We start from the raw sequence: 56,271 nt of genomic DNA, 5'->3' as shown, positions 1-56,271 counted from the left end.
ACTCGCGTCAACCACGATGCGCATAGAAGAAGGCTAGCTGCGGGTCCGCACTCGCGGTCAGCGCGACATCCACTGATGCATCGAATCGAGTATGCCGGCCCCGATTGCGCCAGGTCACCACGAGAAGCCGAGGTGCCACTCCCCCTCCGTGGGATGATCGTGTGTGCTTTCGACTACGCATGAGCCGGCCGGCTACTCGTGTCCGTTCTGTCTGCTCCAGCAAGGCATCTTCAACGAACAGAACCAGCCCTCTGACATCGTTGCCGTCACGGAACGCGCCTATGCTCGCATCGCTCCGAAGTGGTGGCCAGATAATCCCGGGGCGGTCCTCGTCATTCCGCGGGTGCACGTGGAGAACATCTACGACCTGTCATCAGCGGACGGGTACGCGGTGTGGGAGCTGACGCAGCGGGTCGCGATCGGCATCCGCGCGTCCTACGGATGCGAGGGCACGTCGACTCGACAGCACAACGAGCCCGCCGGGAATCAGGATGTGTGGCACCTTCATATGCACGTGTTCCCGCGCTTCACAGACGATCGCCTCTATCAGCGACAAGAGGAGGCACGGTGGGTCGATCCTTCGGAGCGCGAACCGTTCGCTTTGCAGCTCAGAGGTGCACTCCGGATGCCGTTCACGTTCGACTGATCAAATAGCGGTGCAGTTGCGGCAGGATTATCCGCGGATTCCCAACTGGGCAAGGGCCGGCGCTGCGCCGCGAATGGAAATCGACCAATCGGGCCGGACGAAAGACTTCTTCTCCAGGCGCACTCGTTGCTCGTCGACCGACTCCCCCGGGCGCGGAGCGACGCGTGTCACACCGTTCAGCTCGTAGCCGAGCTTCTTCGAGACTTTGAGGGACGCTTCGTTCCAACTCGCGGCGCCTGATTCGGCCCACTCCGCACCGAGCGTGTCAAAGGCGAACAGCAACAGCGCCGCACGCATCTCGGTCCCGAGGCCGTGGCCATGCACCGACTTGGTGAGCCACGACCCGGTGTTCACAGTGCGTCGATTCGCAAAGTCGTATGCGGAAAGGTCCTGCGATCCCACCACGCGACCTTCGTAGTGGACAGCGAACGCAATCGCCCAATTGTGCGCATGGACCCGGTTGCGCAGGCTCCACTGAAAAGACGCGAGATTACCCGGAAGTTCGCTGGGAGCAGCATCGGTCCACGGGATGCTGAAAGGCGTGCGTTCGGGATCATGCACACCGTCGAGCGCGGCCTGCAGCAGTTCCGGCAGGTCGTCGTCTCGGACGGGTCGCAACACGAGTCGCGGCGTGGCGATCTCGAGCCCGAACAGGGGCCAGATCTCTTCCAGTTCCATACCGCGACACTATCTCGGTTGGCCAGGCGCTTCTTTGAAAGAGTCGCCTACAAGCCCCATAGGCTGTGTGGCATGCCGTCTCGGACTCACGATCTGCGCTTCAGCGACACAGAGGTCCGGAAGAGATTTCTGCATTGGGCCGACGGAGAAGCTGATCGTGAATGGAGCTGTCTCCGCCTCATTTGGGAGCACGCGCCCGGGATCACTCCCCGACCACTGAGACGAGAGACCGTCGAAGGGCACCCGGTTGTGATCATGGAACGGCTGGCTGGAGAGCCCCTCGGCCACACGCCGCTGACATCAGAGCAGACAGTGTCTCTGGGGCGGGCGTTGCAGCGCCTTTACAGCATTCCCGTCGAGCACATCGCGGCCGCGGGGATCACAGAGCGCCGCTACGGCCCGTCGTCGCTTCCTCATGCCCTTACGGGCTGGCTGAGCAGCACCTACGACCTCTCCCCCTGCCAGGATTCGTTACAGGTGGCGGACGGAATCGAAGCCGCGCGTGAATGGCTGGCTCGACCCGATGTACTCCCAGACCCGCGGCTCGTGGCACTCGGGATCGCGGATCTGAACCCCGCGAATATCCTCTGGGATGGTCGTACATGCCGCCTTGTTGATTTCGAAGACGGTGGCCTCACAGATCCGGCATACGACCTGGCCGATCACGTCGAGCACATTGCCGCTCGCCTCGATGGCGTGTTCGATGCCGAAGCGCTGACCGCCGCTGTCGGCTTGTCAGAAGAAGAGCGAGTGCGGATGCGTGCATACCGACCGCTCTGGGCAGCCTTCTGGTTGGCGATGCTCCTCCCCGGCAACAGCGCTTTCCGCCGCAACCCGCCTGGCACAACTGAAGCTCAGGTCGGCCACTTGATGAGGCTCATCAGCCGATAGTGGCGCGTTGACCTGGAACGTGGAGCAGATCGCTGTGGGTGATCGCGTGGCTGGCACCCCCCCCACGGAGCTTCCGGAGTAAAGATCCGATTGCATTCCACAGGTTGCTGCGGGGCTCGACTTCACAGGCGTTGTCACCGACCTCGTAGAAGCAGTCAGGAAGACCCGGTTCGGGATTCGGCGGGGCGACGACGGAAAGAACCGCGGTCGGTGACGAGCGGGCGCAGGATCACCGCCGCGGTCGCTAGGAACGCGAGACAAGTGACGGCGACGGCGGGGTCTGGCAGCGGATTCGCGGAGAGGATCGTCGTGAAGTCGACGGCAGCGTGCAGGAGTACCAGCGGAAGCACCCAGCGGAAGCGGTACTGGAATGCTGCCAATCCGATGCCGTAGCACGCGGAGACAAGAACATTGAGGAGCACATCCTCGACCGTGCGTGCGGAGGTGGCGAACGCGGAGAGGTGCTGCAGGCCGAACAGGGCGCCGGTGAGCGCGACGGCGCCGAAGGGACCGAAAGAGCTCCGCATACGCTCCAGCACGACGACGCGGCTGATGAGTTCTTCGTTCACGCCGACGAGGAGCAGAGTGAGTGCCCAGAGCCCGAACCCGGGCGGACGCTCGACGAGACCACTCGGCACCGCCCACAGCAGCAACTCGGCAACGAAAGGTATGAGGAACAGGGCAGCGGTTCTCCCCCGCCACAGCGAAAACAGACCAGACCGGCACCACTGGCCGCGTGCGGTCACGAGCACGACGGCAAGGAGAACGCAGGCGACGTCTGCGGCGAGCCCGAGGTACCAACCTGAGATTCCCAGCAGTGGTGCGAGCGCGAGTGCTCCCGCGATCACCCCGAAGCGAAGGAGATGCACTCCTGCGCCGAATCCGAGAGCTTGCCAACGATCGATGGTCACGCGCGCACCTTACCGGGTGAGCGTGGCGTGTCCGTGAATGCATTGGAGAGGAGCCAGCTGCTAGTGGAATGAATCCATCTCGGGCACCCAATCGACCAGTCGCGATGACGGCCGCTACTGCGGCCTGATGAGCCCGTACACGACCATGTCGCGGCGTTCATCGCCGATGGCCTGCCAGGAGCGGAGTAACCCTTCGCGTTCAAATCCGGCGCGCTCAGCCGTCCGACACGATGCCTCGTTTGCCGGCTCAACGTGGAGTTGCAGCCGATGAAGCTCGGGGATGCTCCACGCCCACTCTGAAAGGGTCTGCAGCGCGCTGAAGGCGTGCCCGCGACGGCGACGGCTTGGGCGGATCCAGTAGCCGATCGTCGCTCGTCCGTGGTGCACGTCGTGTAGCCAGAGACCGATCTGCCCCACGCACTCTTGATCGGACTGGATCGCGAACGAGTAGCCGAGGCCGGTGCTCGCGCGTTCATGCTGCCTGGCGATCCATTCCGCGGCGAGACCAGGATCGACGACGTCAGGAACCGTGGTGACAGCTGTGATCGCAGGGTCCGCCGACGCATCGAACAGGGCGTCGACGTCCGTCTCCTCAAACGGGCGGAGGAGAAGGCTGGTCCCCGTGATGCGGGGAACAACGATTCGCGGGAAGGCCGTCATCACCCCAGTATTCCCTCCCCGCACGTGACACGCGTTGGACCGGCGCATCGCACGCCGCCTCGTTTCGGGGGCTACTCCGTGGGTGGCTCCTGCAGGGCGCGAACCTCGATGCGGCCCTGCAGAGCGGTTGCGGCCTTGATCGTCCACTCGATGGCGGCATCGTCGTCGGCCGCTTCGATCACCCAGAAGCCCCCGACGTATGAATCTGCCATGACGAACGGCTCGTCAAGCACTCGGGTCTCCCCCGATGAGACGTCGACGGTCTTCGCGGTCGACGGCGGGTTGAGGCCGCCGGCGAAGACAAGCGCGCCGGCATTCTTCAGGTCGGTGTTGAATGCATCGACGGCTGCCATGACGGCTGCGAGTTCTGCCGGGTCGAACTCCTGCATCGAGGCCATGGTCGGCTCTGTCGCCGTGTCGTGAGGCACGGTCAGGAAGTACTGCGACATGGTCGGATCCTTTCATTCCGGGACGACGTCATGTCGCCCTCACTACTACGTCGAACGAGATGGCGCCCGATCGACATCTCAGACACCACGGCGTCAGACATCCCGTACGGTCAGCAGACTGCGACCGTGTACGGAATCGGCATTCACGCGCCCGGTGTCGCGGAACCCGAGCTTCTCGAGGACCCGCCGCGACGAGACATTCCAGTCCCATACCGTCGCCCATAGCCGCGGATAGCCGAAATCCGCCGCCCGCGAGATCACGGCCCACGCCGCCTCGGTCGCGTACCCGTGATTATGAAAGTCGCGCAGCAACTCGAACGCCAACTCGGGTTCGCCGGCCTCCCCGTTGCCATTGAAGACCAGCCCGCAGTATCCGATGACGGCCGCGCCCTTACGCTCCACGGTGAGAAGGCCCAGACTCGAACCGCCCTGCTGTGCGCGGATATGCGACACGATATCCGCCTCCGTTGGCCGCCCGTCCGGGCCGATCTGTCGGTGCGGTGGCACGCGTGCGTCCCGCTCGGTCCACAACTGATGAAAGATGGCCGCATCCCCCACTCGCTGGGGTCGGAGGATGAGTCGGTCGGTCTCGAGGGTGTTCGGATCGGGTGCCTGCGACATACGCGCATTGTCTCAGCAGCGGTATGAGAAGTGTCAGCGCGGCGATCGGCGATCCCGAAGGATCAACGGGGCCGGTGCTAGATTTATCTCGACGTCAAGATAAATTTGGAGATCAAGTGAGACTGCATCACGTACAGGTGTCCATGCCTCCCGGCGGCGAGGAGACGACACGTCGCTTCTATCGGGATGCTGTCGGGTTGACCGAGGTCGACAAGCCGCCATCGCTTGCGGGACGGGGAGGATGCTGGTTTCGCAGCTTTGATGACGGAGGCGTGAACGCCGAGATCCACGTCGGGGTCGACGACCCGTTCATGCCGGCGAAGAAGGCGCACCCCGCGCTCGTGGTCGAGAGCGTCGCGGCGCTCGAAGCGATGGCGCATCGGATCGAGGCGGGCGGTTTCGACCTGTCCTGGGTCGATCGTGAAACGTTCGAGGGATACATCCGGTTCCATGCCCGCGACGGATTCGGCAATCGGTTGGAGGTCTTGACTCCGCACCCGTCATCGTCGCCCGCTGCCGTGCCGGGCTCGTAGACTCTCGTCTCGTGGTTGAACACGTCAGGAATGTCCCGCACGACTCGCTTTCGGCAGGCGACACGGCTGAGTTACGGTCACTTTTCGACCGCGAGTATGCCGCGGCGTTCGGGCCCTGGGAACCCGATGCACCGTACGGCTACGCGCCGGCCGACGTGCACACGATGGTCTTCGACGGCGCGGAGTTGGTGGCCCACGTCGGCCACCAGATCCGCACCATCTCCGTGGGCAGCGCCACCGTGACAGTGGCCGGAACCGGTGGCGTGCTCGTGGACGCCGACCGGCGCGGGACGGGGCTGGGCACGCGAGCGATGGAACACGCCCAGGACGCGATGCGCGCGAACCCGTCCGTCTCCTTCGGATATCTCGGTTGCCGGGACGAGGTGGTTGCCTTCTACGGAGCGACCGGATGGCACCGCATCCAGGTCGTCGAACACTGCGTCTCCTGGCAGAAGCCCCATGAGATCGTCACCACTCGGGACTCCCCGATCCTGATCTATCCCGTCCATTCGTCCCTGCAGGAGTGGCCTGAGGGCGAGGTCGACCTGCACGGCACTCCGTGGTGACCGGACACCACGGGATGGGATCACCCCTCAGATCCTCCCGCGCACCGGCGTTCGCTCGGCAGCGTCACCGTCAACGGGCATCTCCATCTCGGCGCGTACGCCGAGCAGGCGCACCTCGCGTCCCTCGTCGAGTACCCCGCCGAGAGCCAGTGCCGCAGCGACGAAGGTTTCGCGACTGGTCGTCGGCTCAGCGAGCTTGCGTCCGGTCGTCTTGGTGACGAACGGCGCGTAGCGCACCTTGAGATGAACGCGGATGACCGCTCGTCCCTCTGCCGCGCAATCGTCGAATGCCTCTTCCGCCAGCCCGCGGATGGCTTCCTCGATCTCCCGCGCCGTTGTCAGATTCGCCTGAAACGTCGTCTCCCGGCTGTGGCTGCGCGCGACCCATGGTGTGTCATCGACGACGCTCGGCCCGTCTCCTGAGCCGAGTCCGTGATACCAGACGCCCATTTTCGGTCCGAACTCGGCGATCAGATCGTCCCGTTCAGCGTCGGCGAGCTCACGGACGGTATGGATGCCGAGATCTGCGAGCCGCTTCTGCACCCTGGAGCCGACGCCCCAGAGGTCGCGGGTCGGTCGCTCCCCCATCACTTCGAACCAGTTCTTCTCCGTCAGACGGAAGACCCCGCCGGGCTTGCCGAACTCGGTCGCGATCTTGGCGCGGATCTTGTTGTCGCCGATGCCCACGGAACAGTGCAGACGCGTCGCCTCGAGGACAGCGGCCTGGGCGTCGCGCGCGACGGTCTCAGGGTCCTCGGTGCTCACGCCCAGAAAGCACTCGTCCCAGCCGATGACCTCCAGCACGACTCCTGGTCGAGCGCGCAGCGTCATCATCACTGCGTCGGATGCCGCCTCATAAGCCTCATGATCGACAGGGAGGAACACGGCGTCATCCGGGGCCTTGCGGGCAGCGATCTTCAACGGCATCCCCGAGCCGATCCCGTAGGCACGAGCTTCGTACGAGGCGGTGGAAACGACGGCCCGTTCCGTCGGATCGCCGTTTCCGCCGACGATGACGGGCTTGCCGGAGAGTTCCGGGTGGCGCAGCACCTCGACGGCGGCGATGAACTGATCCATGTCGACGTGCAGCACCCAGGAAGCCGGATTCATCAGATGTTCCAGGTACCTCTCGCGTGCGCTCGCATGGCGCCCACTGTAGCCCCGCACTTGCACGCCGGCCACGATTTCCGTGGGCGACGGTTCCGGCGGAAGCGCCCGCGCACCTGAGATGCTGGTCGTGTGAGCAGAATCCGAATCACGGCGTGGGATGCCACGGACACGCAGCTCGAGAGGAGCGCCGAACTCTACGCCTCGGTCTTCGCCGAGCCCCCGTACGGCGAGGATCCGGAAACGAGTCGCTCTTCGTTCATCGAACGCGTGCAGCGCTACGCCCTGTCGCACGCAGACTTCCGATTTCTGATCGCTACCCATGGTGACGACGTGATCGGGTTGGTGCTCGGCACAGGGGCGGCCGAAGGCGACTGGTGGCGGGACCGCCTGACGGAGGTGCTCAGTCACGAGCAGCAGGAGGAATGGCTCGGTGAGGCCTGCTTCTCGATCGCGGAGCTCGCGGTCTCCCCCGATTTTCGGCGCGAGGGTGCCGCTGAGCAGCTGATGGATGCGGTACTCGAGAACCTGCCCTACGAGACGGCGATCCTGGGATGCTACGCCGATGCGCTCCCGGCTCGACGGCTCTATTCGCGGCTCGGGTGGGACCCGATTGAATCGGGCGTGCACATCGGCGCCTCCCCCGCGCTGGAGATTCTCGGCCGACGACTTCGCTGACCTCCGACACATCCCGCGCACAGCTGACTCGACGACAGTCCCGGCATCTTCGTGTGGTTTACTGGGCGACGTTTGCGTGCACGTGCGCAGACGCTGAAACGCACTATGGGGGAATCAATGAATCGTCGTATCGCAGCGCTGACCATCGCCACCGTCGCCGTCCTCGGACTCACCGCATGTTCTGGGTCGCCGTCGTCCTCCGGCGAATCGACTCCGAACGCTGGGAACTCCGCCCCCGCGCAGGAGCAGAGCAGCGACCAGTCGTTGACCGATGCCTGTGCAGAGGCGGGCGCTCAGGTGCAGAAGGCTACCTCCGGTCTGAACGATCTGGACGTCGCGGCCGCGGCAGCCGACCCGCAGGGAACGATCGCGACATACACCGAGGCCGCCGAGGCCGTCGGTGCTGCCGCCGAATCGATCTCGAATCCAGAGGTCAAGGCCGCCGTCAGCGCATTCCACGAGGACTTCTCGTCCATGACGGAACTCCTCTCGAAGGTGCTCATCGACCAGGACACGGCCGCGGTCGCCGAGCTCGGCGCCGTCGCGACAGAGATCCAGGAATCGGCCGCTGCAGTCGGCGAACTCTGCGCCGGTTGATCACTGCCTGAACGAAACGGAGCCCCGCAAATCGCGGGGCTCCGTTTTCGTGTGCTGTCGTGTCAGTCGCTCGCCCACACGCCGAGTTCGTTTCCGCTCGGGTCCGTGAAATGCAGGCGTCGTCCGCCCGGGAACGCGTACGGCCCCTGTGTGATCGTGCCCCCGGAATCTGCGATGGCGCGGGCCGAGCCGTCGAGGTCGTCGGAGTAGAGCAGCACGAAGGGACCTCCGACCGGGCGCGCTTCTTCACTGACCAGAAGACCACCGACTTCGTCTCCGCCCGCCCGCGAGGCGATGCCTGCGTACCCGGGGCCGTAGTCGACGAACTCCCACCCGAAGGCGCGGGCGTAGAAAGACTTGGCGGCGTCGAGGTCGGTGACGGTGATCTCGACGTAGTTGATCGAATGATGCATTGCGGCGGTGGTCATGAATGCACCCTAGCTTCGCTCCCCATGTCGATCGAGCGCGTGCAAGATCACCCTTCGATACGATCACCGCATGCCCGAGTCACCGGACCACACGCTGCTCGATCGAGTTTTCGATGTCAGCATCACGCTCAAGGGCATCGTCGGAATCGCCGAACTCGTCGGCGGTTTCGCGTTGTTCTTCGTGAACCCGGAAATGATCCGGCAGTCGCTCGGATGGCTGACTGCCCACCTGCTCGTCGGACATGATCACTCGCCGCTCGCAATGTGGTTCGACCACCTTGCCGACAACCTCGGGACCGACGCCACGATCTTCGCCGCGGTGTATCTGATCCTCCATGGGGTGATCAAGGTGGTGCTGGTGTGGGCACTCCTGAAGCAGCAACTCTGGGCGTACCCGTGGATGATCGTCGCTCTCGTGATCTTCATCATCTATCAGGTGTACGAGATCCTGGTGCACTTCACGTGGGCGATGGTCGTGCTGACCCTGTTCGATCTCTTCATCGTCGCTCTCACGCTGCGGGAATGGCAGCTGCACCGCGAGTCACACGCAGCAACGCGGGCTGCAGCGCCCGCGTAGGGCTCCGCGCCAGGAGTAGCGTTGACTTGTGCGCACCATCCCCGTCTCCCCCACTGCGCGACCGGGATGGCGTGCGTGGCTGATCTGGTCCGTCGGCGTCGCCGCGTACGTCCTCGCCATCACGAATCGCACCTCGCTCGGCGCGGTCGGCGTCGACGCCGCGGATCGTTTCCAGGCGGACGCCGCCACTCTCGCGCTCTTCGCCGTCGTCCAGCTCGCGGTCTACGGAGGCATGCAGATCCCGGTGGGCGTGCTGCTCGACCGCTATGGATCTCGGCCGATCATGACGATCGGCATGCTCCTCATGGCGGCCGGTCAGCTGACGATGGCGCTCTCGCCCAGCATCGGTGTCGCGCTCATTGCCCGCATCCTGCTCGGCGCTGGTGACGCGGCGATCTTCCCCGCCGTTCTCCGGCTGGTCGCGACCTGGTTTCCCGCCCAACGCGCCCCGCTCATGGTGCAGTTCACCGGGATCATCGGTCAAGCGGGTCAGCTGGTGGCACTCGTCCCGCTCGCCGCGTTCCTGCACGCGACGAGCTGGACCATCACGTTCGGGAGTATCGCCGGGCTCGGTGTGCTGTTCTCGATCCTCGTCGCGATGGTCATCCGGAATCACCCGCCGGAACGCGGTGCCGACGTGTCCGTCAACACCGACACCGGAGTCATCCGCGTCGTCACCTCCGCGATCGACACCGGAGTCGGCATCCGTGCCTCCTGGGCCCACCCCGGTACACGCCTCGCGTTCTGGTCGCATTTCACCACGCCGTTCGCCGGAACCGCGTTCGTGCTGCTCTGGGGAATGCCCTTCCTCACTGCAGGCCAAGGCCTCAGCACTGCGCACGCGGCCGGAATCATCTCGGTCTATGTCATCGCCGGTATGGCACTCGGTCCGGTGATCGGCGAGCTGTCCCGGCGCATCCCCAACCAGCGTTCGTACGCCCTCGTGCTGCCCGCCGTCGCCGTGCAATTGGTCGCCTGGGTGAGCGTCATCGCACTCCCTGGCCCAGCGCCCGTCTGGCTCCTGTACGCACTTGCTGTCGCCCTCGCCACCGGCGGACCCGCATCGATGATCGCCTTCGACCACGCGCGAACGCACAACCCGTCTCATCGCCTCAGCACCGCGACCGGTGTCACGAACGCGGGTGGCTTCATCGCTGCGCTCATCGCGATCTTCCTCATCGGACTCGCCCTCGACATGCAAGGTGCAGGGACCCCGGAGACCTACTCCCTCGACGCGTTCCGCATCGCTTTCCTGACGCCGATCCCCCTGTGGATCATCGGGGTGGTCTTCATCGTGATCGAACGTAAACGTACCCGCATCCGGATGGGACTCGACCCCGAACGCGTCCGTCGCCGTTGATCCGGGTTCGTAGGATGGATCATGCCTTCGTCCTACACCTTCTCGAATGACACCTCCCGTATCGATCGCGAGCGCGTGCACGCCTGGCTGAGCGAACAGTCCTATTGGGCCGCCGGCCGCGCGCGTGAGGTACAGGATGCCGCCATCGACGGGTCCCGCAACTATGGGATCTGGAACACATCCGGTGAGCAGGTCGCCTACGCGCGCGTGGTCACGGATGCCGTCACCTTCGCGTGGCTGTGTGATGTCTTCGTCGCGGAGGAGGCACGCGGAAGCGGGATCGGAAAGATGCTCATCGAGAATGTCATCGCGGATCTGCAGCCGCTCGGCCTCACCCGGGTGCTCCTGGCAACAGCAGATGCCCATGGCCTTTACGCCCAGTACGGATTCGCCCCCGCCGAAGATCCGAACCGCTACATGATCAAGCAGATGCGGCCCTGACCCGCGCTCTCACTGCCCACGAGGCGTCCAACCGGACGGGAGCGCCCCGTCGATCAACGTCCGCTCCCGGTCGGCTCGCGCCGACCAGCCCTGTGCCTCACCGGGTGTGTCGAAGGCGCCGCGCGCGAGCCTCAACCCGACGTCTTCGTGATGCATGCGCGGAGCACCTCCTCGGCGCACCGATGCGCGCACGCTCCAGGCGTCGTCGGCGAAGCCGCCGCCGCGGAACACGCGATAGTCGTCGTATCGCGCGGGATCGAGCAGATCCCAGCACCATTCCCACACGTTGCCGAGCGTGTCGAACAGGCCGTTGAGGTTGGGGAGCTTGAGACCGACCGGCTGCGGCGTGTTCACACCGTCGGCGCTGGTCCACGCGGCATCCGTGAGCGGTGCGTAGTGGGGGCCGGTCGAACCGGCACGGCACGCGAACTCCCACTCGGCTTCGGTGGGAAGCCGATAACCGTCTGCGGTCACGTCCCACGTGACGTCCTCGCCGTCGAATCGGTAGGCCGGATCCAGGCCTTCCCAATCGGACGCGGCGTTGCAGATTCGTACAGCGCGCAGCCAGCTGACATCGCGCGCGGGATGGCGTGGATTCCGTGCCGATATCCCGAGGATCTCTGCGAGCTGCTCCTCGGTGATGGGATACACCCCGATCTCGAACTCGGCGAGTTCTACGACGCGCTGCATCTTCCGCCGTGCGTCGTGCAGCGTGACCGATCCTTCGGAGATCCGCGCGAGTTCGATGTCGCCCGTCATGACCTGGCTGCCACCTGGTTCACTGCGGCACTCGGTCGACCCACGTGGGGTACTTGGCCGCGCGTCCATCGCCTGACGACGTCCTGGTCACGCGACGCTTGACCCACGGCCCCACGTGCTCACGGTAGTAGGCGAGCCCGGAGCGACCGGTGGTTGTGCGCTCCGGCGGTGCCCACCACGTCTCCGGTGGCTCGAATCCGAGCGCGTGCAGCACGCGTGCCGCCACTCGGTGGTGCCCGGCGGCGTTCATGTGCAGACGGTCCTCGGACCAGTACGGGGCGCGGGCCAACTCGTTATCCGGCCAGTTGAGGGCGCGGATCACATCGGGACGATGTTCGACGCGACGCAGCACGGCTTCGGAGAGCAGGTCGCCGCGTCGCTGCACGACGTTGCCCATCGGGAGCTGACCACTGGGGTTCGCCCCCGACAGGAGGATCATGGTGACTCCCTCTTCGTCGCACCGGCGCAGGACCCGGCTGAACGCGTCGGCGATATGTTCGACGTCGGTGCGCGGACGCAGCATGTCATTGCCGCCGCCGTTGAATGAGAGGTGAGTGGGGTGAAGAGCCAGCGCAGGTTCGAGCTGCTGCTCGACGATCGGCCAGGCGAGCCGGCCCCGGATGGCGAGGTTCGCGTACTGGATCGAGTGTCCCGCGGCGTTCGCCCAGCCTTGTGCAGCGAGGTCGGCCCAGCCTCGCTCCCGGCCATCGGGTAGGACGTCGCCGACGCCCTCGGTGAAGGAGTCGCCGATCGCCACGAAACGCACGTCAGTCACCCGTCCAGAATATGCCCGGCAGCGACCGCCCAGAACCGGGATCAGCGGTCGTCGAGCGCGACACCCTTGCGATCGACAAGGCCCCAGGCGGCGGTTGCTGCGATGAGGAAGCACGCGCCGAAGACCGCGAAGAGCAGCGGTGCGCCGCCCGCGACCAGCAGGATCGGCACCACGAGCGGAGCCACGATCGACGCGATCCGACCGACACCCGCGGCCCAGCCGGCACCGGTGGCGCGCAGCGACGTCGGGTAGATCTCCGGAGTCACGGCGTAGAGAGCGCCCCAGGCGCCCAGGTTGAAGAACGACAGTGCCATGCCGGAGGCGATGATCGCCGGCTCTGTCGTCGCGGTGCCGAAGAAGACCGCCGAGACGGCTGAGCCCACGAGGAAGACGGAGAGGGTGGTGCGTCTCCCCCACACCTCGATCAGCCACGCCGCGACCGCGTAACCGGGGAGCTGGGCGAGGGTGATGATGAGCGTGAAGCCGAAGGATCTCACGAGATCGAATCCCGCCTCGACGAGGATGCTAGGGATCCAGATGAACGCGCCGTAGTACGCGAAGTTGACGGTGAGCCACACGAGCCAGAGGCAGATCGTCCTTCTGCTGAACTCCGGGTTCCAGAGGGTCTGCAGGCGCGCACGTGCGGTCACCGCGATGGAACGGGACGGCGGCTCCTTGCGGATCGCGGGTTCTGCGACCACGCCGGCATCCGCCTCGAAAGCAGCAACGATGCGTTCTGCTTCGGCGATGCGACCGCGCGATGCCAACCATCGTGGCGACTCGGGCAGCCCCCAGCGCACGACGAGCGCGTAGAGCGCGGGGATCGCGCCGAGCGCGAATGCCCAGCGCCAGCCGTCGGCGGATGCAGGGATGACGAAGTAGCCGATCAGGGCGGCCGCCGTCCACCCGACCGCCCAGAACGCCTCGAGGATCACGATCAGTCGCCCGCGGATCCTGGCTGGAGCGAACTCGCTGACGTATGTGGAGGCCACCGGCAGTTCGGCGCCCAGTCCCAGGCCGACCAAGAACCGGAGCGCGAGCAGGGCGGCGAGGCCGCCGACGAACGCGCTGGCACCCGTTGCGATGCCGTAGACGAGAAGGGTGATGGCGAACACCTGGCGTCGCCCCAGACGATCGGCGAGCAATCCGCCCAGCGTCGCGCCGACCGCCATGCCGACGAATCCGACCGAAGCGATCCACCCCGCTTCCGTCCGGGTGAGATCCCACTGCTGGACGAGCGCGGCGAGGATGAACGAGATCAGCCCGACATCCATCGCGTCAAGAGCCCACCCGAGGCCGGAACCGGTCAGAAGCCGGGCGTGCCTGCGGGTGAACGGGAGCTCATCGAGACGCTCGGCGAGCGAAGCACGACTCGGCAAGGCGGTGTTGGCCATGCTCCTCATCGTAAACGTGCGCCGAGGCCACGCGCTGCGCCGTGACGGCTCAGTTCTTCGCGTCGAGGATGGCGCGCACCCGCGGAATCACCTCGGTGCCATAGAGCTCGATGCTGCGCATCATCGCGTCGTGCGAGAGCGTTCCGGTCGCGTACTTCAGATCGAATCGGCCGAGGCCGAGCGTCGTGACGGTGTCGGCGATCTTCTGGGCGACCCGGTCCGGCGAGCCGACGTACAGCGCGCCTTCCGGGCCGACGTCATTCTGGAACCGCGCCCGACTGTACTGCGGCCAGCCTCGTTCGCGCCCGATGGTGTTGTTCATCGCCTCGAATCCGGAGTACGCGGCGTCCCACGCCTCCGTGTCGGTGGCGGCGATGTGCCCGGGTGAGTGCACGGAGATCGGATGCGAGGTCGTACCGAATGCGGCGACCGAGCGGTGGTACAGCTCGACGAAGGGCTTGAAGCGCACGGCCGGCCCGCCGATGATGGCCAGCATCAGACCGAGACCGTGACGAGCGACGCGCACCACCGACTCCGGGCTGCCACCGACCCCGACCCACGTGCGAAGGCCGTTCTCGGTCTTGGGGAAGACATCCGCGTTCTCCAAAGACGCGCGCATCGTTCCGGACCAGGTCACCGGCTGCTCCTTGAGCAGCTCCACGAAGAGGTCGAGCTTCTCCTCGAAAAGAGCCTCATAGTCTCGCAGGTCGTATCCGAACAACGGGAAGGACTCCGTGAACGATCCGCGGCCCAGCACCACCTCTGCGCGACCGCCGGAAAGCGCGTCCAACGTGGAGAACCGCTCGAACACGCGCACCGGGTCATCCGATGACAGCACGGTCACCGCCGTGCCGAGACGAATGCTCTTCGTGCGCGCGGCGATCGCTGCGAGCACCATCTCCGGCGCAGAGACGGCGAACTCGGTGCGGTGGTGCTCCCCCACTCCGAAGAAGTCGACGCCGACGGCGTCTGCCAACTCGGCCTGAGCCACGATGTTGCGGATCGTCTGCGCTGCGGTGAGCAGCGTTCCGTCCGCGTCGCGGGTGATGTCGCCGAATGTGTCCAGCCCGAACTCGATATCCATGTGCGTCAGCCTTTCGTATTCACATGAATGAACCGTGCGGATCGCTCCGGCATTCCCGGCAACGACCCGCACGGTTCCCGAGATCAGGGAGACCGCGCCGAGTGCTGGTCAGCGCAGCAGCGCGGTGCGCAGCGTGTCGAGCCCGACGCCGCCCATGTCGAGAGCGCGCTTGTGGAACTCCTTGATGTCGAAGTCCGCGCCTCGCTCGGCCTGGTACGCATCGCGCACCTGCTCCCAGATGCGTTGTCCCACCTTGTACGACGGAGCCTGTCCCGGCCACCCCAGGTAGCGGTTGACCTCGAACTGCACGAACTGGTCCGACATGTTGACGTTCTGCCGCATGAAGTCCAGCGCGTACTCGGCGTCCCAGATACCCGTTCCGTCAAGGCGGGGCTTGCCGAGGTGCACACCGATGTCGAGGACGACGCGGGCCGCGCGCATCCGCTGGCCGTCGAGCATGCCCAGGCGATCGGCCGGATCGTCGAGATAGCCGAGCTGCTGCATCAGGCGCTCTGCGTACAATGCCCAGCCCTCGGCGTGCCCAGAAGTGCCGGCGAGAAGACGACGCCATGAGTTCAGTTCTGCGCGGTTGTGCACCGCCTGAGCGATCTGCAGGTGGTGTCCCGGAACGCCCTCGTGGTAGACCGTGGTCAGCTCACGCCAGGTGTCGAACTCGGTGACGCCCTCGGGCACCGACCACCACATCCGCCCGGGACGGGAGAAATCATCCGTCGGGCCGGTGTAGTAGATCCCGCCTTCCTGTGTCGGGGCGATCATGCACTCGAGCGTGCGGATCTGCTCCGGGATGTCGAAGTGCGTCGCACCGAGCTCGGCGACCGCACGATCGCTGGTCTCCTGCATCCAGCGCTGCAGCGCCTCGGTGCCGACGAGCTTGCGGGCGGGATCCGCCTCGAGGTGCGCGACGGCCTCTTCGACCGATGCGCCGGGCAGAATCTCGTTGGCGATGGCGGTCTGCTCGGCCACCATGCGGGCCAGCTCTTCACGACCCCACTCGTAGGTCTCGTCGAGGTCGATCGTCGCGCCGAGGAACCGACGCGAGTTGAGGGCATACAGCTCGCGGCCGACTGCGTCGACGCCACCGGCGACGGGCGCCAGCTCGTCGGCGAGGAATCGGCCAAGGTCGTCGTAGGCGACGCGTGCCGCGGCCGAGTTGTCGGCGAGCGTGCGCGCGAGCGACGCGGGCAGCTGCCCCTCGTCCGGCGTGGCCTCCGCGACGAACGCGGCGAAGAACCCGTCGTCTGCCGTGTACCGAACGATCTGCGAGGCGACCTCGACGACCTGCCGTCGAGCCGGGGTCACGCCCTGTGCGATCCCCTCGCGAAGCGTCTCGGTGTAGCCGCGCAGTGCATCAGGAACGGCGGCGAGACGCTTCGCGATGACGCTCCAGTCGTCGGCCGTGGCCGTCGGCATCAGGTCGAAGGCCGCTCGGACGTCCTGGGCGGCGGAGGCGATCACGTTCAGGTCGCGCAGATGCCAGTTCGCGTCGTGGAGGTCGAGGTCGAGCTGCAGTTCGGCGCTCAGATCGGTCTTCGTGACCTCGTCGATCGCGTCGACGGGCTCCAATGCCGAGAGCTTGCCGAGGGTCGCGCGGGTCGCCTCAGTGATCTCCTCGAGTCCGGCAGGGCTGAGATCGCCGAAGCGATCGCCCGCCTCAGTGCGTCCGATGTAGGTGCCGAGCGTCGGAGATAGCACGGCAATGGTGTCGACCCATTCATCGGCGACCTTGTCGATGGCAGAGGGAGTACGGGGGGCTGAAGTCATCCCTCCAGCCTATCCCTCGACCCCCGCGCCAGCAGGCTCCGGTCGCCCGTCGTGTCCCTGCTCTCAGTGCGCCGCTTCGTTCCAGTTCTGCCCGCGTCCGACCTGCACGTCGAGCGGAACCGACAGCTCCGCGGCGCCGCCCATTCGCGTGCGGACGATGCGCTCCGCCGCGTCCCACTCCCCCGGTGCGACCTCGACGACGAGCTCATCGTGGATCTGGAGCAACGCGCGCGAGGCGAGGCCCTCCGTGCGCAGATCGTCGTGGATGCGGAACAGCGCGATCTTCATGATGTCGGCCGCACTGCCCTGGATCGGTGCATTGAGCGCTGCGCGCTCGGCGTTCTCGCGCAGTACTCGGTTGGGGCTGGCGAGGTCGGGGAAAGGACGACGTCGTCCGAAGATAGTCTCGGTGTAACCGACTTCCTTCGCCTTCATCACCGAGGCGCGCAGATAATCGCGCACAGCACCGAATCGTGCGAAGTACTCGACCATGAGCTGCTTCGCTTCGGACTGTTCGATGCGCAGCTGCTTGGACAGGCCGAACGCCGACAGCCCGTAGACGAGGCCGTACGACATCGCCTTGACCTTCGTGCGCATCGCCGAGGTGACATCGCTCGGTTCGACACCGAATACCCGTGCACCGACGAATCGGTGCAGGTCCTCTCCGCTGTTGAAGGCCTCGACGAGTCCCTCGTCGCCGGAGAGGTGAGCCATGATGCGCATCTCGATCTGCGAGTAGTCGGCGGTCAGCAGGGTCTCGTAGCCGTCGCCCACCTGGAAGGCGCTGCGGATGTGACGCGACTCCTCAGTGCGCACCGGGATGTTCTGCAGGTTCGGGTCGGTGCTGGAGAGCCGGCCGGTCTGGCTCCCGGTCTGCACGTAGGTCGTGTGCACCCGGTGGTCATCGCCGATCGCGGTGTCGAGCGACTCGATGATCTGCCGGAGCTTCGTCGCCTCCCTGTGCTGGAGCAGCAGGTTCAGGAACGGATGCGGATTCGTCTCCTGCAGGTCGACGAGAACCGCGGCATCCGTGGAGTAACCGGTCTTCGTCTTGCGGGTCTTGGGAAGCTGAAGGTCTTCGAAGAGCACTTCCTGCAGCTGCTTCGGGGACCCCAGATTGAACTCGCGTCCGACGACCGTGAATGCCTCTTGGGCGAGCGCCTCGGCGCGCGTGGCCAGCTCGGTGGAGAACGTCGAGAGCACGTCATGCGAGACGGCGACCCCGGCGACTTCCATATCGGCAAGCGTGAGCAGGGTCGGCAGCTCGATGTCGATGAGCACCTGCGACACGCTCTCCGGAATGTCCTCACGAAGGGCGGCCGCCGTTCGCAGCGTGAACCACGCCTCCTGAGCGGGAGTGGCGCCCTCTGTCTCGGGGACGAGCTGCGTCGGATCCGCCTGCGGCAACTTCTCACCGAGGTATCGCTCCACGAGGTCGGCGAGCGTCTTGTCCGGGTAGCTCGGCCGCAGCAGCCAGCCGGCGAGATTCGTGTCGTACGCCAGTCCGGCGAGCTGGATGCCGACGCGGCGCAGCGACTTCACCTGAGGCTTGGCATCGTGGAAGACCTTCGGGGCATCGGACTCGAGCCAGGCGCGCATCGACTCGGCACTGCCGTCGTTCCAGTCGGTCTCGCGCAGCTCCGTCTCGGTGGCGGCGCCGATGCGCGTCGGGAGACCTCCCGCGGTGGTAATCCGAAGCGCCACGTCACCGGACTGCGCCTGCGCCCAGGCGGCGAGCTCTGCCGGCGTCACTTCGACCGGTGTCGGCAGCACGACGACGGATGCCGGATCCTCGGCGACCTCTCCGGCCCCGACCGCCTCGAAGACGCGGGGCAGCAGCGTGCGGAACTCGAGGCGCGCGAAGATGTCACGAACGGCCTGCGCATCGATCGGAGCGACCTCGAGGTCTGCCGGGCCGACCGGAAGCTCCACATCGCGGAGGAGCCGGTTCAGCTGCCGGTTACGGCGGACATCTTCGATGTGGGTCTGGAGATTTCCGCCGACGACACCCTTGATCTCGCCTGCGCGCTCCAGCAGTTCATCGAGCGAACCGAACTGCGTCAGCCACTTGACGGCGGTCTTCTCCCCCACCTTGGGGACGCCGGGCAGATTGTCGCTGGTCTCGCCGACGAGCGCGGCGATGTCGGGGTACTGCTCCGGGCGCACTCCGTAGCGTTCCTGAACCGTCGTCGGGTCGTAGCGCTTCAGCTGCGAGACTCCCTGCACCGACGGATACAGCAGGGTCACGTCATCCGTCACCAGTTGGATCGTGTCACGATCGCCGGAGACGACGAGAACCTCGAATCCCTGCTCGGCGCCCTGGCTCGCGAGAGTCGCGAGGATGTCATCGGCCTCGATCCCCTCCTTTGTGAGCACCTGGATGGACATCGCCGCGAGGCAGTCCTGCAGGAGCGGGATCTGTCCACGGAACTCCTGCGGGCTCTCCGATCGGGTCGCTTTGTACTCGGGGTACACGTCAGTACGGAAGGAATGGCGGGAGGTGTCGAACGCGATCGCCATATGCGTCGGCTGCTCGGCCTTGATGAGGTTCACCAGCATCGACAGGAAGCCGTAGATGGCGTTCGTGTGCTGATTGTCCTTCGTGGTGAAGTTCTCGACCGGGAGGGCGAAGAATGCACGATAGGCGAGCGAATGGCCGTCGACGACCATGAGGGTAGGCTTTGCGGAGTCCGTCACCCTGTCAGCCTAACGAGGACGACAGACACCCGCTGAGGAGGATCGATGAGCGAGACCGCGACGACCGAAGGACTCGACTGGGCCACCGCCCGCGGGATGGGCGCGCTCGCCCAGAAGATGGGCATGGAGTTCCTCGAGTTCAGCCTCGAGCGCTGTGTCGCGACCATGCCGGTCGAAGGCAACACGCAGCCCGTCGGCTTGATGCACGGCGGCGCGTACGTCGTCCTCGGCGAATCGCTCGGATCGATGGCTGCGAACCTGCACGCGGGCCCTGGCCGCCTGGCAGTCGGTGTGGACATCAACGCCACGCACACCCGATCCGCGACCTCGGGGGTCGTCACCGGCATCTGCACGCCGATCCACCTCGGCCGCAGCGTCACTGTGCACGAGATCGTCGTGACCGACGATCAGGGCCGCCGTTGCTCGACGATCCGCATCACGAACATGATCAAGGACGTGCCGGCGGCACGCTGAGCGGCTCCTCGAGGATCCGCTGGAACAGGATGTGGTCCTGCCACTTCCCCGCGATCTTCAGATAGCGAGGAGCGGCGCCGATCCGCTCGAATCCATTCGCGCCCAGCACGCGCTGCGAACCGTGATTGTGGACGAGAGTCGCCGCCTGCAGCCGATGCAGACGCACCTCGTCCCGAGCGTAGGAAACGACCTGAGCGACAGCTCTCGTGCTGAGCCCCCTCCCCTGACGCGCGCCGTCGACCCAGTAGCCGAGGTCCGCGCTCCAGAAGGCGCCGCGGACGATGTTGTTCAGGTTCACGCGGCCGCGGATCTCGCCATCGGCTGATTCGATCACGAATCGAACGCCGCGACCCGTCGCTGCATCCTCCAGGCAGGTTGCGACATGCCGTTCCTGGTCCTCGGACGTGAAGAACGCTTCGCTTCTCGTCGGCTCCCAGGGCGCCAGATGCGCTCGATTGGCTGTGTACGCGCGCGCGAGCGCCACCCCGTCACCGGTGTGCACCGGACGCAGGATGTGCTCCGCGTCGAGTGCGAACACTACTTCTTCGGTGCGAGCTGCTCGATGATCGCCTTGGCGACATCCTGCATGGTCAGTCGGCGGTCCATGGACGCCTTCTGGATCCAGCGGAAAGCTTCCGGCTCGCTCAGGCCCATCTTCTCGTTGAGCAGGCCCTTGGCACGATCGACCAGCTTGCGGGTCTCGAAGCGCTCGACCATATCGGCGACCTCGGCCTCGAGCGTGATGATCTGCTCGTGACGGGCCAGCGCGATCTCGATCGCCGGGAGGAGGTCGTTCGGAGTGAACGGCTTGACGACGTAGGCGAGAGCGCCCGCCTCGCTCGCGCGCTCGACGAGTTCCTTCTGGCTGAACGCGGTGAGCAGCACGACGGGGGCGATGTTCCCCTTGTGGAGCTTCTCGGCGGCGCTGATGCCATCGAGCTGCGGCATCTTGACATCCATGATGACGAGATCCGGGCGCAGCTCGGTCGCCAGTTGAACGGCCGTCTCGCCGTCACCGGCCTCGCCTACGACGTCGAAGCCGTTGTCACGGAGGATCTCGACGATGTCGAGGCGGATCAGCGATTCGTCCTCTGCGACGACGACGCGTCGGGGTGCGGATGCTGTCGGCTGCTCAGACGGCTCAACATGCTCTTGCTGTTCTTGCTCGGTCACAGACCCATCCTACTGGAGAGGCCGCTGAACGGACGGTGAGCGATCGTGCTGAGCAGAGCAGGGCGCTCGCTGCGCTAAAGTCGAAGACGCGACACACGAGCCGGCGTGGCGGAATGGCAGACGCGGAGCACTCAAAATGCTTTGTCCGAAAGGGCGTGTGGGTTCGAGTCCCACCGCCGGCACTTCAATGGGGCGACCTGTCATGCCGTGCACAGCCGTTTTCCTCAGCCCGCGAAGACGGCGATCTCGGCGACGACGCGCGGGTGGGCGAGTATCCGGAAATGACCACCCGTCTCGAGACGCATATTGGTCGCTCCGATGAGCTCGCTCCCCTCCGGAATGTGCGGATCGAAGCGCGCGAAGATCGAGATGATCCTCGAATTCGCCGTGCGATCCTGCGTGAGACCCACGATCGACGGATCATCCGGCGACAATGCTCGCAGGGTGCGTGTCGGCATCATTCGGGCATACCTCGATCCACCGAACGGCGTGGCGACGGCGATCATGCCCCGCACCCGGTCAGACGCCGCGCTGGTCATCATGAGCTTGCCGGCGAGGCCGCCCTTGCTGTGGGCGACGAGAACCGCGTCGCCCAGGTCGTACCGCTGCAGGTAATCCGTGACCTGGTCCGCCATCTCGGCCACGGATTGCAGGTTCCGCTCGAGCGTCTCGATGACATGCACCGGATGTCCGCGCGCATGCAGCGCTTCGACGATCGGTTGCATGAACCGCCAGGTCTCGTAGATACCGGGCAGGACGATGATCGGTGCGCGATTCCCGGTACGGAATGTCGATGCATCCGTTCGGCTCATCAGCGCGCGCGTCTGCCAGTAGGCCGCATAGACATAGTCCAGGAGCCACCAGGCTGCCGCTTTCAGCACTCCGTCACGCGTTCCGTGACCGGCGAAGTGCGACCGGCATCGTGCGGGTGGTTCACCATGTTTGCCACCGTACTCCCGCCAGGAAGAACGGCGTCGGGGGCTTGACGTTCGTGGCCGCGACACGCAAGAGGGTCGGGACCGTCTGGTCCCGACCCTCCTCGCGTCAGTGCGTCAGATGACAGCCTTGTAGATGGGGGCGGCGCCGCCGACGGCGTCCCCGACCTTGTGGACTCGGATGTCGTTCGTGGAACCCACGATTCCGGGAGGGGATCCCGAGATCACGACGACCCGGTCACCGGTCTCCGCGAGGCCGTTGGTGAGCAGATAGGTGTCGACCTGGAGATACATGAGGTCGGTGTGCTGGACCAGATCGACGAGCGTCGAGCGGATGCCCCAGGTCAGTGCCATGCGACGGCGGATGCCGGGCTCCGGCGTGAACGCGAGCATCGGGATGCGCGAGCGCAGTCGCGAGAGGCGCCGGGCGGAGTCTCCGGACTGCGTGAACACGCAGAGGAACTTCGCATCGACGAACTCGGCCACCTCGAGCGCCGCGAGTGTGATCGCGCCGCCCTGCGTGCGCGGCTTGGTGTTGAGCGGCGCGATGCGCTCGAGACCGTGCTCTTCGGTGGATTCGATGATCCGTGCCATCGTCTCGACGACGATGACCGGGTAGTCGCCCACGCTGGTCTCACCGGAGAGCATCACCGCGTCGGCGCCGTCGAGGACGGCGTTGGCGACATCGGAGGTCTCGGCGCGCGTCGGCACCGGGCTGTTGATCATCGACTCGAGCATCTGCGTGGCGACGATGACAGGCTTCGCCATGCGGCGAGCGAGTTCGACGGCCCGCTTCTGCACGATCGGCACTGCCTCGAGCGGAAGCTCCACACCGAGGTCGCCGCGGGCGACCATGATGCCGTCGAACGCGTCGACGATTCCCTCGAGCGCGTCGACCGCCTGCGGCTTCTCGATCTTGGCGATGACCGGGATCTTCACGCCCTCCTCGGCCATGATCTCGTGCACTCGCTCGACGTCGCTGGCGTTGCGCACGAACGACAGCGCGATGAGGTCGGCGCCGATGCGCAGGCCCCAACGCAGGTCGTCCTCATCCTTCTCGCTCAGCGCCGGCACGTTCACAGCCACGCCGGGAAGGTTGATGCCCTTGTTGTTCGAGACCGCTCCGGCCACGACCACGCGGGTCGTCACGGTCACGCCGTCGGTCTCGACGACCTCGACCTTGACCTTGCCGTCATCGATGAGGAGGAAGTCTCCGGCGTTGACGTCCTGCGGGAGGCCCTTGAACGTGGTGCCGCAGATGTCCTTGTTGCCGATGATGTCTTCGGTGGTGATCTTGAAGATGTCACCGACCTCGAGCTCATAGGGGCCGCCCTCGAACTTGCCGAGGCGGATCTTCGGCCCCTGGAGGTCGACGAGGATCGCAACGGCACGACCGGAGTCCTCGGCAGCGCGACGGACGTTCGCGTAGTTGTTCTCGTGCACGGAGTAGTCACCGTGGCTGAGGTTCAGGCGGGCGACATCCACTCCGGCGTCGATCAGTGCGCGCACGGTGTCGTAGGTGGAAGTGGCAGGGCCCAGGGTGGCGACGATTTTCGCGCGTCTCAACAGATACTCCAGATTAGAGGGGGATAGAAATCAGGCGACGGTGCCGCGGCTCAGCCTACGCGGGCTGAAGGCCGAGCGCGACATCATTCGGGCCCACCGGCACGGGGAGCACGGTGGAGCCCATGAGGAACCGATCGACGTTCGCAGCGGCGGCTCGTCCTTCGGCGATCGCCCAGACGATCAGGGACTGCCCGCGCCCGGCGTCACCCGCGACGAAGACGCCAGGAACGGTCGATTCGTACGAGGCATCCCGCTGGAACGCACCACGGTCGGTCACCTGCGGGCGGGTGTCCTCGGTGAAGCCATCCTGCTCCGGGCCGGTGAAGCCCATGGCGATCAGCACGAGGTCAGCGGGGATCTCCCGCTCCGTGCCGCTCTTGGGGACGCGGCGCCCGTCGACGTACTCGGTCTCGGCAACACGCAGGGCGCGAAGCTCGCCGACCTCGTTCGAGAGGAACTCGACGGTGGAAGCGAGGAAGACCCGCTCTCCGCCTTCCTCGTGCGCGGACTGCATCTCGAAGATGGTCGGCATCATCGGCCACGGCTGGTGGTCAGGACGCTCTTCGCCCGGCTGCTTGCCGATCGCGAGGTTGGTGACGCTGAGCGCACCCTGGCGGTGAGCGGTTCCGATGCAGTCGGCGCCGGTGTCGCCGCCGCCGATGACGATGACGTGCTTGCCCTCGGCCGTGATCTGCTCCGGCACCGTGTCGCCGGCGACGGCGTGGTTCGACTCGACGAGGTACTCCATCGCGAAATGCACACCTGCGAGGTCGCGGCCGGGGATCGACAGGTCGCGGGGCACGGTCGACCCGGTGGCGATGACCACGGAGTCGTAGCGAGCCCGGAGGTCGGCCCAGGAGATGTCCTTGCCGATCTCGACACCGGCGCGGAAACGCGTGCCCTCTTCCTGCATCTGCCGCAGGCGGGACTCCAGGTGGGTCTTCTCCATCTTGAAGTCCGGGATGCCGTAGCGCAGCAGTCCGCCGATGCGGTCATCGCGCTCGAAGACGGCCACGGTGTGACCGGCCCTGGTCAGCTGCTGCGCGGCGGCGAGTCCGGCGGGGCCCGAGCCGACGACGGCGACGGTCTTGCCGGTCAGGCGTGCCGGCGGCTGTGCGTCGACCCAGCCCTTCGCGAAGGCCTCGTCGATGATCGAGACCTCGATCTGCTTGATCGTGACCGCCGGCTGGTTGATCCCCAGCACGCAGGAGCTCTCGCACGGGGCCGGGCAGAGGCGACCGGTGAACTCCGGGAAGTTGTTCGTCGCGTGCAGACGTTCGATCGCCGCACGGCCTTCGCCGCGCCAGGTCAGATCGTTCCACTCCGGGATGAGATTGCCGAGGGGGCAGCCGGAGTGGCAGAACGGCACACCGCAGTCCATGCATCGGCTGGCCTGGCGTCGCAGCACCGCCTGATCGCCGGGCTGGTAGACCTCTTTCCAGTCCATGATGCGTACCGGCACCGGGCGTCGGGCAGGAAGCTCACGCTCGGTGACCTTCAGAAAACCTTTGGGATCAGCCACCGGTCACCTCCAGGATGCGGTTCCACACGATGTCGCCGTCAGGGTCGATGCCCTCGGCCACTGCTTCCTCACGCATGCTGCGCACAGCGGCGAAGTCACGCGGGAGAACCTTCACGAATTCGGATGCGGCGGTCTCGAACTGTTCGAGGATGCCGGCCGCCAGCGGCGATGCCGTGCGCTCGACGTGCGCGACGAGAAGACTCCGCAGCACCTCGAGATCGGCTCGGTCGAGCGGTTCCAGCAGCAGTTCGCCGCTGTCGAGGGACTGCGCGTTGATCTTCTCGGTGCGCAGCGACTGAACGTACGCCACTCCCCCGGACATACCGGCACCGAAGTTGCGTCCGGTCGTGCCCAGGATCACGGCGAGACCGCCGGTCATGTACTCGAGGGCATGATCGCCGACGCCTTCGACGACTGCCGTCGCTCCGGAGTTGCGCACCAGGAACCGTTCGCCGACGACACCCGAGATGAACATCGTGCCCGACGTCGCACCGTAACCGATCACGTTGCCCGCGATGACGTTCTCGTGCGGAGCGATCACCGAGCCGCGCGGCGGCCGGATCGTGATGTCGCCACCGGACAGACCCTTGCCGACGTAGTCGTTGGCGTCGCCCTCCAGGCGGAGGATGATGCCAGGCGGCAGGAACGCACCGAGCGATTGACCGGCGGTGCCGTGCAGCGTGATGTCGATGGTCTCGCGAGCGAGACCCCCGGCGCCGTGCCGCGCGGTCACCTGGTGGCCGAGCATCGTCCCGACGGCTCGCTCGGTGTTGCTGATGGGCAATTCGACCAGCACCGGCTCGCCGTTCAGCAGCGCATCCTTCGCGATGTCGATCAGGGCGACGTCGAAGTGCTTGTCGAGTTCGTGATCCTGGCTGCGTCCGCTCCGGCGGGGCTCGCCGGCGGGGAACGCCGGTCCGTCCAGTACCGGGCTGAGGTCCAGGCCTTCGGCCTTCCAGTGTTCGATCGCGCCGTTCACCTCGATGAACTCGGTGCGACCGACGATCTCGTCGAGCGAGCGGAAGCCGAGCTCGGACAGCAGTTCGCGCACCTCTTCGGCGATGAACTCCATGAAGTTGACGACGAACTCCGGCTTGCCGGTGAACCGCTCCCGAAGAGCAGGATTCTGCGTGGCGACGCCGACCGGGCAGGTGTCGAGGTGGCAGACGCGCATCATGATGCAGCCGCTGACCACCAGGGGCGCGGTCGCGAAGCCGAACTCCTCGGCACCCAGGAGGGCGCCGATGATCACGTCGCGGCCGGTCTTCAGCTGGCCGTCCACCTGCACGACCACACGGTCGCGCATGCCGTTGAGCATCAGGGTCTGCTGCGTCTCGGCAAGTCCGAGCTCCCACGGCGTTCCGGCGTGCTTGAGAGAGTTGAGGGGACTCGCACCCGTGCCGCCGTCGTGGCCGGAGACCAGGATGACGTCGCTGAGCGCCTTCGCGACACCGGCCGAGACCGCGCCGATGCCGGACTGGCTGACGAGCTTCGTGTGGATGCGCGCCTCGGGGTTGGCCCTCTTCAGATCGAAGATCAGCTGCTTGAGGTCTTCGATCGAGTAGATGTCGTGGTGCGGAGGCGGGGAGATCAGCCCGACGCCGGCGGTCGCGTGACGCGTGCGCGCCACCCACGGGTACACCTTCGTCGGCGGCAGCTGTCCGCCCTCGCCGGGCTTCGCACCCTGGGCGAGCTTGATCTGGATGTCGTCGGCCTCGGTGAGGTACAGGCTGGTCACGCCGAATCGGCCGGATGCCACCTGCTTGATGGCGCTGCGGCGCTCAGGGTCGACGAGGCGATCGGCGTCTTCTCCGCCTTCGCCGGTGTTCGACTTTCCGCCGATCCGGTTCATCGCGATCGCGAGCGTCTCATGCGCCTCGCGTGAGATGGAGCCGTAGCTCATCGCGCCGGTGGAGAAACGCTTCACGATGTCGGAGACCGACTCGACCTCGTCCAGCGGTACCGGCTTGCGGGTTCCGGTGCGCAGTTTGAACAGGCCACGGAGCGTCTTCAGCTCGGATGCCTGGTCATCGACCAGCTTCGTGTACTCGCGGAAGATGTCGTAGCGGCGCGTGCGTGTGGCGTGCTGCAGCTTGAACACCGTCTCCGGGCTGAACAGGTGCGGCGATCCGTCGCGACGCCACTGGTACTCGCCGCCCGTCCACAGACGCTCGTGCGCCCGAGCCGCGGCATCCTCGGGATAGGCGTAGTCGTGGCGTGCCTGGTTCTCGGCGAAGACATCCTCGATGCCGATTCCGCCGAGCTTCGATTCGGTGCGCGTGAAGTACGCGTCGATGAAATCCTGGCTGAGACCGACCGCCTCGAAGACCTGTGCGCCGGCGTACGAGGACACCGTGGAGATGCCCATCTTCGACATGATCTTCAGCACGCCCTTGCCGAGCGCATAGATCAGATTGCGTACGGCCTTCTCCGGGGTGATGCCTGTGATGTATCCGGTTCGAACGAGGTGCTCGACCGTCTCCATCGCGAGGTACGGGTTGACCGCGGATGCGCCGTAGCCGATCAACGTGGCCACGTGGTGCACTTCGCGGACGTCGCCGGCCTCGACGATCAGACCCACCTTCATCCGGTTCTCCCGGCGGATCAGGTGGTGATGAACCGCCGAGATCATGAGCAGCGACGGGATCGGGATGAGGTCCTTGTTCGAGTCGCGGTCGGAGAGGATGATGAACTCCGCTCCGTCCTCGATGGCCTGATCGACCTCGGCGCACATCTCGGTGAGCCGGTTCTGCAGGCTCTGCGCATCAGCGTCGAAGTGATAGAGCCCGCGGATCGTGACGCTCGAGCGATCGGGCAGCGCCCTGTCGATGTGCCGGATCTTGGCCAGCTCGTCGTTGTCGATGACCGGGAAGTCGAGTGACACCGTGCGGGTGTGCTCCGGACCCCACGTGAGCAGGTTGGACTCCGGTCCGAGGCCGAGCTTCAGGCTCGTCACCACCTCTTCGCGGATCGAGTCCAGCGGCGGGTTCGTCACCTGGGCGAACTGCTGCGTGAAGTAGTCGAAGAGCAGACGCGGGCGCTTGCTGAGCACGGCGATCGGCGTGTCCGACCCCATGGCACCGAGCGGCTCGACGCCGTTCTGTCCCATCGGGGTGAGCAGGATGCGCACTTCCTCCTCGGTGTAACCGAAGGTGCGCTGACGCCGAGTGATCGATGCCGGCGGATGCACGATGTGCTCGCGCTCCGGCAGATCCGCGAGGCGGACCGCCCCGGCATCCAGCCATTCCTGCCACGGATGGAGCGTGGCGAGGTCCTGCTTGAGTTCTTCGTCCTCGACGATGCGTCGCTGCGCGGTGTCGACGAGGAACATCTTGCCCGGCTGCAGGCGCCCGCGGCGCTTGATCCGCTCCGGCTCGAACGTGAGAACGCCCGTCTCCGAACCGATCACGATCAGCCCGTCGGTCGTCTCGGTCCAGCGCCCCGGGCGAAGCCCGTTGCGGTCGAGCGTCGCGCCGACGAGCGTGCCGTCGGTGAAGATGAGCGCGGCCGGTCCGTCCCACGGTTCCATCTGGTTGGAGTGGTACTCGTAGAACGACCGGAGCTCCGGCGTGATGTCGGCCTGCTTCTCGTACGCCTCAGGCACCATCATCATGATCGCGTGCGGCAGGCTGCGCCCGGTCAGCGTGAGCAGCTCGAGCACCTCGTCGAAGGATGCCGAGTCGCTGGCACCGTCGGTGCAGATCGGCAGCAGCGGTGCCATGTCGCCGAGCAGCTCGGATTCCAGCTGCGATTGCCGTGCGCGCATCCAGTTGCGGTTGCCGCCGACGGTGTTGATCTCGCCGTTGTGCGCGAGCATGCGCAGCGGCTGCGCGAGCGGCCACGACGGGAAGGTGTTCGTCGAGTAGCGGGAGTGCACGACCGCGAGTTCCGAGGCGAAGCGCTCGTCCTGCAGATCGGGGTAGAACGGCTCGAGCTGGAGCGTGGTGACCATGCCCTTGTAGCCGAGAGTGCGGCAGGAGAGCGAGACGAAGTAGGCGCCAAGCTCGTGACCGGCGCGCTTGCGCAGACGGTAAGCGACCCGATCCAGGGCGATGCCGGTGAGCGGTGCCTCTTCGACGGTCGCTCCCCCGGCGCTCACGAACAACTGCTCGAACGCGGGACGAGCCTCGTCGGCGAGCTTGCCGAGGTGCTCGTTCACGGTCGGGACCTCACGCCAGCCGAGGACGCGGAGGCCCTCCGCACGTGCGATCTTCTCGATGCCGGCCTTCTGCTGGCGACGCTGTCCGGAATCGCGAGGAAGGAACGCCAAGCCCGCCGCGTACTCGCCGACCGGCGGAAGCTCGAATCCGGTCACGGCGCGCAGGAACTCGTCGGGCATCTGCGTGAGGATGCCGGCACCGTCTCCGGTTCCGGCATCCGAGCCGATCGCGCCGCGGTGCTCGAGGTTGCGGAGCGCCTCGAGTGCCAGCGCGATGATGTCGTGCCCTGCCTCGCCACGCAGCGTGGCGACCATTGCCAGACCGCACGCGTCCTTCTCGAACGCTGGGTTGTACATGCCCTGTTTGACAGGGAAGCCGGGGGGCGTGCGGAGGTCGCTCGATTCCATGCGGTACCGTCCTCAGATCTTCAAGTGACCCGGGGACGTCATTGGCCGGGCGATGCGATGGGTCCTCACGGACCTGAAGGCTATCGGGAACCTTCGGTGTCCGTGGGAGCGGTGCTTGTGGCGGTAGCTCCTGCGGTGACTTCGTCGGACGGAGGCTCACTCAGGTCCACGAATTCGGAGGGATTCGTTAGCGATACTACATCAGCCTCGAGATCCTTCCGGCCTCGACCCGTCATGTACGGCGAGGGCTCGAGGCCCGGGTGGCGGCGAGTCTGTACAACGAGGATCACGAGACCGACGACGACACCGATGATGGCGGCCGCGACATTGCTGCGCAGGCCGAGGATGATCTCGCTCGGGTCGATGCGGATCGATTCCCACACCACACGGCCGGCGCTGTACCAGATCAGGTAGATCGCGAACAGCCGGCCCCACTGGAATGCGGTCGCCTTGCGGCTGATCCAGAGCAGCACGATGACGCCGAGACCGTTCCAGATCACTTCGTAGAGGAAAGTGGGGTGGAACAGCGTGCCCTCAGGCAGTCCCGGGGGGAAGGCGCTGTTCGTGGATTCAATCTCGAGGCCCCAAGGCAGATCCGTCGGCAATCCGAACAGCTCGTGGTTGAACCAGTTGCCGAAGCGTCCGAAGGCCTGAGCGAGCAGCAGTCCCGGTGCCAACGCGTCGGCGAAGGTCCAGAAGCGGATGCCGGTCCACCGGCATCCGAGGTATGCACCGACGGCACCGCCGATGAGCGCACCGAAGATGGCGATGCCGCCCTCCCAGATCGCCCACACGGAACCGGGCTCGAACGGATTCCACGTGTTGATGCCCTCACCGAAGTAGTCGTTCGGGTGGGTGAGCACGTGGAAGATCCGGGCGCCGATGATGCCCAGCGGTACCGCGAGGATCGAGATGTCGATCACGACCCACGGCTCCGCGCCACGCTTGGTGAGGCGATGATTCGTCAGCAGCACCGCAGCGATGATGCCGGTGATGATGCAGAGCGCGTAGAAGTGGATGCGGACCGGGCCCAGGTCGATGAACGAGACCGGGGGGCTCGGGATGCTGGCGAGCACGCCGTTGACGGTGCTGTGGAGCGCGAGGGACATGATTGCGATTCTAGTTCTCGTGTGCGGGGCGTGCCGACGCAGCGCCGGCGGCCAGGGTACGGGTGACCTCGGCGAGGGCGGGAACGCCGCCGTCACGGAGGGCGCGGACGAGCGCGGTGCCGACGATCGCGCCGTCGGCGTACTCCCCCACAGCGGCGATCTGGTCTGCCGTGGAGATGCCGATGCCGACGCAGGCGCGACCGACGCCGTGCTCGCGGAGGCGGGAGACCAAGGTGCGCGCGGCACGATCGAGGTCGGCGCGCTCACCGGTGATGCCCATCGTCGAGACGGTGTACACGAAGCCGGTCGAGGACGCGACGACAAGGTCGAGACGCTCATCGGTCGAGGTGGGAGCCGCGAGGAAGACACGGTCGAGGCCGGTGCGCTCACTGGCCGCGATCCACTCCGCTGCGGACTCGGGGGTGATGTCCGGCGTGATGAGGCCCGCACCGCCGGCGGCGAGCAGGTCATCCGCGTAACGGTCGACGCCGTACTGGAGCACGGGGTTCCAGTACGTCATCACGACGACCGGGACATCCGTCGCGGCGGTGATCTCGCGAAGCGCGGTGAAGAGATCGGCGGTGCGGTATCCGGCAGCCAGAGCGGTTCTGGTCGCCTCCTGGATGATCGCTCCGTCCATCACCGGGTCGCTGTAGGGCGGGCCGAGTTCGATGATGTCGACGCCGTTCTCAGCGAGCGCGATGGCGGCCTGGATGCTGGTGTCCAGGTCGGGGAACCCGACGGGCAGGTAGCCGATGAAGGCGGTCCGCCCGGCGTCGTGCGCCTTCTGGATCGCCTGTTCCACGCGGCTCATGCGTTGCCCTCCTGCGCCTCGGTGGTCGAATCGTAGAGGTCGAAGTAGCGCGCGGCGGTGTCCATGTCCTTGTCGCCACGGCCCGAGAGGCATACCGCGATCACGGCATCCGGACCGAGCTCGCGTCCGAGTCGCAGGGCGCCGGCCAGCGCGTGCGCGGACTCGATCGCGGGGATGATCCCTTCGGTGCGACTGAGCAGGCGCAGTGCCTGCATGGCTTCGTCGTCGGTCGCCGGGATGTACTCGGCTCGGCCGATGTCGGCCAGCCAGGAATGCTCCGGTCCGACCCCCGGGTAATCGAGTCCAGCGGAGATCGAATGCGATTCGATGGTCTGGCCGTCTTCGTCCTGCAGCACGTACGTCCGCGCGCCGTGCAGCACGCCGGGGCGACCGCGTTCGATGGAGGCAGCGTGCTGAGCGGTGTCGATGCCATCGCCTGCCGCCTCGACGCCGTAGAGCGCGACGCCCTCGTCGTCGAGGAACGCGTCGAACATGCCGATCGCATTCGACCCGCCGCCGACACAGGCGACGACCACGTCCGGAAGCCGGCCGATCTCATCGAGGAGCTGCTGGCGCGCCTCTTCGCCGATGATCTTCTGGAAGTCGCGGACCATCGCGGGGAACGGATGCGGGCCTGCGGCCGTTCCGAAGATGTAGTTCGTGGTCTCCACCGAGGCGACCCAGTCGCGGTACGCGTCGTTGATCGCGTCTTTGAGGGTGCGCGAGCCCGTGGTGACGGGCACGACCTCCGCGCCCAGCAGCCGCATCCTGGCGACGTTGAGCGCCTGGCGCTCGGTGTCGACCTCGCCCATGTAGATGGTGCATTCCAGCCCGAACAACGCGGCTGCCGTTGCGGTGGCCACACCGTGCTGGCCTGCACCGGTCTCGGCGATGACCCGGGTCTTGCCGAGCCTCTTCGTCAGCAGCGCCTGCCCGAGCACGTTGTTGATCTTGTGCGAACCGGTGTGGTTGAGGTCTTCGCGCTTCAGGAAGACCCGCGCCCCGCCGGCGTGTGCGGCGAAACGGGGCACCTCGGTGAGCGCGGACGGGCGGCCGGCGTACGAGCTCAGGAGCGACGCGAGCTCGGCGCGGAACGCCGGGTCGGCGACAGCGGCGGTGTAGGCGGCGCTGAGTTCGTCGATGGCGGCGATGAGCGACTCGGGCATGTAACGCCCGCCGTACTCACCGAAGAACGGTCCCTGCTGGTCGCGCAGACTCATCCCTTCACCTCCAGGAAGCTCTTGAGTGTGGCGACCGGATCGCCGGTGACGAGCGCCTCGCCGATGAGCACGACATCGGCACCTGCCGAGCGGTAGTGGGCGACATCGTCGGGGGTGAGCACGGCGGATTCGGCGATCTTCACGGATGTGCTCGGGATGCGGTCGGCGAGCCGCCCGAAGAGATCTCTGTCGAGCTCGAGGGTCTTCAGGTCGCGCGCGTTGACCCCGATGAGCGGCGCACCCAGATCGATGGCCTGTTCGAGCTCATCGGCCGAGTGCGTCTCGACGAGCGGCGTCATGCCGAGTTCGCCGATCAGCGCGTACAGATCGCGCAGTACGGCCGGCTCGAGACCGGCGACGATGAGCAGCACGAGGTCGGCACCGGCGGCACGGGCTTCGAGCACCTGGTAGGGCGTCGCGATGAAGTCCTTGCGGAGCACGGGGACGGAGACGCGGGCGGTGACCGCTTCGAGGTCGGCGAGGCTGCCGCCGAACCTGCGCTCCTCGGTGAGGACGCTGATCGCGGAGGCGCCGCCGATCTCGTAGAGAGACGCCTGGTGGGCAGGATCCGGGATCTCGGCCAGAGCACCGCGGGAGGGACTTGCCCGCTTGACCTCGGCGATGACCTTGACCTGTTCTGCGGGTGCGAGTGCCGCGAGAGCATCCTTCGCTGCCGGGCGTGCCAGCGCCGCCTTCTCGACAGCGGCCAGCGGTCGGGAGAGGGCGCGACGCTCGGCGTCTGCGACAGCGCCGGCCGTCAGGTCGGCGAGGACCATTAGTGCGCCTTCGGCGAGTACTTGGGGCCCTTCACGCCGTAACCCGCCTTCGCGAGAATCCAGCCGACGATCGCACCGACCGGGACGATGGCAGCCCCCACCCAGATGAGCGCGACCCAGACGGGGCTGAACTCGGCCAGGCAGTACGCGACAGTGCCGACGGTGAAGCCGACGAGCATGATCACGACGGCGGCCCAAGCCGCAGGCGAGTGTCCGTGGCCGGGGTCGGCGATCGGGTTGGTCATGTTCTCCTCCGGGGGACGACGTGCGGGGGTCGGCTCAGTCTATCGGGGTCATCGAGTCGGGTCGGTGCCACGCGACAGCTCGTCCCAGGAATCGACGGCGTCCACCGCTCCATCGCCGTGATCGGCGGCGGCGCCCTCGGTGCGGTATCTGCGGCCTCCGGTCTTCCACTGCCGCCAGGTCAGCAGAACAAGCACCGCGGTGGCGAACAGGAGCACCCAGGCGGCGAGGACGAGGTACGGCCAGAACGTCGGAGTGATCGAGGCGACGACGTCGGACAGCGCCGCAGACCCGGCGAGTCCGGTCGTGTCCGTGACGCTCGGGGCGACGGCGCTGAGCGGTGGGCTCACGAGCAGCGGAATCGTCGACCACCCCAGGAGGACGGCAGTCGCCGCAGCGACCACCGCGAATACCACACGCACGATCCGGCCGGCGATCGACAGCGCAGCGCCGAGAGCGAGCACGGCGAGACTGAGCGGGGCGAGCAGCGGGAGCGCATCTGCGCCCGGGACGAGGATGGCTGCGCCCGCATCGGCGCGTTCGACGGTGAGCCACGTCTGGGTCGAGGAGATGATGCCGACGGCTCCGGCCAGCAGAAAGCCGGAGACTCCGAGCGAACGGCCGCGTCGTGCGATGCTCATGCTCCGCCTTGGCCCGGAACCGCCTCGAGGTCCGTGGTGTCGAAGCAGGTTCGCGTACCCGTGTGGCAGGCGGGACCGGTCTGGTCGACCAGCAGCAGGATCGCATCTCCATCGCAGTCCAGACGTGCCTCGTGGACGGTCTGGATGTTGCCGGACGTGTCGCCCTTCCGCCAGTACTCCTGCCGTGAGCGGGACCAGTACGTGACGCGACCCGAGGTGAGGGTGCGGCGGAGCGCCTCGGCATCCACCCAGGCCAACATGAGCACCTCACGGGTGTCCCACTGCTGCACGATCACCGGGGCGAGTCCGTCGCCGTTCCAGGCGACCTGCGCGATCCGCGTCTCCAACTCCGTCATCGGACCAGCACCCCCTCAGCCCGCAGAGCGTCCTTGACGTCTCCCACGGTGAGAGCTCCGGTGTGGAAGACGCTCGCGGCGAGCACGGCATCGGCGCCCGCCTTGATCGCCGGAGCGAAATCGGACGCCTTCCCGGCGCCGCCGGACGCGATCACCGGAACCGTCGACGCTTCGCGCATCAGACGCACCAGTTCCAGATCGAAGCCGTCGCGCGTGCCGTCCGCATCGATCGAGTTCACCAGCAGCTCGCCCGCACCGCGCTCGGTGGCTTCCCGTGCCCAGGCGATCGCGTCGAGGGTCGTCGTCGTACGCCCGCCGTGGGTGGTGACGACGAAACCCGAATGCGTGCCTGCGGCGCGCTTGACGTCGAGGGACAGCACCAGCACCTGCGCGCCGAAGCGGTCGGCGATCTCGTCGATGAGTCCGGGGCGGGCGATCGCGGCGGAGTTCACGCCGACCTTGTCCGCGCCGACCGCGAGCAGCCGGGCGACGTCGTCGACGCTGCGCACTCCCCCGCCGACGGTGAGCGGAACGAACACCTGCTCTGCCGTGCGCTGCACGACGTCGTATGTGGTGGCCCTGGCATCGACGGTGGCGGTCACGTCGAGGAACGTGATCTCGTCTGCACCCTGCTCGGCATAGTGGCGAGCGAGCTCGACGGGATCGCCCATGTCACGGAGGTTCTCGAAGTTCACGCCCTTGACGACGCGGCCCGCGGCCACATCGAGGCAGGGGATGACGCGACTGGCGAGTGCCATCAGAGCCTCGCGGCGTGGATCGCGGTCACGAGGATGGCGCGAGCGCCGAGTGCGTACAGATCGTCCATCACCTGATTGACGCCGCGGCTCGGCACCATCACGCGCACGGCCACCCAGGCGGCATCGCGGAGCGGGGAGATCGTCGGCGACTCACGGCCGGGAGCGATCTGAACGGCCTGATCGACCAACTCCGCCGGGAGGTCGTAGTCGATCAGCACGAAGCGCCGAGCGACCATCACACCGCGCAGGCGCCGCAGCAGGGTCTCGGTGCCCTCGGCATCGCCGGGGCGGCTGATCAGCACCGCCTCGGACTCCAGGATGACCGGACCGAAGATGTCGAGTCCGGCCTGTCGGAGCGTGGTTCCGGTGGAGACGACATCGGCGACGGCATCCGCGACACCGAGTCGCACCGCGGATTCGACGGCTCCGTCGAGTTGGACGAGCTCTGCCGCAACGCCGTGCTCACGCAGGAAATCACCGACGAGGCCGGGGTAGGCAGAAGCGACTCGGACGCCTGCGAGGTCTGCGACCGTGTGGAATCTCCCGGGAGGACCCGCGAAGCGGAACGTGGAGCCGCCGAAGCCGAGCGACTCGATCTCCCTCGCCTGCTGAGGCACATCGCGCAGCAGATCGCGGCCGGTGATGCCCACGTCGAGTGCACCGGAGGCGACGTAGGTGGCGATGTCGCGGGGACGAAGGAAGAAGAACTCGACGTCGTTCTCGGCGTCGATCAGGTGCAGGGTCTTGGCGTCACGGCGTCCGGCATAGCCGGCTTCCGCGAGCATCTCGGCGGCGGTCTCGGAGAGCGAGCCCTTGTTCGGAACAGCAATGCGCAGCATGGGAAACCTTCAGATGGGGTCGACAGGGGCGGAGCGCATCAGAGATGTCGGTAGACGTCCTGCAGGCTCAAGCCCTTCGCGATCATCATCACCTGCACGTGGTACAGCAGTTGGGAGATCTCCTCGGCCGCTGCCTCGTCGGATTCGTACTCGGAGGCCATCCACACTTCGGCGGCCTCTTCGACGATCTTCTTGCCGATCGTGTGCACGCCGCCGTCGAGCTCGGCGACCGTGCCCGATCCTGCCGGACGAGTCTCGGCCTTGACGCTGAGCTCGGCGAACAGCTCGTCGAAAGTCTTCACGATTCCAGGCTAGCGGCTCGTGCGGCGTCCCTGAGCCGCGTGACGGCGGCCTCCACGTCGTCGGCCCCGTAGACGGCGGAGCCGGCGACGAACGTATCGGCTCCGCTGGCGGCGGCGAGCTCGATGGTGCTGTCCGAGATGCCGCCGTCGACCTGCAGCCAGACGTTCGAGCCGCGCCGTCGTGCTTCGTCGGCCAGTGAGCGCAGCTTCGGCATCGTCTCGGGCATGAAGCCCTGGCCGCCGAATCCGGGCTCCACCGTCATCACGAGGATCTGGTCGAACTCATCGAGTACGTCGTACAGGCCTTCGGCCGGGGTGCCCGGCTTGATGGCTATTCCGGCGCGGGCACCCATGTCACGCAGGCGCCGCGCGAGCGAGATCGGATCGGCGGCCGCTTCGAGGTGGAACGTGACGCTGGCGGCTCCCAGCTCGGCATACGCGGGCGCCCAGCGGTCGGGGTCGGTGATCATGAGGTGGACGTCGAGCGGGATGGGGCTGGTCGCCTGGATGCGCTCGACCATCTGCGTCCCGAAGGTGAGGTTCGGCACGAAATGGTTGTCCATCACGTCGACATGGGCGAAATCGGCGGTGGCGATCTTCGCAAGATCGCGCTGCATGTTGACGAAGTCGGCGGCGAGGATGCTGGGATTGATGCGCGGGGCGCGGGGAAGGTCCACGGGTCTATTCTCCCTTCCCGGCGGCATCGCCGGGATCTGTCGCGGCCGGATCTGCCGCGGTGCGCTGCAGCAGCGCGAGGAACATCGCGTCGGTGCCGTGGCGGTGCGGCCAGAGCTGCACGGATCCGCCATCGGGCTGGTCGTCGCGCGTCCCGAGATCGATCGGCGATTGCGCGATGTGCGTCAGCACCGCCCGTGCGTCGAGCTCGTGGAGGTCAGCGCGCCCGCGCAGCACCTCTTGCACGACCCCGGTGGTCTCAGCGAGGTGCGGTGAACAGGTGACATAGGCGACGATGCCACCGGGCGCGAGCGCCTCCACAGCGGCCGACAGGAGCTCCTCCTGCAGCGGAACGAGCTCGGCGACATCGGCCGGGGTCTTCCGCCAGCGAGCCTCAGGCCGACGGCGAAGGGCGCCGAGGCCCGTGCACGGTGCGTCGACCAGGATGCGGTCGTACTGCCCGACACGGTCGCGAGCGAGCGTGCGGCCGTCCTCTTCGTCCACGACGACGTCACCGGGAACAGGGCGGAGAGCGTTGCGCACGAGCCCCGCCCGCGCGGGGATGATCTCATTGGCCTCGAGAAGAGCGCCGTGCTGCGCGGCGATGGCCGCCAGCAGTGCGGTCTTGCCACCGGGGCCGGCGCACAGGTCGAGCCAGCGCTCCCCCGAGCGGATCGGCGCCGCCGCGGCAAGGGCGAGAGCCACGAGCTGGGATCCCTCATCCTGGACGCGGACCTTGCCTCCGGAGCCGGCCACGATCCGATGGGGATCGCCGCCGGGCGAGCCGAAGGCGGTCGCGGCGTACGGGCGGCGCGGCTCCCCCTGCTCGGCCAGTCCCGGCAAGGCGACGAGCGTCACTTCGGGTGAGACGTTGTCGGCCTCGAGAAGCGCCTCCAGTTCGTCCGCGCGACCCTCAGCGGCGAGGGCTCTGCGCAGCGCGCGGATCACCCACACCGGATGCGCCGTGCGGAGGCTGAGTCGCTCGTCGTCGGACCGCGCCGACCGCTCGATCCGCTCCTGCCACTCCCCCGGTGTCTCCCTCGCGATCCGCCGGAGCACCGCATTCGTGAAGCTCGCCGCCCCGCGGCCCTGAGCGTCTGCGGCGAGATTCACCGACTCGTTCACAGCGGCGTGCGAGGCCACTCGCGTCGCCAGGAGCTGATGCACCGCGAGTCGCAGCGCATCGAGCACGGCCGGATCGATCGATGCGGTGTCGCGATCCGCTGCCGCCTCGATGATCGCGTCGTACATGCCGCGTCGGCGGAGCGTCCCATAGGCGAGTTCGGTGGCGAGAGCCGCATCCTGCGTCGAGAGTCCTGCGTCGGCGATCGCCGACGGCAGCAGGAGGTTCGCGTAGGCGTCGGAGTCGCTGACCGCGCGCAGCACGTCGTAGGCGACGCGGCGTGCGGGCTGGACCGCCCGGGAAGGCTGCACCGTACGGGACGGCTGGCCGCCACCGCGGCTCGAACTCCGGCGGTCGGATCCGGGTGCGCCCTGGCCCTGCGGGTGCCGGGGACGACGCTGCTGGCCGCTCATGCGCCTGCTCGCAGATCTTCCGCACCGCGCTGACCGCGCCACCAGTCGACGGCGCTCATGGCCGCCTTTCCGGCCGGCTGGACGCGGGTCACGGCGAGCGGGGCGGTGGACGTGCCGATCAGCAGTGCCGCCTTGCCCGCCGCGATCGTCCCCGGCGGCATCGCTTCGACGTCGGTGGCTCTCTGGGCTTCGAGGATCTTCACCCGCGATCCGCCGATGGTCGTGTGGGCCCCGGGCTCGGGGGTCACACCACGGAACCGCGCATAGACGAGGTCGAGGGTCTGCGACCAGTCCAGCAACCCGTCCTCCAGGGTGAGTTTGGGAGCGACGGTCGCCGTGCCGGTCTGAGGCATGGCGTGCGCCGCGCCGGTCGAGATGCCGGCGACGACCTCTGCGGTGAGCTCGGCGCCCCCGACGGCAAGCGCGTCGAGGGCGGCATCCGCCGTCGCTCCGTCCGGAATCGCGATCGTCCGTGCGGCGAAGACGTCGCCGGCGTCCAACTCGGCGACGAGCTGGAACACGCTCGCTCCGAATTCTGCGTCACCCGCGATGAGGGCACGTTGGACAGGCGCGGCACCCCGCCACTGCGGGAGCAGCGAGAAGTGCAGGTTGATCCAGCCTCGAGTCGGCGTCGACAGCAGCGGCTCGCGCACCAGACCGCCGTACGCGACGATCACGCCGAGGTCCGGACGCAACGCGGCGATGCGCGCCGAAGCCTCCTCGTCCAGACGAGCCGCCTTGATCACCGGGATACCGAGTTCGCCTGCGACCGCCGCGACGGGCGAGGGCGTCATCACGCGCTTGCGACCGAGGGGGGCATCCGGCCGGGTCACCACCGCGGCGATGTCGTGCTCCGTCGCCAAGCGGCGGAGTGTCGGGATGGCGGCGGCTGGTGTGCCGGCGAAGACGAGGCGCATGAAGGTTCTCCGGAAGGTCAAAGCTCTGGGTCGAGGATATCGAGGCGCACCGTGAGAGTGCTGCGGGTCGCACGGCCGCGGCCGCGGCGGTGACGAACGGCCTCGGCGACGACGGCGGCGCGAAGTGTCGTGGCGACGCGCTGGCCCGATCCGTAATCGAACCGGAGCAGGGCGCGCAGGCGCGGAGGGTCATCGTTCGATTCGATCGGCACCGGTCCGAGCAGCGCGTCGGCGGGCAGAGCGAGTTCTCGCACCGTCTCCAGGGCGCGGGTGATGGCGTCGGTGGTGCCCTCGATCTGCGCGACCCTCATGATCGGAGGCATGTGCAGCGGCGCGCGGGATTCGAGTTCCGTTCGGGCGTACCCCGCGTGGTTCCAGGTCGCGAGCGCCATCGCCACCGGGCCGTTGACGCCGACCAGGTGGATGGGAGCGCCGGGTGCGGCGAGAGCGGCCGCGTTCGACCACCAGCGCAGGCATGCCTCGCCGACGCGAAGATCGGGGGCCTGCAGCATCCGTGCACCGTCCAGGAGCACCACGGCACGATAGCCGCCCTCGGCGAGCGGCTCCGCTCCGCGAGTGGCGACGACCAGCGCCGGCCGCGCATCGACTTTGGCGACGGGGTGTGCGCCATCGGCGACGATCACACGCACTCCGGGAAACGCACGACCGAGTTCATCTGCCGTGCGCTCGCTCCCTGACGACGCCAGGCGCAGTTGCACCCCGGAGCACGACGGGCAGGCCCAGGCGCGCGCCGACCGCCCGCACCAGCCGCAGACCGGCACGGCTCCGCGGTGTCGCGCTCCGAGCGGCCCGCCGCAATGTGCGCACCGGGCCGGCGTGCGGCATCCTGCGCACACCAGTGACGGCGAGAAGCCCGGGCGTGACACCTGGACGAGGACCGGTCCCTCCGCCGCGGCTGTCCGCGCGGCGAGGAAGGCCGACGACGGCAGTCGCTGCCCCTGCGGCTGCTCCATCTCCTGCGGAGTGCTCAACAGCACGCGCGGTAGCACGCGCCGCGCCGCACGAACGTCCTGAAGCCAGCCGTGCAGCACGAGCCGCTCGGTGTCGGTGGTGCGGGTGTTTCCGGCGATCAGGAGGGCCGACCCCTCCTGCTCCTGGCGAAGCAGCGCCGCGTCGCGCGCGTTGATGTAGGGCGCGAGCTGCTCTCCGAGCAGAGGATCTCCGTCGTCCCAGATGACGACCAGTCCGGCCTCGACCGGCGCGTAGACGGCCGAGCGGTTGCCGACGACGATGCACGGCGCATCTTCGAGGGTGCGCAGGAACGCGCGATAGCGATCAGGATTCGACTGTCTCGAGTCGTGGCGCACCACGGCTTCGTCCGGCACCAGAACCGAAAGCGTCTTCAGCAGGCTGTCGACGTCTCGGTGATCCGGGACGACGAGCACCGCCGACGACCCCGACGACAGGGTGCGCACCGCCACGGCCGCCAGCAGCTGCGCCCATGCCGGAGAATCGTCATCCAGCGCAGGGATCGCCTCGACCGCGGCGCGTCCGCGCTCCGTGAGTACAGCCTCGAGACCTTCGTAGCGCCCGATCACCTCTGCGGCACGAGCGAGCGCGGTCTCGTGCGGGCGGACGGCAGGAGCATCCGCCGTCCATGCCTTCTCGACTCGGACCTGCCGCTTGGGAATGGCGAGGCGCAGGACGTCCGAGGCGGAACCCGCGGCCCGATCAGCGGCACGCCGGGCCAGGCGATACAGCCGTTCCGGCAGCACCGAGGCCGTCGACACGATGCTCTCCACCTCGGAGAGCGCACGATCCGCGTCATCTTCGGTATCGACCTCGATGACGTACCCGTCGATCACCCGGCCCGCCGTGCGCAGGGGGACGCGAACGCGGACGCCGAGCGGCACCTCGCCGAGTTCCGCAGGCAGCGCGTAGTCGAAAAGCCGGTCGAGCTGCGGCAGCGGGGAGTCCAGGAGAACTCGCGCGATGCGTCGGCTCTCGGTGCTCATGAGGGCTGAGGTATCCGGGGGAACCGATTCCCCATCAGAGCCCGGCAGCGCGGCGCAGCTCTTCGGCGCGGTCGGTGCGCTCCCAGGTGAAGTCGGGAAGCTCGCGGCCGAAGTGCCCGTAGGCGGCGGTCTGCGCGTAGATCGGCCGGAGGAGGTCGAGCTCTTCGATGATCGCCTGCGGACGGAGGTCGAACACCGTGCTGATCGCCTGGATGATCGCCTCGTCGGAGACCTTGCCGGTACCGAACGTCTCGACGTACAGGCCGACCGGACGGGCGACCCCGATGGCATAGGCGATCTGCACCTCGAGGCGGTCGGCGAGACCTGCGGCCACCGCGTTCTTCGCGACCCATCGGGTGGCGTAGGCGCCGGACCGATCGACCTTCGACGGGTCCTTGCCGCTGAAGGCGCCGCCGCCGTGGCGCGCCGCACCGCCATACGTGTCGATGATGATCTTGCGGCCGGTGAGGCCGGCGTCGCCCTTGGGGCCACCCGTGACGAACGGGCCGGCCGGGTTGATGTAGTACGTCACATCGGAGAGGTCGAGGCCCGTGGTCGCCAGGATCGGAGCGATGACGTGCTCGCGCAGCTGTGCTTTCAGCTCATCCTGGGAGATATCCGGATTGTGCTGCGTCGACAGCACCACCGCATCGACGGTCTTCGGAGTGAAGCCCTCGTAGCCGAGTGTGACCTGGGTCTTGCCGTCGGGGCGCAGGAACGGGAGCAGTCCGGAGCGGCGCACCTCGGCGAGGCGTTCCGCGAGGCGGTGCGCCGTCCAGGCGGCCATCGGCATCAGCTGCGGCGTCTCATTCGTGGCGAAACCGAACATGATGCCCTGGTCGCCGGCGCCGAGCGCGTCGAGTGGGTCGCTCGAGGAACCGTCGCGATGCTCCTGCGCGTTGTCGACCCCGTGGGCGATGTCGGTCGACTGCTCGCCCACCGAGATGCTCACGCCGCAGGAATCGCCGTCGAAGCCGGTGTCGCTGGAGGTGTAGCCGATGCCGTTCACGACCTGGCGGACGATCGTGGGGATGTCGACGTAGGCCTCGGTGCGGATCTCGCCGGCGACGTGCACGAGCCCCGTGGTCACGAGAGTCTCCACAGCAACCCGGGATTCCGGGTCCTTGGCGATGAGGCCATCGAGGATGCTGTCTGAGATCTGGTCACAGATCTTGTCCGGATGCCCCTCGGTGACGGACTCGGACGTGAACAGACGCAGCGCGCTCATCGGTGCTCCAGAACGGGGACGGACGGGGAAAGGGTGGATGCACCCATTCTGAACCGCGCCTCCGACAAACGGGGAGGCGCGGTCCGAATGTCACTCTGCGTGACGCAGGCGGAGCTTGTCCTCGTTGATCTCGTGCAGCGCGATGGTGAGCGGCTTGTCCTCGACGGACGAGTCGACCAGCGGGCCGACGTTGTCGAACAGGTTGCCCTCGTGCAGGTCCGAGTAGTAGTCGTTGATCTGACGGGCGCGCTTGGCCGCGTAGATGACCAGTTCGTACTTCGAGTCGACGCGGTCGAGCAGGTTGTCGATGGGGGGATCGATGATTCCGTTGGTGTGGTGTCCGGCCATGGTGAGACCTCCTGATCAGGCGACGGGATCGTCGCGAAGACGGTGCAATAGGCGCGGGAGACGTTCAGCGCGCAGAGCTTGAAGACAATTCTACGACCTCGCGCGCGGCGACGGCGACGTCCTCGTTCACGATGCGGTGATCGAACTCGCTCTGGGCGGCCAGTTCGACCTTCGCCGTGCGGAGTCGACGGGCCCGTTCTTCCGCCTCTTCGGTGCCGCGTCCGACGAGTCGCTGGACCAGTTCGTCCCAGCTCGGCGGCAGCAGGAAGATCAGCGTCGCGGACGGCTCGGCCTTGCGCACCTGGCGTGCTCCCTGCAGGTCGATCTCGAGCAGCACGGTCTTTCCCTGGCTCAGGGCGAGGTCGATCGGCGCCCGCGGCGTGCCGTAGCGGGAGCGGTTGTGCACCACGGCGAACTCCAGGAGTTCTCCGTCGGCGATGAGGCGATCGAACTCGGCGTCATCGACGAAGTAGTAGTGCACGCCGTCGATCTCCCCCGGTCGAGGTGCCCGAGTCGTCGCCGAGACCGAGAGATGGATCTCGGGGTGGTTCTCCCTGATGTGCGCTGCGACCGTGCCCTTACCGACGGCCGTGGGGCCGGCCAGCACGAGCAGACGACTGCGGCCATCACGGGGCTGCGCTTCCGGGAATCGCCCGTCCAGCCATTCCCTGAGCAGCACGCGCTGGCGCACGCCGAGTCCACCGAGCCGCTTCACCGGGGAGATATGCAGCTCGTCGAGGATCCGATCGCGCTTTCCGGAACCGATCGCCGGCAGCGCCAGCAGGAAGTCGGTGATGCGCATGGAGCCGGCGACGGAGTCGGCATCGGCGATGGCGTGTGAGAGCACCGTCTGCGGCGTCGTCACCCGCATCGTGAGGTCACGCTTGAGCGCGGCGCGCGCGCGCCGACGCTCGACGGCCTTCCGTGCCGCCGCTGCGCGGTCGACATCGGGGACGGTCCTGACTTCAGCCATGGGTCACCTCGAGATACTGCGCGTTGCGCGCGTCGATGGCCGCGGCGAGACCCGCCGGGCCGGCCGTCAGGATGCTGCGACTCTCGCTCGCGATCACGCAATCGCTCATCGTGCCGAACCGCGCGCGGAGGTCCTCCGGTGCGGCACCCTGCACGCCGAAGCCGGGGGCGAGGATCGGTGCGGGCGGCGCGAAGGCCGCGAGTCCGGCATCCGTCCAGTCGACGGTGGCGCCGATGACGAAGCCGAAGCTCCCCCACTCCCCCGTCGGCGTGGACTGGGCATTCCGTGCCGAGACTTCGGCGATCACCGCGGACGACACGGTTTCGCCCCGCTCGTTCGAGGAGCGCTGCAGAACCTCGGCCTCCGGGTTGCTGGTCGCCGCCAGGACGAACAGCCCCTTGCCGGTTCGCTCCGCGAGCGCGAAGGCGCCGTCGAGCGCTCCCACACCGAGGAACGGGTTCACGGTGACGGCGTCGGCCTCCAACGGCGAACCCGGGGTCAACCAGGCGGCGGCGTAGGCGTCCATCGTCGACCCGATGTCACCGCGCTTCGCATCCGCGATCACGATGAGGCCGGCTGCGCGGGCGGCCACGAGCACGTCCTCGAGGGCGGCGATGCCGACAGAGCCGAATCTTTCGAAGAACGACACCTGCGGCTTCACGATCGCTGCACGGCCGGCTGCGGCATCCACCGTTCGAAGACCGAACTCCCTGGCGCCGGCCGCATCGTACGACAGCCCCCAGGAGTCGAGGAGGCCGGCGTGCGGATCGATGCCGACGCAGAGCGGTCCGCGCGCGAGCAGCGCCGCGCGAACCCGCTCCCCGAAACGTGCGCTCACAGGGCCGCCTGACGATCGAGCGCGTATTCCTGAAGACTGCGGACGTCGAAGCCCTTGTGCGCGGCATCCATTCCGCTGACCGCAGCACCGAGCACCGCCATCGTCGTGAAGAGGGCCTTGTCCGCGGCGACGGCGGCCGCCCGGATCTCGTAGCCATCGGCACGCGCCGTGCCACCGGACGGCGTGTTCACGACGATGTCGATCTGTCCGTCGTTGATGAGGTCGACGATGTTCTGCGCGCCGCTGGTCTGCGTCTCGCTGTACTTCTCGACCACCGTCACCGCGATGCCGTTGCGCGACAGGATCTCGGCCGTTCCTTCGGTCGCGACGATCGTGAAGCCCAGCTGCTGCAGCCGGTGAGCCGGCAGGATCACGGCGCGCTTGTCGGAGTCGGCGACCGAGATGAACACGGTTCCCGATGTCGGCATGCCGCCGTAGGCAGCGGCCTGGCTCTTCGCGAACGCGGTCGGGAAGTCCTTGTCGATGCCCATCACCTCACCGGTGGAGCGCATCTCCGGGCCGAGCACGGAGTCGACGATCTTGCCGTCCTTGGTGCGGAAGCGCTTGAAGGGCAGCACGGCCTCCTTGACGGCGACCGGCGCGCCCAGTGGCACGCGCGAGCCATCGCGCTCCGGCAGCATCCCCTCGCCGATCAGCTCGGCGACAGTCGCGCCGACCATGATCCGGCTGGCGGCCTTCGCGAGCGGGATACCCAGAGCCTTCGAAACGAACGGCACCGTGCGGCTCGCGCGCGGGTTCGCCTCGATGACGTAGAGCACGCCGGCGCTGATCGCGAACTGCACGTTCAGCAGGCCGCGGACGCCGACGCCCTCGGCGATCGCCAGCGTGGCGGTGCGCACCCGGTCGATGTCGGATCGACCGAGCGAGATCGGGGGCAGGGTGCAGCTGGAGTCTCCGGAGTGGATGCCGGCCTCTTCGAGGTGCTCCATGACGCCGCCGATGTACAGATCCACGCCGTCGTACAGCGCGTCGACGTCGATCTCGATCGCATCGTCGAGGAACCGGTCCACCAGGAGCGGCTTGCCCTCTTCGATGATGACCTCGCCAGCCGTGCGCACGAAGTAGTCGCGCAGGCTCTCGGTGTCGTAGACGATCTCCATGCCGCGCCCGCCGAGCACGAAGCTCGGGCGGACCAGCACCGGGTAACCGATGTCCTCGGCGACCGCGACGGCGCCATCGACATCGGTTGCGGTGCCATGACGCGGGGCGACGAGCCCTGCGGCATCCAGGATGCCGCTGAACAGCGCACGCTCCTCGGCGAGGTCGATCGCCTCGGGGCTGGTGCCGAGCACGGCGTAACCGGCCGCTTCGATGCCCTTCGCCAACCCCAGCGGGGTCTGGCCGCCGAGCTGGCAGACGACACCCAGGATGGTGCCGCTGGCGGCTTCCGCGTCGAGCACCTCGAGAACGTCCTCCAGGGTGAGCGGCTCGAAGTAGAGCCGGTCGGAGGTGTCGTAGTCGGTGGAGACGGTCTCCGGGTTGCAGTTGACCATGACGGTCTCGAAGCCGGCATCCGAGAGCGCGAACGAGGCGTGCACGCAGGAGTAGTCGAACTCGACGCCCTGTCCGATACGGTTCGGGCCCGAGCCGATGATGACGACCTTGGTGCGATCGGACGGCGCGACCTCGGTCTCGAAGTCGTAACTCGAGTAGTGGTACGGCGTGAGTGCCGGGAACTCGCCGGCGCAGGTGTCGACCGTCTTGTAGACCGGGCGGATGCCGAATCCGTGGCGCACCCCGCGCACCTCGGCCTCGGTGGTGCCGCGGAGCTCGGCCAGCTGCGCATCGGAGAAGCCGTGCTCCTTCGCGTAGCGGAGCGTGGCCGCATCGAGTTCGTCCGCCGTGCGCACGATCTCGGCGACCTCGTTGATGAGGACGATCTGGTCGATGAACCAGGGATCGATGGCGGTGGCGTCGAATGCCTGCTCGATCGTGGCGCCCTTGCGCAGCGCCTGCTGCAGCACCACGATGCGGCCGTCCGTCGGGGTCTTCGAGATTTCCAGGAGCTCCTCGACGCTACGGTCCTCGGTGCCCCAGTGGAAGCTCGAGCCGCGCTTCTCCAGCGAGCGGAGCGCCTTCTGCAGCGCTGTGGCGTAGTTGCGGCCGATCGCCATCGCCTCGCCCACGGACTTCATGGTGGTGGTCAGCGTCACATCGGCGGCCGGGAACTTCTCGAAAGCGAAGCGCGGCACCTTGACGACGACGTAGTCGAGTGTCGGCTCGAAGCTCGCCGGAGTCACTCCGGTGATGTCGTTCGGGATCTCGTCGAGACGGTAGCCGAGCGCGAGCTTGGCGGCGAGCTTGGCGATCGGGAACCCCGTCGCCTTCGAGGCGAGGGCGCTCGAGCGCGAGACGCGCGGGTTCATCTCGATGACGATGATCCGGCCGTTCTCCGGGTTTACGGCGAACTGGATGTTGCAGCCGCCGGTGTCGACGCCGACGGCGCGGATGATGTCGATGCCGATGTCGCGCAGCTTCTGGTACTCGCGGTCGGTCAGCGTCAGCGCGGGGGCGACGGTGATCGAGTCGCCGGTGTGCACGCCGACCGGGTCGACGTTCTCGATGGAGCAGACGACCACGGTGTTGTCGGCCGTGTCGCGCATGAGCTCGAGCTCGTACTCCTTCCAGCCGAGGATCGACTCCTCCAGGAGCACCTCGTTGGTCGGCGAGTCGTGAAGCCCTGCCCCGGCCATGCGGCGCAGGTCGTTCTCGTCGTAGGCGAAGCCCGAGCCCAGACCGCCCATCGTGAACGAGGGGCGCACGACGAGCGGGTAGCCGAGCTCGCCTGCAGCGGCGAGAACCTCGTCCATCGTGTGCGCGATGCGGCTGTCCGCGACATCGGCTCCGGCGTCGAGCACGAGCTGCTTGAAGATCTGGCGGTCTTCACCCTTGTTGATCGCCTCGAAGCTGGCACCGATCAGCTCGACGTCGTACTTCTCGAGGATGCCGTGATTGTGCAGCTCGATCGCCGCGTTCAACGCGGTCTGGCCACCGAGAGTCGGGAGGATCGCGTCGGGCTTCTCCTTGGCGATGATGGTCTCGATGACCTGCCAGGTGATCGGCTCGACGTAGGTCGCGTCGGCGAAGTCCGGATCGGTCATGATCGTCGCCGGGTTGGAGTTGACGAGGATGACGCGGACGCCCTCCTCGCGGAGCACACGGCACGCCTGGGTGCCGGAATAGTCGAACTCGCAGGCCTGGCCGATGACGATGGGGCCGGAGCCGATGACGAGGACGGAGCGGATGTCGTCGCGCTTGGGCATTACTTGGCGTCCTTGTTCTCGCGGACCATTGCCGCGAAGCGATCGAAGAGGTAGTTGGCGTCGTGCGGGCCGGCAGCGGCCTCGGGGTGGTACTGCACCGAGAAGGCGGGGATGTCGAGGGCGCGCAGTCCTTCGACCACGTTGTCGTTCAGCCCGATGTGGCTGACTTCGACCTTGCCGTAGCCGTTCGGGCTGTCGAAGGGGCCGTCAAGCGGAGCGTCGACGGCGAAGCCGTGGTTGTGCGCGGTGATCTCCACCTTGCCGGTGGTCTTGTCGAGCACCGGCTGGTTGATGCCGCGGTGGCCGAACGGCAGCTTGTAGGTGCCGAGGCCGAGAGCGCGGCCGAGCAGCTGGTTTCCGAAGCAGATGCCGAAGAACGGCAGGCCCGCATCCAGCACCTCGCGCAGCAGGTCGACGTGCCCGTCGGATGCCGCCGGGTCACCGGGACCGTTGGAGTAGAACACGGCGACCGGATCGATCGCGCGGATCTCGTCGATGGTGACGTTCTGCGGCAGCACGTGCACGTCGAAACCGCGAGCGGCGAGGTTGTCGATCGTGGCCTGCTTGACCCCGAGGTCGAGGACGGCGAGGTCACCGATCCGGTCTCCCAGCGCCGTGGTGATCGTCGCGACGTCGACCGAGACCTCGGCCGAGAGGTTGCGGCCGGCCATCTGCGGGGCTTCCTGCACGGAGCGCAGCTGCTCCTCCGGGTCGAGCCCGGCGGCCGGGCCGGAGAAGATCCCGCCGCGCATGGATCCGGCCGCGCGGATGTGCCGGGTGATCGACCGGGTGTCGATGCCGCTGATGCCGACGATGCCGTCTGCGATGAGCGCGGCATCGAGCGAGGTGTCGGCACGCCAGTTGGAGACGACACGTGAGGGGTCGCGGACGATGTAGCCGGACACCCAGATGCGGCGGGACTCGGGGTCCTCGTCGTTCATGCCGGTGTTGCCGATATGCGGTGCGGTCTGCAGCACGATCTGCCCGGCGTAGGACGGATCGGTCAGCGTCTCCTGGTAGCCCGACATGCCGGTGGCGAAGACCACCTCGCCGAGCGTGGTGCCCAGCGCGCCGTAGGCGCGTCCGGTGTGGCGGGTGCCGTCTTCGAGGACGAGGACGGCGGGTTCTGGCAGAGAGGTCATTGTGCGGCTCCTGTGTCGGGGGCGGCTGGGCCGTCGGATGCGGCGACGAGTCGCTGCAGTGCGGAAATCAGGTTCTTCGGGTCGCCGGTGGTGAGGCGAAGGTAGGAGTCGACGATCGTGTCGTCGTCGACATTCCAGGCGATGCGGACGAGGCCGCCGGGTTCGACGACACGGTCGATGGTGACGGTCGCGCGATCGACTGAGCGGAGTTTCGGCGAGGCGAGGAACACCGTCGGGGCGCCGTCCAGGCAGAGCGCGACTCCGCGGTCGGTGATCGCGAGCTCGCCCCGCGCCCGATACGCCAGCGGCGAGATCGTGAGACGCTCCAGCGGCTTGTCGTGCTGGGTGGTCGAGACGTAGAGGACTTCGTGACGGCTGTCGACCTCGGCGTGCTCGGGGACGCCCAGCGGGGCGGTGAGGCCGGAATCGCGACGCAGACGTCGTCGCCAGGCGAAGTACATCGTCAGCAGCACGAGCAGTGCCACGGCGATCGTGATCGCGATGGCGATGTCGCGTACGCTCATCCGTTCAGCTCCTCGACGACAGCGCCGGCATCCACCGTCACGGTGCCGGCGTGCACCGTGTACTGCACGCGACCGGGCAGCGGTCGGCCGAGGTAGGGCGAATTGGTGCTGCGCCCGTGCAGGTCGGCCTCGGTGAAGACGCCGTCGACCGACGCGTCGTACAGAGTGATCTGCGCGGGTGCGCCGACCTCGAGCGGTGTGCCGTGTCCGGCGAGCATGCCGATACGCGCCGGGGCAGCACTCATCACCCGCGCGACGTCCGCCCAGCCGATGAGGCCGGTCTGCACCATGGACTGGTGCACCACGCGCAGGGCGCTCTCCAGGCCCACCATGCCGTTGGCTGCCGCCTGCCACTCGCACGCCTTGTGCTCACTGGGGTGCGGAGCGTGGTCGGTCGCGACGATGTCGATCGTGCCGTCAGCGAGGCCCTCGCGCACGGCGAGCACGTCCTCTTCCCGACGAAGCGGCGGGTTCACCTTGTACCGGGCGTCGTAGCCCCGCACCAGCTCGTCCGTGAGGAGCAGGTGGTGCGGCGTGACCTCGGCGGTGACGTTGATGCCGCGCTTCTTGGCCCAGCGGATGATGTCGACGGAGCCCGCCGTGGAGAGATGGCAGACGTGCAGACGCGATCCCACATGTTCGGCGAGCAGAACGTCCCTGGCGATGATCGATTCTTCGGCGACGGCGGGCCAGCCGGCGAGGCCGAGCTCTGCCGAGACCGTACCCTCGTTCATCTGCGCGCCTTCGGTGAGGCGCGGGTCCTGCGCGTGCTGCGCGATGACGCCGCCGAAGGACTTCACGTACTCGAGAGCCCGGCGCATGATGAGGGGGTCGAACACGCAGAAGCCGTCGTCGCTGAAGACGCGCACCTTCGCACGGGAGGAGGCCATGGCGCCGAGTTCGGCGAGGCGCTCGCCCTTCTGCCCGACGGTGACCGCGCCGATGGGCTGCACGGTGGCGTAGCCTGCGGCCTCGCCGAGGGCGAGTTCCTGCTCGACGACGCCGGCCGTGTCGGCGACCGGTGAGGTGTTCGGCATCGCGAAGACGGCCGTGAACCCACCGGCGGCAGCTGCTCTGGTGCCGGTGAGGATCGTCTCGGACGCTTCGTAGCCGGGTTCACGCAGATGCGTGTGCAGGTCGACCAGGCCGGGCAGCGCCACGAGCCCGTCTGCATCGATGGTGCGAGCACCTGCCCTGCTGAGGCCTGCGCCGATCTCGGCGATCGTTCCGTTCTCGATGATGATGTCGGCGCTCTCCGCGCCGAGAAGCCGTGCGCCGGTGATGACGAGGGTCTCGTTCACAGGTCTCCCCCTCGTTCGTCGTATCGTTCTCCTGCCAGCAGCAGGTACAGCACAGCCATCCGGACGGAGACTCCGTTCGCCACCTGTTCCAGCACCGTCGAGCGGGGCGAATCAGCGGCTTCGGAGGAGATCTCCAGTCCTCGGTTCATCGGACCGGGGTGCATCACAATGCTACCTTCCGGAAGCCGGGCCACACGCAGTGCGTCCAAGCCCCACCGTCGGGAATACTCCCGCTCAGTCGGGAAATATGCGGCATTCATGCGCTCGAGCTGAATCCGCAGCATCATCACGGCATCCGGCGCCTCGGCGAGAGCCTCGTCGAGGTCGTAGACGACGCGCGCCGGCCAGAGCGACACGTTCTGTGGCACCAGCGTGGGAGGAGCGACGAGCGTCACCTCGGCACCGAGCGTGGCGAGGAGCCAGACGTTGGAGCGTGCGACGCGGGAATGCAGCACGTCACCGACAATGACGACGCGGATCCCGGAGAGGTCGCGCCCTCGGCTGGAAGCGCCGAAGCGACGCTTGCGGATCGTGTACGCGTCGAGCAGCGCCTGGGTCGGGTGCTCGTGCGTGCCGTCGCCGGCATTCACCACGCCGGCGGAGATCCAGCCGCTGGTGGCGAGGGTCTGCGGGGCGCCGGAACCCGGATGGCGCACGACGACGGCATCCGCTCCGATGGCCTCCAGGGTCTGCGCCGTGTCCTTGAGGCTCTCGCCCTTGGAGACACTGGAGCCTTTGGCTGCGAAGTTGATGACATCTGCAGAGAGACGTTTCGCTGCGGCTTCGAAGGAGATGCGCGTGCGGGTGGAATCCTCGAAGAAGAGGTTCACGACCGTCTTGCCGCGCAGGGTGGGCAGCTTCTTGACCTCGCGGGACTGGGTGTCTGCCATGTCCTCGGCGACATCGAGGATCTGCAGGGCGGTCGCCTTGTCGAGCGTGCGGGTGTCGAGGAGGTGTCTCATTCGCCGATCGTCACCTCCTCGGCGCCGTCGTTCTCACGCAGGCGCACGTTCACCCGCTCGGTCCGAGCGGACGGGATGTTCTTGCCGACGAAGTCGGGTCGGATGGGCAGCTCGCGGTGCCCGCGGTCGACGAGGATCGCCAGTCGCACCGCTGCGGGTCGGCCGATCGACTGGATCGCGTCGAGGGCGGCGCGGATGCTGCGGCCGGAGAAGAGGACGTCGTCGACGAGGACGACCGTCTTGCCGTCGATGCCGCCGGCGGGGATGTCCGTCGGGTGCGGGGACCGCGTCGGATGCTTGGACAGATCATCGCGGAAGAGCGTGATGTCGAGCGACCCGACCGGGATGATGGTCTGCGCGATGTCGCTGACCAGCGCGCCGAGGCGGTGAGCCAGCGTGACGCCCCGGGTCGGAATCCCCAGCAGGACGAGGTCGGAAGCCCCCCGATTGGATTCGAGGATCTCATGTGCGATACGGGTCAATGCCCGCGAGATATCGGCTTCATGCAGCACAGTGCGCGTGCTCATCGGCCGCTCCCTTCTCCGCCTCACAGGACGGTGTTAAAGGTTGCTTGCGTGGTCGAGTCTACCGGAACGCGAACCTGCGGATCAGACCGCCGGACGCAGCGCCTCATCGGTGACGTCGTCGATCTTCGTCGAGCGGATCGCGTGACCGCTCGTCGACAGGCAGCGACCGGTCTTCAGGTCCCACTTCCAGTCGTGCATGCTGCAGGTGAGGATGCCGTTCTCATCGACCTTTCCGGTCTTCGTCAGGTCAGCGCGCAGATGCGGGCAGCGGCGCTGCACGATCCAGTCGCCGACCTCGGCGTCCTCGGTCTGATCGGTCTGCTCGGAGTACCAGTTCTCGACGTACTCGATGCGGTCGACCGAGAGGCACTTGAGGAAAGTCGTGAGGAACTCGTTGAACTTGCCGCTGCGGCCCACTTGGAACTGCATGGACAGGAAGATCGAGTTCGACCAGTCGATCTCGTGGTCGCGGATGTTCGTCGAGACGAGATCGGCGGGGATCGTGTACCAGTAGATGCACTCCTCCCCCGCGTATTCCCGGACCTTCGCGCGGGGGAAGTCGACGACCATGTCGAGGTCGCCGATGCGGAACCGCACGCATCCGCCGACACCGAGACGGATGGTGCGCGACTTCTTCAGCAGCGGCTCCCACCAGGTCTTGAGGGCGTCGAGCATCTCGGCGGGCGGGATGATCTCCGCGCGCGATGCCTCCTCGTCGCGGATCTCCTGCTGGCGGCTCGCTCGCTGCGCTTCGAGGTACTCCCATTTCTCGTCGAAGACGTGCGCGATCTCGGCATCCGTGTAGAGGGACTGCTCCGTCGAGACCTCACCGTCCGCAACGGTCACCACAGTGCCGGGGACGAACAGGTGTCCGTCGTACTGCGGCGTCAGTTCCTTCATGTGCGCGAGGAACTGCTTCTGATCGGTGAAGATCGACTCGCCGTTCCTGCCCAGCCCGTTGAAGTCGAACAGTTCGTCACGGAGGAACATCGGCGGGCCCGCCATCGGGAAGACGTGCGGAGCGTCGACCTTCTCGATGTAGTACATCGCGCGTTTGTTCTGCGCATCGCGCTTGAGCTGGGCGAAGTTCTGCTTGGCGTCCAGCGGCAGGTCGTAGACCATCGGCCACCAGATGGCACCGGACACCTGCGTGAAGTACGCGTCCGGCGTGCCGAAGTCCAACAGCTTCTCCAGGTCGAGCGGGTGCGAGTCGTTCTGGTTCAGCACGGACCCGGTGCCGTCGTCGACGCTCAGCGAGGAGTCGCCGATCGGTCCGTCGCTGGGCGCACGCAACGGGGTGATCATGATCTTCAGGTCACCGCGCTGGATGACCTCGCCAGCGGGCGCGTAGGTGATGTTCTCGTAGCCGAGCGCGCGGATGTCCTTTTCCAGGTCATCGATCGGGTACTCCGGAAGAAGCACTTCGATGTCCTTGCGGATGTACCGCTCCAGCAGCTTCGGGTCGAAGTGGTCACGGTGACGATGCGAGATGTAGAGGAAGTCCGCTTCGCGTCCGAAGCGCTCCCAGTCGAGGCCGCGGTTGTCGGGAAACGGGAACCAGGAGCCGAAGAAGGAGGGCCCGAGCACGGGGTCGCAGATGATGTTTCCGCCGGTCGTCTCGATGAACATCCCGGCGTGGCCGAGTCCCGTGATCCGCATTGCGCTCCTTCTGAAGTGGACCGCTCGATTCTACCCAGGCCTCTCTGTGCGCCCGCGGAGACCGAGCCGGGATCAGGGTGCGCCGTCGATGGCGGCGTGAATCCGCACGACCGCCCTCTTGAACTCCGGCATCGACGACAGCGGGTCGGTGGCGTCGCTGGTGAGGAGGTTCGCGCTGTGCTCGTCAGGGAAGTGGAACGGCAGGAACACCGTGTCAGGGCGGATGCCGGTGGTCGTCGTCACCCGTGCGCGGACCACGCCGCGGGCATTGGACACCTCGATGTCGTCGCCGTCCGCCAGACCGCGATCGGCGGCCGTCGCCGGGTGCAGCGTCGCCTCGAGCCGTGGGCGCGCGGCCATCAGCTCCGGCACGCGGCGCGTCTGAGCGCCGGACTGGTAGTGCTCGAGGAGTCGGCCGGTGATGAGCGTGAGCTCGTCTCCGGTCGCTGCGGACTCGGCAGGGCGCGCGACCGAGACGGCGACGATCCTGGCCAGGCCGTCGGGATGCGCGAAGCGGTTCTCGAACGGCCTCGGGGTGCCGACGGAGCCGACCGGGTACGGCCAGTACGCCGCGATTCCCTCGTCGAGCAGTGCATGGCTCAGGCCGGAGTAGTCCGCGATGCCACCGGCTGATGCGCGGGCGAGCTCGTCGAAGACATCCGCCGGGTTCAGGTCGAAGCGTCCAGGTGCCTCCAGCCGTCTGGCGAGCTCGGCCATGATCCACAGTTCGCTGCGCGCGCCGGAGGGCGGATCGATCGCCCTCCGGCGCCGGATGACGCGCCCCTCGAGGCTCGTCATGGTCCCTTCCTCCTCGGCCCACTGCGTCACCGGGAGCACGACGTCGGCGAGCCTGGCGGTTTCGGAGAGGAAGAAGTCGCAGACGACGAGCAGCTCGAGGCTGCGCAGTCGTTCACGGACGTCTCCGGCGTTCGGTGCCGAGACAGACAGGTTCGATCCGTGCACGAGGAGCGTGCGGATGCCCTCAGGAGAGCCGATGGAGGCCAACAGCTGCACCGCCGGCAGCCCGGGTCCTGGGAGGTCGTCCGGATGCACACCCCACACCGCCGCCACGTGTGCCCGCGCCTCTGGGTCTGTGATCTTGCGGTAGCCGGGTAACTGATCGGACTTCTGGCCGTGCTCGCGACCGCCCTGACCGTTCCCCTGTCCGGTGAGCGTGCCGTATCCCGAGTCCGGCTTACCGGGCAGGCCCAGGATGAGCGCCAGGTTGATGGCGGCGGTGGCGGTGTCGGTGCCGTTGACATGCTGTTCCACGCCGCGACCGGTCAGGATGTAAGTGGGCAGTCCCGAACTCAGCCGACGCGCCACCTGCCGCAGCACGGGGACCGGCACGCCCGTCACCTGCTGCACTCGCTCCGGCCACCAGCCGGCGACCGAGCGACGGAGCGCGGCGAAGCCGACCGTCCGCTCGCGGATGTACTCGGCGTCGTGGAG

Annotated in this window: 56 protein-coding genes and 1 tRNA gene (2 of these 57 cut by a window edge); 11 read left to right on the top strand and 46 right to left on the bottom strand. The window is 67.2% G+C overall.

The genetic code is table 11. The annotated features are described in order from the left end of the window. On the bottom strand, nt 1-24 hold the 5' portion of the coding sequence (locus MRBLWO13_RS14800) for a hypothetical protein (RefSeq protein ID WP_341974848.1). The gene continues 615 nt to the left of window position 1, outside the view; only the first 24 of its 639 coding nucleotides appear in the window; its start codon is at nt 22-24; its stop codon lies beyond the left edge, outside the window. 139 nt (nt 25-163) lie between these two features. Between MRBLWO13_RS14800 and MRBLWO13_RS14795 the strand changes: the two genes are divergently transcribed. Beyond that, a complete protein-coding gene (locus tag MRBLWO13_RS14795) occupies nt 164-646 on the top strand; it encodes an HIT family protein (RefSeq protein ID WP_341974846.1) in 483 nt (160 codons plus the stop codon). A gap of 27 nt (nt 647-673) precedes the next feature. On the opposite strand, the gene MRBLWO13_RS14790 is transcribed toward MRBLWO13_RS14795, so the two are convergent. Further along, nucleotides 674-1,324, bottom strand: coding sequence for a GNAT family N-acetyltransferase (locus MRBLWO13_RS14790; protein ID WP_341974844.1), 651 nt, complete (start codon nt 1,322-1,324; stop codon nt 674-676). Between the two features lie 72 nt (nt 1,325-1,396). On the opposite strand from MRBLWO13_RS14790, the gene MRBLWO13_RS14785 reads away from it, so the two are divergent. Beyond that, nucleotides 1,397-2,215 carry a phosphotransferase gene (locus MRBLWO13_RS14785; protein WP_341978426.1) on the top strand — a complete coding sequence of 273 codons (819 nt, stop codon included), beginning with the start codon at nt 1,397-1,399 and terminating at the stop codon, nt 2,213-2,215. 155 nt (nt 2,216-2,370) lie between these two features. On the opposite strand, the gene MRBLWO13_RS14780 is transcribed toward MRBLWO13_RS14785, so the two are convergent. From MRBLWO13_RS14780 to MRBLWO13_RS14765, 4 genes are all read right to left on the bottom strand, one after another. Then, complete coding sequence (locus MRBLWO13_RS14780; RefSeq protein ID WP_341974842.1) at nt 2,371-3,126, bottom strand: CPBP family intramembrane glutamic endopeptidase; 756 nt, start codon at nt 3,124-3,126, stop codon at nt 2,371-2,373. A 114-nt stretch (nt 3,127-3,240) separates the two neighbouring features. Further along, the gene (locus MRBLWO13_RS14775; protein ID WP_341974840.1) at nt 3,241-3,786 is read right to left on the bottom strand and encodes a GNAT family protein; all 546 of its coding nucleotides are present in this window, start codon (nt 3,784-3,786) and stop codon (nt 3,241-3,243) included. Nucleotides 3,787-3,857: 71 nt separating this feature from the next. Further along, a complete protein-coding gene (locus tag MRBLWO13_RS14770) occupies nt 3,858-4,235 on the bottom strand; it encodes a YciI family protein (RefSeq protein ID WP_341974838.1) in 378 nt (125 codons plus the stop codon). A gap of 93 nt (nt 4,236-4,328) precedes the next feature. Further along, nucleotides 4,329-4,856, bottom strand: coding sequence for a GNAT family N-acetyltransferase (locus MRBLWO13_RS14765; RefSeq protein ID WP_341974836.1), 528 nt, complete (start codon nt 4,854-4,856; stop codon nt 4,329-4,331). Between the two features lie 23 nt (nt 4,857-4,879). Here MRBLWO13_RS14765 and MRBLWO13_RS14760 point away from each other — a divergent pair, with 23 nt between their 5' ends. Continuing rightward, the gene (locus MRBLWO13_RS14760; protein WP_341974834.1) at nt 4,880-5,389 is read left to right on the top strand and encodes a VOC family protein; all 510 of its coding nucleotides are present in this window, start codon (nt 4,880-4,882) and stop codon (nt 5,387-5,389) included. 11 nt (nt 5,390-5,400) lie between these two features. Then, nucleotides 5,401-5,955 (top strand): GNAT family N-acetyltransferase, encoded by a 555-nt coding sequence (locus tag MRBLWO13_RS14755; protein WP_341974832.1) that lies wholly within the window; start codon nt 5,401-5,403, stop codon nt 5,953-5,955. Between the two features lie 27 nt (nt 5,956-5,982). Here MRBLWO13_RS14755 and MRBLWO13_RS14750 read toward each other — a convergent pair whose 3' ends face one another. After that, a complete protein-coding gene (locus MRBLWO13_RS14750) occupies nt 5,983-7,065 on the bottom strand; it encodes a DNA polymerase IV (protein ID WP_341974830.1) in 1,083 nt (360 codons plus the stop codon). A gap of 129 nt (nt 7,066-7,194) precedes the next feature. Here MRBLWO13_RS14750 and MRBLWO13_RS14745 point away from each other — a divergent pair, with 129 nt between their 5' ends. After that, a complete protein-coding gene (locus tag MRBLWO13_RS14745; protein ID WP_341974828.1) occupies nt 7,195-7,740 on the top strand; it encodes a GNAT family N-acetyltransferase in 546 nt (181 codons plus the stop codon). 117 nt (nt 7,741-7,857) lie between these two features. Next, entirely contained in the window at nt 7,858-8,337 is a 480-nt protein-coding gene (locus tag MRBLWO13_RS14740; RefSeq protein ID WP_341974826.1) for a hypothetical protein, read from the top strand. Nucleotides 8,338-8,399: 62 nt separating this feature from the next. On the opposite strand, the gene MRBLWO13_RS14735 is transcribed toward MRBLWO13_RS14740, so the two are convergent. Then, nucleotides 8,400-8,765 (bottom strand): VOC family protein, encoded by a 366-nt coding sequence (locus MRBLWO13_RS14735; RefSeq protein ID WP_341974824.1) that lies wholly within the window; start codon nt 8,763-8,765, stop codon nt 8,400-8,402. A gap of 70 nt (nt 8,766-8,835) precedes the next feature. Here MRBLWO13_RS14735 and MRBLWO13_RS14730 point away from each other — a divergent pair, with 70 nt between their 5' ends. From MRBLWO13_RS14730 to MRBLWO13_RS14720, 3 genes are read left to right on the top strand one after another with little or no spacing between them, the layout of a single operon-like run. Further along, nucleotides 8,836-9,342: a DUF2127 domain-containing protein gene (locus MRBLWO13_RS14730; RefSeq protein ID WP_341974821.1), complete on the top strand. Its 507-nt coding sequence runs from the start codon at nt 8,836-8,838 to the stop codon at nt 9,340-9,342. Between the two features lie 28 nt (nt 9,343-9,370). Then, nucleotides 9,371-10,702 (top strand): MFS transporter, encoded by a 1,332-nt coding sequence (locus MRBLWO13_RS14725; protein ID WP_341974820.1) that lies wholly within the window; start codon nt 9,371-9,373, stop codon nt 10,700-10,702. A 21-nt stretch (nt 10,703-10,723) separates the two neighbouring features. Next, the gene (locus tag MRBLWO13_RS14720; protein ID WP_341974818.1) at nt 10,724-11,143 is read left to right on the top strand and encodes a GNAT family N-acetyltransferase; all 420 of its coding nucleotides are present in this window, start codon (nt 10,724-10,726) and stop codon (nt 11,141-11,143) included. A 9-nt stretch (nt 11,144-11,152) separates the two neighbouring features. Here the strand turns inward: MRBLWO13_RS14720 and MRBLWO13_RS14715 are convergent, their stop codons facing one another. The 6 genes from MRBLWO13_RS14715 to polA form a co-directional block, all read right to left on the bottom strand. Further along, the gene (locus tag MRBLWO13_RS14715) at nt 11,153-11,902 is read right to left on the bottom strand and encodes an SUMF1/EgtB/PvdO family nonheme iron enzyme (RefSeq protein WP_341974816.1); all 750 of its coding nucleotides are present in this window, start codon (nt 11,900-11,902) and stop codon (nt 11,153-11,155) included. 19 nt (nt 11,903-11,921) lie between these two features. Continuing rightward, the gene (locus tag MRBLWO13_RS14710; RefSeq protein ID WP_341978424.1) at nt 11,922-12,668 is read right to left on the bottom strand and encodes an SGNH/GDSL hydrolase family protein; all 747 of its coding nucleotides are present in this window, start codon (nt 12,666-12,668) and stop codon (nt 11,922-11,924) included. A gap of 50 nt (nt 12,669-12,718) precedes the next feature. Next, nucleotides 12,719-14,071 (bottom strand): MFS transporter, encoded by a 1,353-nt coding sequence (locus MRBLWO13_RS14705; RefSeq protein ID WP_341974814.1) that lies wholly within the window; start codon nt 14,069-14,071, stop codon nt 12,719-12,721. 49 nt (nt 14,072-14,120) lie between these two features. Continuing rightward, on the bottom strand, nt 14,121-15,155 hold the full coding sequence (locus MRBLWO13_RS14700) for an LLM class flavin-dependent oxidoreductase (protein ID WP_341974812.1): 1,035 nt from the start codon (nt 15,153-15,155) through the stop codon (nt 14,121-14,123). A 108-nt stretch (nt 15,156-15,263) separates the two neighbouring features. After that, entirely contained in the window at nt 15,264-16,937 is a 1,674-nt protein-coding gene (locus MRBLWO13_RS14695; RefSeq protein ID WP_341974811.1) for a DUF885 domain-containing protein, read from the bottom strand. 63 nt (nt 16,938-17,000) lie between these two features. Continuing rightward, the gene (polA, locus tag MRBLWO13_RS14690; protein ID WP_341974810.1) at nt 17,001-19,634 is read right to left on the bottom strand and encodes a DNA polymerase I; all 2,634 of its coding nucleotides are present in this window, start codon (nt 19,632-19,634) and stop codon (nt 17,001-17,003) included. Between the two features lie 45 nt (nt 19,635-19,679). Here polA and MRBLWO13_RS14685 point away from each other — a divergent pair, with 45 nt between their 5' ends. Further along, entirely contained in the window at nt 19,680-20,108 is a 429-nt protein-coding gene (locus MRBLWO13_RS14685) for a hotdog fold thioesterase (protein ID WP_341974809.1), read from the top strand. Here the strand turns inward: MRBLWO13_RS14685 and MRBLWO13_RS14680 are convergent. Then, a complete protein-coding gene (locus MRBLWO13_RS14680) occupies nt 20,083-20,646 on the bottom strand; it encodes a GNAT family N-acetyltransferase (RefSeq protein WP_341974808.1) in 564 nt (187 codons plus the stop codon). The genes MRBLWO13_RS14685 and MRBLWO13_RS14680 overlap by 26 nt on opposite strands. Beyond that, nucleotides 20,646-21,281 (bottom strand): response regulator, encoded by a 636-nt coding sequence (locus MRBLWO13_RS14675; protein WP_341974806.1) that lies wholly within the window; start codon nt 21,279-21,281, stop codon nt 20,646-20,648. Before MRBLWO13_RS14675 ends, MRBLWO13_RS14680 begins: the two co-directional genes overlap by 1 nt. 99 nt (nt 21,282-21,380) lie before the next feature. Between MRBLWO13_RS14675 and MRBLWO13_RS14670 the strand changes: the two genes are divergently transcribed. After that, nucleotides 21,381-21,463: transfer RNA gene (locus MRBLWO13_RS14670), tRNA-Leu, on the top strand. A gap of 42 nt (nt 21,464-21,505) precedes the next feature. Here the strand turns inward: MRBLWO13_RS14670 and MRBLWO13_RS14665 are convergent. From MRBLWO13_RS14665 to MRBLWO13_RS14520, 30 genes are all read right to left on the bottom strand, one after another. Next, nucleotides 21,506-22,162: an alpha/beta hydrolase gene (locus MRBLWO13_RS14665; RefSeq protein WP_341974804.1), complete on the bottom strand. Its 657-nt coding sequence runs from the start codon at nt 22,160-22,162 to the stop codon at nt 21,506-21,508. 171 nt (nt 22,163-22,333) lie between these two features. Beyond that, nucleotides 22,334-23,782, bottom strand: a complete 1,449-nt coding sequence (gene pyk, locus MRBLWO13_RS14660) for a pyruvate kinase (protein ID WP_341974803.1) — start codon at nt 23,780-23,782, stop codon at nt 22,334-22,336. Between the two features lie 55 nt (nt 23,783-23,837). Then, complete coding sequence (locus tag MRBLWO13_RS14655) at nt 23,838-25,304, bottom strand: glutamate synthase subunit beta (RefSeq protein ID WP_341974801.1); 1,467 nt, start codon at nt 25,302-25,304, stop codon at nt 23,838-23,840. Beyond that, nucleotides 25,297-29,871 carry a glutamate synthase large subunit gene (gltB, locus tag MRBLWO13_RS14650; protein WP_341974799.1) on the bottom strand — a complete coding sequence of 1,525 codons (4,575 nt, stop codon included), beginning with the start codon at nt 29,869-29,871 and terminating at the stop codon, nt 25,297-25,299. The genes MRBLWO13_RS14655 and gltB overlap by 8 nt, the downstream gene beginning before the upstream one ends. Before the next feature lie 80 nt (nt 29,872-29,951). Then, nucleotides 29,952-30,980, bottom strand: a complete 1,029-nt coding sequence (gene lgt / locus MRBLWO13_RS14645) for a prolipoprotein diacylglyceryl transferase (RefSeq protein WP_341974797.1) — start codon at nt 30,978-30,980, stop codon at nt 29,952-29,954. 10 nt (nt 30,981-30,990) lie between these two features. After that, a complete protein-coding gene (gene trpA, locus MRBLWO13_RS14640; RefSeq protein ID WP_341974795.1) occupies nt 30,991-31,794 on the bottom strand; it encodes a tryptophan synthase subunit alpha in 804 nt (267 codons plus the stop codon). Continuing rightward, the gene (trpB, locus tag MRBLWO13_RS14635) at nt 31,791-33,014 is read right to left on the bottom strand and encodes a tryptophan synthase subunit beta (protein WP_341974792.1); all 1,224 of its coding nucleotides are present in this window, start codon (nt 33,012-33,014) and stop codon (nt 31,791-31,793) included. The genes trpA and trpB overlap by 4 nt, the downstream gene beginning before the upstream one ends. Then, nucleotides 33,011-33,790 (bottom strand): indole-3-glycerol phosphate synthase TrpC, encoded by a 780-nt coding sequence (trpC, locus tag MRBLWO13_RS14630; protein ID WP_341974790.1) that lies wholly within the window; start codon nt 33,788-33,790, stop codon nt 33,011-33,013. The genes trpB and trpC overlap by 4 nt, the downstream gene beginning before the upstream one ends. Further along, nucleotides 33,790-34,035, bottom strand: coding sequence for an HGxxPAAW family protein (locus MRBLWO13_RS14625; protein ID WP_341974788.1), 246 nt, complete (start codon nt 34,033-34,035; stop codon nt 33,790-33,792). Before MRBLWO13_RS14625 ends, trpC begins: the two co-directional genes overlap by 1 nt. 48 nt (nt 34,036-34,083) lie before the next feature. Then, entirely contained in the window at nt 34,084-34,674 is a 591-nt protein-coding gene (locus tag MRBLWO13_RS14620) for a Trp biosynthesis-associated membrane protein (RefSeq protein WP_341974786.1), read from the bottom strand. Further along, on the bottom strand, nt 34,671-35,030 hold the full coding sequence (gene hisI, locus MRBLWO13_RS14615) for a phosphoribosyl-AMP cyclohydrolase (protein WP_341974783.1): 360 nt from the start codon (nt 35,028-35,030) through the stop codon (nt 34,671-34,673). Before hisI ends, MRBLWO13_RS14620 begins: the two co-directional genes overlap by 4 nt. Then, entirely contained in the window at nt 35,027-35,788 is a 762-nt protein-coding gene (gene hisF / locus MRBLWO13_RS14610) for an imidazole glycerol phosphate synthase subunit HisF (RefSeq protein WP_341974781.1), read from the bottom strand. The genes hisI and hisF overlap by 4 nt, the downstream gene beginning before the upstream one ends. Beyond that, complete coding sequence (gene hisG / locus MRBLWO13_RS14605) at nt 35,788-36,627, bottom strand: ATP phosphoribosyltransferase (protein WP_341974779.1); 840 nt, start codon at nt 36,625-36,627, stop codon at nt 35,788-35,790. The genes hisF and hisG overlap by 1 nt, the downstream gene beginning before the upstream one ends. 38 nt (nt 36,628-36,665) lie before the next feature. Further along, nucleotides 36,666-36,929: a phosphoribosyl-ATP diphosphatase gene (locus MRBLWO13_RS14600; protein WP_341974777.1), complete on the bottom strand. Its 264-nt coding sequence runs from the start codon at nt 36,927-36,929 to the stop codon at nt 36,666-36,668. Then, entirely contained in the window at nt 36,926-37,633 is a 708-nt protein-coding gene (gene rpe, locus MRBLWO13_RS14595; RefSeq protein WP_341974775.1) for a ribulose-phosphate 3-epimerase, read from the bottom strand. The genes MRBLWO13_RS14600 and rpe overlap by 4 nt, the downstream gene beginning before the upstream one ends. Then, entirely contained in the window at nt 37,611-39,140 is a 1,530-nt protein-coding gene (locus tag MRBLWO13_RS14590; RefSeq protein ID WP_341974773.1) for a transcription antitermination factor NusB, read from the bottom strand. The genes rpe and MRBLWO13_RS14590 overlap by 23 nt, the downstream gene beginning before the upstream one ends. Beyond that, nucleotides 39,137-40,057: a methionyl-tRNA formyltransferase gene (gene fmt, locus MRBLWO13_RS14585; protein WP_341974772.1), complete on the bottom strand. Its 921-nt coding sequence runs from the start codon at nt 40,055-40,057 to the stop codon at nt 39,137-39,139. Before fmt ends, MRBLWO13_RS14590 begins: the two co-directional genes overlap by 4 nt. Before the next feature lie 17 nt (nt 40,058-40,074). After that, complete coding sequence (locus MRBLWO13_RS14580; RefSeq protein ID WP_341974771.1) at nt 40,075-42,033, bottom strand: primosomal protein N'; 1,959 nt, start codon at nt 42,031-42,033, stop codon at nt 40,075-40,077. A 34-nt stretch (nt 42,034-42,067) separates the two neighbouring features. Continuing rightward, nucleotides 42,068-43,261: a methionine adenosyltransferase gene (gene metK / locus MRBLWO13_RS14575; RefSeq protein WP_341974769.1), complete on the bottom strand. Its 1,194-nt coding sequence runs from the start codon at nt 43,259-43,261 to the stop codon at nt 42,068-42,070. A gap of 90 nt (nt 43,262-43,351) precedes the next feature. Continuing rightward, a complete protein-coding gene (rpoZ, locus tag MRBLWO13_RS14570; protein ID WP_042536631.1) occupies nt 43,352-43,609 on the bottom strand; it encodes a DNA-directed RNA polymerase subunit omega in 258 nt (85 codons plus the stop codon). A 64-nt stretch (nt 43,610-43,673) separates the two neighbouring features. Continuing rightward, nucleotides 43,674-44,582, bottom strand: a complete 909-nt coding sequence (gene gmk / locus MRBLWO13_RS14565) for a guanylate kinase (protein WP_341974767.1) — start codon at nt 44,580-44,582, stop codon at nt 43,674-43,676. Continuing rightward, entirely contained in the window at nt 44,575-45,420 is an 846-nt protein-coding gene (gene pyrF, locus MRBLWO13_RS14560; protein WP_341974764.1) for an orotidine-5'-phosphate decarboxylase, read from the bottom strand. The genes gmk and pyrF overlap by 8 nt, the downstream gene beginning before the upstream one ends. Then, nucleotides 45,417-48,704, bottom strand: coding sequence for a carbamoyl-phosphate synthase large subunit (carB, locus tag MRBLWO13_RS14555; RefSeq protein WP_341974762.1), 3,288 nt, complete (start codon nt 48,702-48,704; stop codon nt 45,417-45,419). The genes pyrF and carB overlap by 4 nt, the downstream gene beginning before the upstream one ends. Further along, nucleotides 48,704-49,846 (bottom strand): glutamine-hydrolyzing carbamoyl-phosphate synthase small subunit, encoded by a 1,143-nt coding sequence (gene carA / locus MRBLWO13_RS14550; protein WP_341974760.1) that lies wholly within the window; start codon nt 49,844-49,846, stop codon nt 48,704-48,706. The genes carB and carA overlap by 1 nt, the downstream gene beginning before the upstream one ends. Then, on the bottom strand, nt 49,843-50,370 hold the full coding sequence (locus MRBLWO13_RS14545) for a hypothetical protein (protein ID WP_341974758.1): 528 nt from the start codon (nt 50,368-50,370) through the stop codon (nt 49,843-49,845). The genes carA and MRBLWO13_RS14545 overlap by 4 nt, the downstream gene beginning before the upstream one ends. Then, nucleotides 50,367-51,671: a dihydroorotase gene (locus MRBLWO13_RS14540; protein ID WP_341974757.1), complete on the bottom strand. Its 1,305-nt coding sequence runs from the start codon at nt 51,669-51,671 to the stop codon at nt 50,367-50,369. Before MRBLWO13_RS14540 ends, MRBLWO13_RS14545 begins: the two co-directional genes overlap by 4 nt. Next, on the bottom strand, nt 51,668-52,633 hold the full coding sequence (locus MRBLWO13_RS14535; RefSeq protein WP_341974755.1) for an aspartate carbamoyltransferase catalytic subunit: 966 nt from the start codon (nt 52,631-52,633) through the stop codon (nt 51,668-51,670). Before MRBLWO13_RS14535 ends, MRBLWO13_RS14540 begins: the two co-directional genes overlap by 4 nt. Further along, on the bottom strand, nt 52,630-53,160 hold the full coding sequence (gene pyrR / locus MRBLWO13_RS14530) for a bifunctional pyr operon transcriptional regulator/uracil phosphoribosyltransferase PyrR (RefSeq protein ID WP_341974753.1): 531 nt from the start codon (nt 53,158-53,160) through the stop codon (nt 52,630-52,632). The genes MRBLWO13_RS14535 and pyrR overlap by 4 nt, the downstream gene beginning before the upstream one ends. An 81-nt stretch (nt 53,161-53,241) precedes the next feature. Continuing rightward, nucleotides 53,242-54,819: a Rieske 2Fe-2S domain-containing protein gene (locus MRBLWO13_RS14525; protein WP_341974751.1), complete on the bottom strand. Its 1,578-nt coding sequence runs from the start codon at nt 54,817-54,819 to the stop codon at nt 53,242-53,244. 72 nt (nt 54,820-54,891) lie between these two features. Next, on the bottom strand, nt 54,892-56,271 hold the 3' portion of the coding sequence (locus MRBLWO13_RS14520) for a molybdopterin oxidoreductase family protein (protein WP_341974749.1). Its footprint extends 729 nt past the window's final position; 1,380 of the gene's 2,109 nt are visible here — the last part of the coding sequence; the start codon falls outside the window, past its right edge; the stop codon is at nt 54,892-54,894.

It is taken from the genome of Microbacterium sp. LWO13-1.2 (assembly GCF_038397725.1).
Taxonomy (GTDB): Bacteria; Actinomycetota; Actinomycetes; order Actinomycetales; family Microbacteriaceae; genus Microbacterium.
The sequence above is the reverse complement of the archived record's forward strand: the minus strand, read 5'-3'. Positions and strand labels throughout refer to the sequence as shown.

Excerpts from the sequence above, each read along its gene's own strand:
- carB (WP_341974762.1), bottom strand. The coding sequence starts at position 48,704 with ATGCCCAAGCGCGACGACATCCGCTCCGTCCTCGTCATCGGCTCCGGC.
- MRBLWO13_RS14620 (WP_341974786.1), bottom strand. The coding sequence starts at position 34,674 with ATGAGCATCGCACGACGCGGCCGTTCGCTCGGAGTCTCCGGCTTTCTG.
- MRBLWO13_RS14790 (WP_341974844.1), bottom strand. The coding sequence starts at position 1,324 with ATGGAACTGGAAGAGATCTGGCCCCTGTTCGGGCTCGAGATCGCCACG.
- MRBLWO13_RS14695 (WP_341974811.1), bottom strand. The coding sequence starts at position 16,937 with ATGACTTCAGCCCCCCGTACTCCCTCTGCCATCGACAAGGTCGCCGAT.
- MRBLWO13_RS14580 (WP_341974771.1), bottom strand. The coding sequence starts at position 42,033 with ATGAGCACCGAGAGCCGACGCATCGCGCGAGTTCTCCTGGACTCCCCG.
- trpA (WP_341974795.1), bottom strand. The coding sequence starts at position 31,794 with ATGAGCCGCGTGGAACAGGCGATCCAGAAGGCGCACGACGCCGGGCGG.
- rpoZ (WP_042536631.1), bottom strand. The coding sequence starts at position 43,609 with ATGGCCGGACACCACACCAACGGAATCATCGATCCCCCCATCGACAAC.
- MRBLWO13_RS14740 (WP_341974826.1), top strand. The coding sequence starts at position 7,858 with ATGAATCGTCGTATCGCAGCGCTGACCATCGCCACCGTCGCCGTCCTC.
- MRBLWO13_RS14685 (WP_341974809.1), top strand. The coding sequence starts at position 19,680 with ATGAGCGAGACCGCGACGACCGAAGGACTCGACTGGGCCACCGCCCGC.
- MRBLWO13_RS14750 (WP_341974830.1), bottom strand. The coding sequence starts at position 7,065 with ATGAATCCGGCTTCCTGGGTGCTGCACGTCGACATGGATCAGTTCATC.
- carA (WP_341974760.1), bottom strand. The coding sequence starts at position 49,846 with ATGACCTCTCTGCCAGAACCCGCCGTCCTCGTCCTCGAAGACGGCACC.
- pyrR (WP_341974753.1), bottom strand. The coding sequence starts at position 53,160 with ATGAGCACGCGCACTGTGCTGCATGAAGCCGATATCTCGCGGGCATTG.
- MRBLWO13_RS14775 (WP_341974840.1), bottom strand. The coding sequence starts at position 3,786 with ATGACGGCCTTCCCGCGAATCGTTGTTCCCCGCATCACGGGGACCAGC.
- lgt (WP_341974797.1), bottom strand. The coding sequence starts at position 30,980 with ATGTCCCTCGCGCTCCACAGCACCGTCAACGGCGTGCTCGCCAGCATC.
- gmk (WP_341974767.1), bottom strand. The coding sequence starts at position 44,582 with ATGGCTGAAGTCAGGACCGTCCCCGATGTCGACCGCGCAGCGGCGGCA.
- MRBLWO13_RS14590 (WP_341974773.1), bottom strand. The coding sequence starts at position 39,140 with ATGAGCGGCCAGCAGCGTCGTCCCCGGCACCCGCAGGGCCAGGGCGCA.
- MRBLWO13_RS14715 (WP_341974816.1), bottom strand. The coding sequence starts at position 11,902 with ATGACGGGCGACATCGAACTCGCGCGGATCTCCGAAGGATCGGTCACG.
- MRBLWO13_RS14625 (WP_341974788.1), bottom strand. The coding sequence starts at position 34,035 with ATGACCAACCCGATCGCCGACCCCGGCCACGGACACTCGCCTGCGGCT.
- metK (WP_341974769.1), bottom strand. The coding sequence starts at position 43,261 with ATGAGCGCGCTGCGTCTGTTCACGTCCGAGTCCGTCACCGAGGGGCAT.
- MRBLWO13_RS14700 (WP_341974812.1), bottom strand. The coding sequence starts at position 15,155 with ATGGATATCGAGTTCGGGCTGGACACATTCGGCGACATCACCCGCGAC.
- MRBLWO13_RS14720 (WP_341974818.1), top strand. The coding sequence starts at position 10,724 with ATGCCTTCGTCCTACACCTTCTCGAATGACACCTCCCGTATCGATCGC.
- hisI (WP_341974783.1), bottom strand. The coding sequence starts at position 35,030 with ATGACGGAGTTGGAGACGCGGATCGCGCAGGTCGCCTGGAACGGCGAC.
- MRBLWO13_RS14760 (WP_341974834.1), top strand. The coding sequence starts at position 4,880 with ATGAGAAGTGTCAGCGCGGCGATCGGCGATCCCGAAGGATCAACGGGG.
- trpB (WP_341974792.1), bottom strand. The coding sequence starts at position 33,014 with ATGAGTCTGCGCGACCAGCAGGGACCGTTCTTCGGTGAGTACGGCGGG.
- MRBLWO13_RS14525 (WP_341974751.1), bottom strand. The coding sequence starts at position 54,819 with ATGCGGATCACGGGACTCGGCCACGCCGGGATGTTCATCGAGACGACC.
- fmt (WP_341974772.1), bottom strand. The coding sequence starts at position 40,057 with ATGCGCCTCGTCTTCGCCGGCACACCAGCCGCCGCCATCCCGACACTC.
- hisG (WP_341974779.1), bottom strand. The coding sequence starts at position 36,627 with ATGCTGCGCATTGCTGTTCCGAACAAGGGCTCGCTCTCCGAGACCGCC.
- hisF (WP_341974781.1), bottom strand. The coding sequence starts at position 35,788 with ATGGCACTCGCCAGTCGCGTCATCCCCTGCCTCGATGTGGCCGCGGGC.
- MRBLWO13_RS14730 (WP_341974821.1), top strand. The coding sequence starts at position 8,836 with ATGCCCGAGTCACCGGACCACACGCTGCTCGATCGAGTTTTCGATGTC.
- MRBLWO13_RS14735 (WP_341974824.1), bottom strand. The coding sequence starts at position 8,765 with ATGACCACCGCCGCAATGCATCATTCGATCAACTACGTCGAGATCACC.
- gltB (WP_341974799.1), bottom strand. The coding sequence starts at position 29,871 with ATGGAATCGAGCGACCTCCGCACGCCCCCCGGCTTCCCTGTCAAACAG.
- MRBLWO13_RS14765 (WP_341974836.1), bottom strand. The coding sequence starts at position 4,856 with ATGTCGCAGGCACCCGATCCGAACACCCTCGAGACCGACCGACTCATC.
- MRBLWO13_RS14705 (WP_341974814.1), bottom strand. The coding sequence starts at position 14,071 with ATGGCCAACACCGCCTTGCCGAGTCGTGCTTCGCTCGCCGAGCGTCTC.
- MRBLWO13_RS14545 (WP_341974758.1), bottom strand. The coding sequence starts at position 50,370 with ATGAGCGTACGCGACATCGCCATCGCGATCACGATCGCCGTGGCACTG.
- MRBLWO13_RS14770 (WP_341974838.1), bottom strand. The coding sequence starts at position 4,235 with ATGTCGCAGTACTTCCTGACCGTGCCTCACGACACGGCGACAGAGCCG.
- MRBLWO13_RS14785 (WP_341978426.1), top strand. The coding sequence starts at position 1,397 with ATGCCGTCTCGGACTCACGATCTGCGCTTCAGCGACACAGAGGTCCGG.
- rpe (WP_341974775.1), bottom strand. The coding sequence starts at position 37,633 with ATGCCGCCGGGAAGGGAGAATAGACCCGTGGACCTTCCCCGCGCCCCG.
- MRBLWO13_RS14535 (WP_341974755.1), bottom strand. The coding sequence starts at position 52,633 with ATGAGACACCTCCTCGACACCCGCACGCTCGACAAGGCGACCGCCCTG.
- trpC (WP_341974790.1), bottom strand. The coding sequence starts at position 33,790 with ATGGTCCTCGCCGACCTGACGGCCGGCGCTGTCGCAGACGCCGAGCGT.